At 36.0% G+C, this 53,583-nt stretch carries 56 protein-coding genes; 40 read left to right on the top strand and 16 right to left on the bottom strand.

Features of this window, described 5'->3' with window-relative positions:
* The 3 genes from HU235_RS07065 to HU235_RS07055 all read left to right on the top strand — a co-directional run.
* The coding region (locus tag HU235_RS07065; RefSeq protein WP_217451419.1) for a methyl-accepting chemotaxis protein at window positions 1–1,797 on the top strand (1,797 nt) is incomplete at its 5' end.
* Between the two features lie 392 nt (window positions 1,798–2,189).
* A complete protein-coding gene (locus tag HU235_RS07060) occupies window positions 2,190–2,480 on the top strand; it encodes a DUF3817 domain-containing protein (RefSeq protein ID WP_095297336.1) in 291 nt (96 codons plus the stop codon).
* Between the two features lie 222 nt (window positions 2,481–2,702).
* Complete coding sequence (locus HU235_RS07055; protein WP_174879748.1) at window positions 2,703–3,236, top strand: hypothetical protein; 534 nt, start codon at window positions 2,703–2,705, stop codon at window positions 3,234–3,236.
* 32 nt (window positions 3,237–3,268) lie between these two features.
* Here the strand turns inward: HU235_RS07055 and HU235_RS07050 are convergent, their stop codons facing one another.
* A complete protein-coding gene (locus HU235_RS07050) occupies window positions 3,269–3,586 on the bottom strand; it encodes a putative periplasmic lipoprotein (RefSeq protein WP_095297340.1) in 318 nt (105 codons plus the stop codon).
* 243 nt (window positions 3,587–3,829) lie between these two features.
* On the opposite strand from HU235_RS07050, the gene HU235_RS07045 reads away from it, so the two are divergent.
* The gene (locus HU235_RS07045; protein ID WP_174879747.1) at window positions 3,830–4,153 is read left to right on the top strand and encodes a metal-sensitive transcriptional regulator; all 324 of its coding nucleotides are present in this window, start codon (window positions 3,830–3,832) and stop codon (window positions 4,151–4,153) included.
* A 16-nt stretch (window positions 4,154–4,169) separates the two neighbouring features.
* Window positions 4,170–4,376, top strand: a complete 207-nt coding sequence (copZ, locus tag HU235_RS07040) for a copper chaperone CopZ (RefSeq protein WP_174879746.1) — start codon at window positions 4,170–4,172, stop codon at window positions 4,374–4,376.
* A 130-nt stretch (window positions 4,377–4,506) separates the two neighbouring features.
* Here the strand turns inward: copZ and HU235_RS07035 are convergent, their stop codons facing one another.
* The 4 genes from HU235_RS07035 to HU235_RS07020 all read right to left on the bottom strand — a co-directional run bounded on the left by HU235_RS07035 (window position 4,507) and on the right by HU235_RS07020 (window position 7,852).
* Window positions 4,507–5,163: a PspA/IM30 family protein gene (locus tag HU235_RS07035; RefSeq protein WP_174879745.1), complete on the bottom strand. Its 657-nt coding sequence runs from the start codon at window positions 5,161–5,163 to the stop codon at window positions 4,507–4,509.
* 15 nt (window positions 5,164–5,178) lie between these two features.
* Entirely contained in the window at window positions 5,179–5,679 is a 501-nt protein-coding gene (locus HU235_RS07030) for a hypothetical protein (RefSeq protein WP_174879744.1), read from the bottom strand.
* Between the two features lie 144 nt (window positions 5,680–5,823).
* On the bottom strand, window positions 5,824–7,188 hold the full coding sequence (locus tag HU235_RS07025; protein WP_174879743.1) for a sensor histidine kinase: 1,365 nt from the start codon (window positions 7,186–7,188) through the stop codon (window positions 5,824–5,826).
* On the bottom strand, window positions 7,178–7,852 hold the full coding sequence (locus tag HU235_RS07020; protein ID WP_174879742.1) for a response regulator transcription factor: 675 nt from the start codon (window positions 7,850–7,852) through the stop codon (window positions 7,178–7,180). Before HU235_RS07020 ends, HU235_RS07025 begins: the two co-directional genes overlap by 11 nt.
* Before the next feature lie 186 nt (window positions 7,853–8,038).
* On the opposite strand from HU235_RS07020, the gene HU235_RS07015 reads away from it, so the two are divergent.
* The 8 genes from HU235_RS07015 to HU235_RS06980 all read left to right on the top strand — a co-directional run bounded on the left by HU235_RS07015 (window position 8,039) and on the right by HU235_RS06980 (window position 14,886).
* The gene (locus HU235_RS07015) at window positions 8,039–8,371 is read left to right on the top strand and encodes a PadR family transcriptional regulator (protein WP_095297354.1); all 333 of its coding nucleotides are present in this window, start codon (window positions 8,039–8,041) and stop codon (window positions 8,369–8,371) included.
* Complete coding sequence (locus tag HU235_RS07010) at window positions 8,368–8,991, top strand: HAAS signaling domain-containing protein (protein WP_145581375.1); 624 nt, start codon at window positions 8,368–8,370, stop codon at window positions 8,989–8,991. Before HU235_RS07015 ends, HU235_RS07010 begins: the two co-directional genes overlap by 4 nt.
* Window positions 8,992–9,159: 168 nt before the next feature.
* Window positions 9,160–9,321 (top strand): DUF4153 domain-containing protein, encoded by a 162-nt coding sequence (locus HU235_RS07005; protein WP_174879741.1) that lies wholly within the window; start codon window positions 9,160–9,162, stop codon window positions 9,319–9,321.
* 147 nt (window positions 9,322–9,468) lie between these two features.
* The gene (locus tag HU235_RS07000; protein WP_095297360.1) at window positions 9,469–9,984 is read left to right on the top strand and encodes a hypothetical protein; all 516 of its coding nucleotides are present in this window, start codon (window positions 9,469–9,471) and stop codon (window positions 9,982–9,984) included.
* A gap of 45 nt (window positions 9,985–10,029) precedes the next feature.
* Window positions 10,030–10,812: a GNAT family N-acetyltransferase gene (locus tag HU235_RS06995; protein WP_095297362.1), complete on the top strand. Its 783-nt coding sequence runs from the start codon at window positions 10,030–10,032 to the stop codon at window positions 10,810–10,812.
* 496 nt (window positions 10,813–11,308) lie between these two features.
* On the top strand, window positions 11,309–13,222 hold the full coding sequence (locus tag HU235_RS06990; protein ID WP_174879740.1) for an endonuclease MutS2: 1,914 nt from the start codon (window positions 11,309–11,311) through the stop codon (window positions 13,220–13,222).
* 53 nt (window positions 13,223–13,275) lie between these two features.
* On the top strand, window positions 13,276–14,061 hold the full coding sequence (locus HU235_RS06985) for an arylamine N-acetyltransferase family protein (protein ID WP_174879739.1): 786 nt from the start codon (window positions 13,276–13,278) through the stop codon (window positions 14,059–14,061).
* Between the two features lie 303 nt (window positions 14,062–14,364).
* Window positions 14,365–14,886 (top strand): GNAT family N-acetyltransferase, encoded by a 522-nt coding sequence (locus HU235_RS06980; RefSeq protein ID WP_095297367.1) that lies wholly within the window; start codon window positions 14,365–14,367, stop codon window positions 14,884–14,886.
* Window positions 14,887–14,957: 71 nt separating this feature from the next.
* On the opposite strand, the gene xylA is transcribed toward HU235_RS06980, so the two are convergent.
* A complete protein-coding gene (xylA, locus tag HU235_RS06975) occupies window positions 14,958–16,277 on the bottom strand; it encodes a xylose isomerase (RefSeq protein ID WP_174879738.1) in 1,320 nt (439 codons plus the stop codon).
* A gap of 803 nt (window positions 16,278–17,080) precedes the next feature.
* On the opposite strand from xylA, the gene HU235_RS06970 reads away from it, so the two are divergent.
* Window positions 17,081–18,469, top strand: a complete 1,389-nt coding sequence (locus HU235_RS06970) for a glycoside-pentoside-hexuronide (GPH):cation symporter (RefSeq protein WP_174879752.1) — start codon at window positions 17,081–17,083, stop codon at window positions 18,467–18,469.
* 57 nt (window positions 18,470–18,526) lie between these two features.
* On the opposite strand, the gene HU235_RS06965 is transcribed toward HU235_RS06970, so the two are convergent.
* Window positions 18,527–19,885, bottom strand: coding sequence for a HAMP domain-containing sensor histidine kinase (locus HU235_RS06965; RefSeq protein WP_095297372.1), 1,359 nt, complete (start codon window positions 19,883–19,885; stop codon window positions 18,527–18,529).
* The gene (locus HU235_RS06960) at window positions 19,882–20,547 is read right to left on the bottom strand and encodes a response regulator transcription factor (RefSeq protein WP_095297374.1); all 666 of its coding nucleotides are present in this window, start codon (window positions 20,545–20,547) and stop codon (window positions 19,882–19,884) included. Before HU235_RS06960 ends, HU235_RS06965 begins: the two co-directional genes overlap by 4 nt.
* A 429-nt stretch (window positions 20,548–20,976) precedes the next feature.
* Between HU235_RS06960 and HU235_RS06955 the strand changes: the two genes are divergently transcribed.
* The 4 genes from HU235_RS06955 to HU235_RS06940 all read left to right on the top strand — a co-directional run bounded on the left by HU235_RS06955 (window position 20,977) and on the right by HU235_RS06940 (window position 23,243).
* Window positions 20,977–22,236, top strand: a complete 1,260-nt coding sequence (locus HU235_RS06955) for a S1C family serine protease (RefSeq protein WP_095297376.1) — start codon at window positions 20,977–20,979, stop codon at window positions 22,234–22,236.
* 226 nt (window positions 22,237–22,462) lie between these two features.
* The gene (locus tag HU235_RS06950; protein ID WP_170944190.1) at window positions 22,463–22,615 is read left to right on the top strand and encodes a hypothetical protein; all 153 of its coding nucleotides are present in this window, start codon (window positions 22,463–22,465) and stop codon (window positions 22,613–22,615) included.
* A 67-nt stretch (window positions 22,616–22,682) separates the two neighbouring features.
* Window positions 22,683–22,883: a YozQ family protein gene (locus tag HU235_RS06945; RefSeq protein WP_095297379.1), complete on the top strand. Its 201-nt coding sequence runs from the start codon at window positions 22,683–22,685 to the stop codon at window positions 22,881–22,883.
* Between the two features lie 258 nt (window positions 22,884–23,141).
* Window positions 23,142–23,243 carry a YjcZ family sporulation protein gene (locus tag HU235_RS06940; RefSeq protein ID WP_095297381.1) on the top strand — a complete coding sequence of 34 codons (102 nt, stop codon included), beginning with the start codon at window positions 23,142–23,144 and terminating at the stop codon, window positions 23,241–23,243.
* Between the two features lie 144 nt (window positions 23,244–23,387).
* Here the strand turns inward: HU235_RS06940 and HU235_RS06935 are convergent, their stop codons facing one another.
* From HU235_RS06935 to HU235_RS06925, 3 genes are read right to left on the bottom strand one after another with little or no spacing between them, the layout of a single operon-like run.
* Window positions 23,388–23,705 (bottom strand): DMT family transporter, encoded by a 318-nt coding sequence (locus tag HU235_RS06935; protein WP_095297385.1) that lies wholly within the window; start codon window positions 23,703–23,705, stop codon window positions 23,388–23,390.
* Window positions 23,706–23,709: 4 nt separating this feature from the next.
* The gene (locus HU235_RS06930) at window positions 23,710–24,051 is read right to left on the bottom strand and encodes a DMT family transporter (protein WP_095297387.1); all 342 of its coding nucleotides are present in this window, start codon (window positions 24,049–24,051) and stop codon (window positions 23,710–23,712) included.
* Window positions 24,044–24,634: a TetR/AcrR family transcriptional regulator gene (locus HU235_RS06925; RefSeq protein WP_095297389.1), complete on the bottom strand. Its 591-nt coding sequence runs from the start codon at window positions 24,632–24,634 to the stop codon at window positions 24,044–24,046. The genes HU235_RS06930 and HU235_RS06925 overlap by 8 nt, the downstream gene beginning before the upstream one ends.
* A 181-nt stretch (window positions 24,635–24,815) precedes the next feature.
* On the opposite strand from HU235_RS06925, the gene HU235_RS06920 reads away from it, so the two are divergent.
* The 3 genes from HU235_RS06920 (at window position 24,816) to HU235_RS06910 (ending at window position 27,045) form a co-directional block, all read left to right on the top strand.
* Window positions 24,816–25,985 carry a D-alanyl-D-alanine carboxypeptidase family protein gene (locus tag HU235_RS06920; protein ID WP_174879737.1) on the top strand — a complete coding sequence of 390 codons (1,170 nt, stop codon included), beginning with the start codon at window positions 24,816–24,818 and terminating at the stop codon, window positions 25,983–25,985.
* 87 nt (window positions 25,986–26,072) lie between these two features.
* Window positions 26,073–26,252: a twin-arginine translocase TatA/TatE family subunit gene (locus HU235_RS06915; protein ID WP_095297393.1), complete on the top strand. Its 180-nt coding sequence runs from the start codon at window positions 26,073–26,075 to the stop codon at window positions 26,250–26,252.
* Window positions 26,253–26,388: 136 nt separating this feature from the next.
* Complete coding sequence (locus tag HU235_RS06910) at window positions 26,389–27,045, top strand: potassium channel family protein (protein WP_174879736.1); 657 nt, start codon at window positions 26,389–26,391, stop codon at window positions 27,043–27,045.
* A gap of 40 nt (window positions 27,046–27,085) precedes the next feature.
* On the opposite strand, the gene HU235_RS06905 is transcribed toward HU235_RS06910, so the two are convergent.
* Complete coding sequence (locus HU235_RS06905) at window positions 27,086–27,811, bottom strand: ZIP family metal transporter (protein ID WP_095297397.1); 726 nt, start codon at window positions 27,809–27,811, stop codon at window positions 27,086–27,088.
* 191 nt (window positions 27,812–28,002) lie between these two features.
* Between HU235_RS06905 and HU235_RS06900 the strand changes: the two genes are divergently transcribed.
* From HU235_RS06900 to HU235_RS06890, 3 genes are read left to right on the top strand one after another with little or no spacing between them, the layout of a single operon-like run.
* Window positions 28,003–28,821, top strand: a complete 819-nt coding sequence (locus HU235_RS06900) for an ABC transporter ATP-binding protein (protein WP_095297399.1) — start codon at window positions 28,003–28,005, stop codon at window positions 28,819–28,821.
* On the top strand, window positions 28,814–29,560 hold the full coding sequence (locus HU235_RS06895) for an IucA/IucC family C-terminal-domain containing protein (RefSeq protein WP_174879735.1): 747 nt from the start codon (window positions 28,814–28,816) through the stop codon (window positions 29,558–29,560). The genes HU235_RS06900 and HU235_RS06895 overlap by 8 nt, the downstream gene beginning before the upstream one ends.
* Window positions 29,561–29,578: 18 nt before the next feature.
* On the top strand, window positions 29,579–29,833 hold the full coding sequence (locus HU235_RS06890; protein ID WP_095297403.1) for a YusU family protein: 255 nt from the start codon (window positions 29,579–29,581) through the stop codon (window positions 29,831–29,833).
* 100 nt (window positions 29,834–29,933) lie between these two features.
* Here the strand turns inward: HU235_RS06890 and HU235_RS06885 are convergent, their stop codons facing one another.
* Both HU235_RS06885 and HU235_RS06880 read right to left on the bottom strand, forming a co-directional pair.
* On the bottom strand, window positions 29,934–30,275 hold the full coding sequence (locus tag HU235_RS06885) for a spore coat protein (RefSeq protein WP_170944193.1): 342 nt from the start codon (window positions 30,273–30,275) through the stop codon (window positions 29,934–29,936).
* 10 nt (window positions 30,276–30,285) lie between these two features.
* Window positions 30,286–30,552 (bottom strand): hypothetical protein, encoded by a 267-nt coding sequence (locus tag HU235_RS06880; protein ID WP_174879734.1) that lies wholly within the window; start codon window positions 30,550–30,552, stop codon window positions 30,286–30,288.
* 310 nt (window positions 30,553–30,862) lie between these two features.
* Between HU235_RS06880 and HU235_RS06875 the strand changes: the two genes are divergently transcribed.
* On the top strand, window positions 30,863–31,753 hold the full coding sequence (locus tag HU235_RS06875; protein ID WP_212591198.1) for a proline dehydrogenase family protein: 891 nt from the start codon (window positions 30,863–30,865) through the stop codon (window positions 31,751–31,753).
* A 171-nt stretch (window positions 31,754–31,924) separates the two neighbouring features.
* On the opposite strand, the gene HU235_RS06870 is transcribed toward HU235_RS06875, so the two are convergent.
* Window positions 31,925–32,074 carry a YuzL family protein gene (locus HU235_RS06870; protein WP_095297409.1) on the bottom strand — a complete coding sequence of 50 codons (150 nt, stop codon included), beginning with the start codon at window positions 32,072–32,074 and terminating at the stop codon, window positions 31,925–31,927.
* Window positions 32,075–32,259: 185 nt separating this feature from the next.
* Here HU235_RS06870 and HU235_RS06865 point away from each other — a divergent pair, with 185 nt between their 5' ends.
* From HU235_RS06865 to HU235_RS06795, 15 genes are all read left to right on the top strand, one after another.
* Window positions 32,260–34,641, top strand: coding sequence for a 3-hydroxyacyl-CoA dehydrogenase/enoyl-CoA hydratase family protein (locus HU235_RS06865; RefSeq protein WP_174879751.1), 2,382 nt, complete (start codon window positions 32,260–32,262; stop codon window positions 34,639–34,641).
* 64 nt (window positions 34,642–34,705) lie between these two features.
* Complete coding sequence (locus HU235_RS06860) at window positions 34,706–35,881, top strand: acetyl-CoA C-acetyltransferase (RefSeq protein ID WP_174879733.1); 1,176 nt, start codon at window positions 34,706–34,708, stop codon at window positions 35,879–35,881.
* Window positions 35,882–35,940: 59 nt separating this feature from the next.
* Window positions 35,941–37,725 carry an acyl-CoA dehydrogenase family protein gene (locus HU235_RS06855; protein ID WP_174879732.1) on the top strand — a complete coding sequence of 595 codons (1,785 nt, stop codon included), beginning with the start codon at window positions 35,941–35,943 and terminating at the stop codon, window positions 37,723–37,725.
* Window positions 37,726–37,910: 185 nt separating this feature from the next.
* A complete protein-coding gene (locus HU235_RS06850; protein ID WP_095297422.1) occupies window positions 37,911–38,300 on the top strand; it encodes a tautomerase family protein in 390 nt (129 codons plus the stop codon).
* Window positions 38,301–39,190: 890 nt separating this feature from the next.
* Window positions 39,191–40,666 (top strand): CoA-acylating methylmalonate-semialdehyde dehydrogenase, encoded by a 1,476-nt coding sequence (locus HU235_RS06845; protein WP_370877248.1) that lies wholly within the window; start codon window positions 39,191–39,193, stop codon window positions 40,664–40,666.
* A gap of 89 nt (window positions 40,667–40,755) precedes the next feature.
* Window positions 40,756–41,574, top strand: a complete 819-nt coding sequence (gene iolB / locus HU235_RS06840; protein ID WP_095297424.1) for a 5-deoxy-glucuronate isomerase — start codon at window positions 40,756–40,758, stop codon at window positions 41,572–41,574.
* Between the two features lie 22 nt (window positions 41,575–41,596).
* Entirely contained in the window at window positions 41,597–42,592 is a 996-nt protein-coding gene (iolC, locus tag HU235_RS06835) for a 5-dehydro-2-deoxygluconokinase (RefSeq protein ID WP_095297426.1), read from the top strand.
* A gap of 13 nt (window positions 42,593–42,605) precedes the next feature.
* Entirely contained in the window at window positions 42,606–44,516 is a 1,911-nt protein-coding gene (iolD, locus tag HU235_RS06830; protein WP_095297428.1) for a 3D-(3,5/4)-trihydroxycyclohexane-1,2-dione acylhydrolase (decyclizing), read from the top strand.
* 27 nt (window positions 44,517–44,543) lie between these two features.
* Window positions 44,544–45,413 (top strand): class II fructose-1,6-bisphosphate aldolase, encoded by an 870-nt coding sequence (fba, locus tag HU235_RS06825; RefSeq protein ID WP_174879731.1) that lies wholly within the window; start codon window positions 44,544–44,546, stop codon window positions 45,411–45,413.
* 75 nt (window positions 45,414–45,488) lie between these two features.
* Window positions 45,489–46,694, top strand: a complete 1,206-nt coding sequence (locus HU235_RS06820) for an MFS transporter (protein ID WP_174879730.1) — start codon at window positions 45,489–45,491, stop codon at window positions 46,692–46,694.
* A 380-nt stretch (window positions 46,695–47,074) separates the two neighbouring features.
* On the top strand, window positions 47,075–47,989 hold the full coding sequence (gene iolE, locus HU235_RS06815; protein WP_174879729.1) for a myo-inosose-2 dehydratase: 915 nt from the start codon (window positions 47,075–47,077) through the stop codon (window positions 47,987–47,989).
* A gap of 27 nt (window positions 47,990–48,016) precedes the next feature.
* Complete coding sequence (locus tag HU235_RS06810; protein ID WP_095297436.1) at window positions 48,017–49,465, top strand: sugar porter family MFS transporter; 1,449 nt, start codon at window positions 48,017–48,019, stop codon at window positions 49,463–49,465.
* 75 nt (window positions 49,466–49,540) lie between these two features.
* Entirely contained in the window at window positions 49,541–50,575 is a 1,035-nt protein-coding gene (locus tag HU235_RS06805) for a Gfo/Idh/MocA family protein (protein ID WP_095297438.1), read from the top strand.
* A gap of 61 nt (window positions 50,576–50,636) precedes the next feature.
* Complete coding sequence (iolI, locus tag HU235_RS06800) at window positions 50,637–51,494, top strand: 2-keto-myo-inositol isomerase (protein ID WP_174879728.1); 858 nt, start codon at window positions 50,637–50,639, stop codon at window positions 51,492–51,494.
* Window positions 51,495–51,747: 253 nt separating this feature from the next.
* Window positions 51,748–52,611 carry a sugar phosphate isomerase/epimerase family protein gene (locus HU235_RS06795; protein WP_174879727.1) on the top strand — a complete coding sequence of 288 codons (864 nt, stop codon included), beginning with the start codon at window positions 51,748–51,750 and terminating at the stop codon, window positions 52,609–52,611.
* Between the two features lie 144 nt (window positions 52,612–52,755).
* Here the strand turns inward: HU235_RS06795 and HU235_RS06790 are convergent, their stop codons facing one another.
* Complete coding sequence (locus HU235_RS06790) at window positions 52,756–53,520, bottom strand: DeoR/GlpR family DNA-binding transcription regulator (RefSeq protein ID WP_145581398.1); 765 nt, start codon at window positions 53,518–53,520, stop codon at window positions 52,756–52,758.
* Window positions 53,521–53,583 lie beyond the last annotated feature (63 nt).

Genomic DNA, 53,583 nt, shown 5'->3' with positions numbered 1-53,583 from the left:
ATAGGAACTCAAGTGACAAAAAATGTGAACAATTCGCTTAAAGAGTTTGAGAACTTAACAATAGTCCCATTTTCAAATATGGATTTTATGGAAACGCTTAAAGACAATGAAGGGTTAACGGAGTTTCAAATCCTCATGAAGGAAAGAGAGGCGACGGAGTACTTTTCTAGTATTACTTTTACAAATAAATTTGCACGAGGCATGCTCTTTGTCAATGAAGAAGGTATGCTATATGGTGAATCAGATTCGACAAGCAATTTTAAATTAGAAAACTACTTAAATTCAGACATCCCTGAAAAGGTAAAGGAGTTATCTGGAGCTGTCTATTGGGGCTCAGGGGTTGAAAAAGACTTTGAAAATATTTATCTATATAGAGAATATGACCGGCTCGGAACTTTGATTCTTATGGCTGATAGCAAACTTTTTAACGATGTATTAGGAGTCGAAGAAAAGAATACAGGAAGAGAGATTTCAGTAATAAATAATGAAGGTATTATTATTGCAAGTAATAATCAGAAGCTCGTTGGAACAGAGTATAAATCTGATAAGAAAGATAGCCACCTAGTATCTGTAAGTGATAGCAGTAATGGGTGGAAGGTTTCCGTTTCTACATCCAAAGCATATTTAATGAAAGAAATTAATCAAGTGATTTATCTCGTTTATGGAATAATTGCTTTGTTCGTTCTTTTATCTGTCTTTGCTAGCATTCTATTAGCAAAAGGGATGATTAAACCGATTAATCGAATTGTTGCGATTATGAAGGAAGCGGAAAAAGGAGACTTAACTGATCGCGCTGACTATTTATATAAAAATGAAGTTGGACAACTTGGCAAAAGCTACAATACAATGATTGATAATATTACGAATATGATTGAAGAAAATAAACGAGTCTCTACACATGCGGTTAAGAGTGCTGTAGATTTAAAAAGGATTGCAGAAGAATCTGCAGCAGCAACTGAGCAAATTGCTTCAGCGATAGAGGAAGTTGCAAAGGGTGCTGTTAGCCAGGTAGATTACTCTGAAAGAACGAATCGCGAAATGAAGGAATTATCTAGTGAAATTAATGAAGTTGCACATAATATGGAAAAGGTGCAAACGATTACAGAAACAACGAAAAAACTTAGTAGCCAATCGATTGAAACGATTAAGGAATTAACTGATAAAAATGAAGAAATGGGAACAAACATCGGACAGGTTGATACAACAATGGATGCACTTAACCGTGAAATCGCCCAGATTAAAGACATCGTTGAAATGATTAAGAGCGTTAGTGAAGAAACAAATCTCTTATCATTAAATGCGAGTATCGAAGCGGCAAGGGCTGGGGCAGCAGGACGAGGATTCGCAGTAGTTGCTTCAGAAATACGGAAGCTAGCAGATCAAACAAAGAGCTCTTCATTAAAAATTGAAACTGTTATCGCTAGTATATTAACCCAAACGCGAAAATCTGTAGAGCTAGTGAAAACAACGATCTCCTTATTTAAGGAACAAACAAATTCCATTCATCATACGATGGATGCGTTCGAAAATATTCTTGAAGGAACCAATTCAATTATTAGTGAAATCGATTATGTTGAAGCCTCGATCGCAAAAATCAATCAAAATAAAGAAAAGGTAGAAATCGCAATCAATGAAATGGTTGAGGTTGCAGAAATTTCTTCAGCAACAACAGAGGAAGTAACAGCAACAACAGAAGAGCAAGCAGCATCAGCCGAAGAACTAGGCGATTTAGCAGCATCATTATCAAATACGATCCTTGAATTAGAAGAAACGATTAATAAATTTAAAATAAAATAAAGGTTAAAATGAATCAGCGGGACAAATTCTCGCTGATTTTTTACTATACCAATCCATCTAGTTGTTAATTGTATAGCTCTTTTCTAAATTTATAAATACTTCGTTTATTGGAGTGAGGGCGTGAGACTCCAGAATAGAGAATCGGGAGACCAACAGACGGTTGAGTTAAAGCAGAGAACGAACCGCCTGCAGTTTGAAATCAACAGCAAGTTTAACAGAGACAATACTTAATAATCAAAGCAACTTCTAATAAAAACAACAAAGTATACGAAAACAGCCGTTGAAAAAGTTGCAAACTATTTGTTATTAGCAAAATTGTCAAACATTTTCGTTATTCGCTAGCTAGGAGCTTGTATAATAAACATATAAAATGTGAAAATGGGGTTGATTTGGTGTTTAACAGTTCGGTAGGAGTTTTGCGTTTTTCAGGGATTTTGGAAGGGATTTCGTATTTAGTTTTATTGCTTATTGCGATGCCATTAAAATATTTCTTTGATTTTCCGATCGCTGTAACAATCGTTGGTGGCTTACATGGATTTCTATTTGTTGCATTTGTCATCCTTGTAGCTTTTGTCAAATTTCAAAAACGCTGGTCTATTTTATGGGGAATTTGGGCTGTATTTTTATCATTTATTCCATTTGGGACATTTTATTTAGACAAACAGTTAAGAACGAAAAGCTAGTGAATGATATGAGGTTGGTTAAGAAAAGCTACATGCTTTGAACCAACCTCTTTTTTTAGTCCTTTTCTAAGAGATTGTTGTTAAACATGCCGGTTATAGATGGAGCCTATCGAAAATAGTTCTTTTTGCAATACAGTTATTTACTAATTATTAAGTCTGACATCCTCCTGACATATTTCCCCTGTATATTCATTTATAAGCAAGGAATAAAGGAGGAGCTAAATGAGTCGTTCATTAAATATAGTAATTGGCAGCACGATGCTAGCAATTTTCTTACTAGCAGGCTGTGGAAATGAAAGTGAAGCATCTAAGGAAGCAAGTGAGGCAAATGGGAATCCAGAAATGCAGCAAAATGGTGGACAGGGATTTGCTGAAGAAGAGCTAACTGATGAACAGATAATTGAGATGGCTGAAAATGCCGGAATTGATACAGCTGGAAAAACGATAGAGGAAATTGAAGAGGAAATGAAGGAAATACGCCCAAATCCTAACGAGAAATTGACAGATGAACAAATTATCGAAAGAGCTGAACAAGCCGGAATTGACACGGAAGGAAAATCAATTGAAGAGATTCAAGAGGAATTAAGAGAAGCAATGCCTGAAATGGGTAAGGACGGTGGCAAATTGAATGTGGACGATGTTAAAAAGCAAGCGGAAGAGGCCGGTATAGAAACTGAAGGCAAAACGATAGAAGAAATTCAAACCGAATTGCAGGAAAGCCAATCAACATCGTCAACTACTGAAAATGAAATTTAATCTTTGATAGGGACTAACTCTAATAATTAGGGTCAGTCCCCTTTTTGTTGAATGCTTAATAATTGGTATTGTGTTGTTTTTTTATCATAATAATACTTGATGGAAATCCTTTTTTTCGTAGGGAGTTTTTCAGCAATTTCCTGTTGAGCTTCATTGATTTGGAGTGCATAAGGCTCTTTGTTGATGAAGACTTCGATTGAGTGTGAATCAATCAAGCCGATGTATATCGCTTCCGTTTCGATTACCTTTTCTTTGTTTTGACTAGCTAAAGTAATCGTATTAGAATGATAATCTGTACCACAGCCTGATAGGAGAAAAAGGATGAGAACCGTTACAAAAAGCTTTTGCATTGATGACTACCCCATTTCCTTTCGATTAACAATTATGATATATATATTATGTTTATGTTTGTTTATTCTCCTGAATGAGAGCGATTATTCAAAAGGATAGATAAAATTAGCAGAATATCATATACTATAGAGGGGTATAGTACATTTAACAGTGAATCACAATAGTCTCTTTTGACTATTTAGGAAAAATAAACGATAGATATAAGAACATTAAATTTAGTATTCATTAAGGGGGATGTTTCTATGAGTAATGAGCCAAATAGTCATGAGCATAAGCATGAACATCACAGGACGAGTCATCATTCTGATAAAGTAAAGAAAAACTTGATTACTCGATTGAATCGAATTGAAGGTCAAATTCGCGGAATAAAATCATTGATTGAAAAGGATACGTATTGTGATGATGTCATTACGCAAATTTCAGCAACTCAATCGGCTTTAAATAGTGTCGGCAAGTTATTGCTTGAAGGACATTTACGGACATGTGTAGTTGAACGAATCCAAGAGGGTGACGAAGAAATTATCGACGAGTTGTTAATAACCGTCCAAAGATTAATGAAAAAATAGGAGGCACCAAATCAAAATGGAAACAAAAACATTTAAAGTAGAAGGTATGTCATGCCAACATTGTGTCAATGCAGTCGAAGGCAGTGTTGGGAATTTACAAGGTGTTCAACATGTAAAAGTTTTGTTAGATAAAGGTGAAGTTGAAGTAAGCTTTGAGAAGGATAAAGTTTCAAATGAGGAAATTGTTGAGACAATTGAAGAACAAGGATATGATGTCGTTTAAGTTGTAAGAAAAACATGGAGTCTGTCTTTAAGCGTAGAGGAGTTGACAGACTCCAATAATATTATCGAAGGGTATACTTACACATTTTGAGAAAAACGTTTGTTTAAGACGAAAGCTTCTGTTTAAAAGCTTATTGATTTGCTGCTGTTGCTTCTTTTGCTTTCATAAACTCTTCTTCAACCTCTGGTGAAAAGGTTTTAGCGCTTTGAAGCTCTGTTTCGTTAACATAGTCATAAGCATAGGCATGAGCCTCCATGCGCAGCACTTTATCTTCCATTCTCGCAAAACCATTGATAATGTTTTTAGATTGTGAGGAAGCAAGTGTTTGATTAATGCGATTAGTAGTTTTTGCAGTATTTGCTCTAGAATATAATATTGCTTTTCGGTTTTGTAAGTCAGTATAAGCATCACGTAATTTGATAACCTGTGCTTTTAATTGTTCTGTTTGATTTTTTATCCGAATAAGCTGTTGTTTAAGAACCTCTAGTTTTTTCTCGTTTTCTAGTCGGTCTTGAATGGCTAGTTTTGCCATCTCATCGTTGTTTTTATCTATTGCTAATTGCTGCTGTCTTTTGCGATCAGCAATCATCTTTTGTACCTGTTCAATGTGCTCTTCATGCTTTTGTTCAAAATAAAGCTGTTTCGCTAAGGCTGATTGTGCTTTTTCAATCTCACCCTCAAGCTCTCGAATATATTGCTTAACCATGCTGATAGGCTCTTCAAGCTTGTCCAACGTTGAATTCATATCTGCTACTGCAATTCTTTTTACTCGTTTAAAAATCCCCATTATTTTATTTCCTCCTTAGTTGTTTTTACGTTCCCACTCATCAAGAATATTGTGAGAAGCTGTGTTATATATCGGATAAGTAGCATTCACTTGTTCCTCGAATATTGTTTCCTTCGATTTACATCCTCTAAATGTGATGTATAAAGCGATCAATACTAGTGGAATCGCAATAATCTTCGGAAGGATTGCCCATAATCCACCGAGGAGAAGAATTATTCCTACCCATTTTTTTACGGTTTCTCCATTTGCTTTTTTCAAAATCCACCAGCCTAAGGTGATGATGCCTATATTAACTAGCAATGATAGGAAAGAAAAGCTGAACCCGAAATCGTGGCCAATAAAGCCTGCCCCTCTTGGTTGAAAAACATCTCGACCATGTCCGAGTTGTGAGTCCATGTGATAGTAGAAAATAGTCTGTGTTAAGAAATGCCAAAGGGCTGAAAAGCAAATTGAAAGGACAATAAGTCCAATCACCGCAATTCCTATCAAAAGTAGAGGGCTTTTTCTCTGTTTCATTTTTTCACCTCCTCGTGCTTTTCTTGTGATTAATATAATAAAGTTTAGTGAAAAGACGGTGAAAAAAGCGAGAGTTTCAAAAAAGATAAAAAAGGGGACTGTCCCCAACGAGTTGGAGGGACAGTCCCCAAAGGTAAAATTATCTTATTTTTGTGGAAGGTTTACGATAAATGTGCTTCCTTCATGTAATTTACTTTGAACGTTAATCGTTCCATTATGGGTATCGACGATCCATTTTGCGATAGAAAGTCCTAAGCCGTAACCGCCCTCCTGCCTGGTTCTTGCTTTATCAACACGGTAAAATCGCTTGAATAGATGAGGAATATGCTTTTCCTCAATGCCGACACCGTTGTCGGTAACGGTAAGTAAGAGCTGATTGCCTTCTTTAGAGATTGCTAACGTAACAGTACCTTTATACTCTGAATATTTGATCGCATTATCTATGAGAATATAAAGCAGCTGTGTTAGCAGCTCTATATTTCCAATTATTTGTAATGGGTTAGGGCTCTTTAATTGTAGTGTTATATTTTTTGTATGGGCATGGGCTTCGAATGTGTGAATCGTTTGCTTAGCGACCTGATATAAATCAAAAGCTTCCATCGTTACATTTTGTTGCGCTGAATCGGATCTTGCAAGTGTAAGTAAGTTACTTACAAGTCCTGTCATTCGTTTCACTTCTTCTTTTAAGTTGTGTATGGTTTTAACGGCCATTTCTTTATCTTGTTCTGTCTGCTCTTCCATTTCAAGCAGCTCAATAGATGAAAGCATGACGCTAAGTGGCGTTCTTAATTCATGCGAAGCATCAGCAACAAACTCCTGCTGTCTTGCAAATGCCTGTTTAATTGGCACCATTGCGCGCTTTGACATAATGCGACTAAGAGAAAAAGCAATTCCTGAAAAGATAAATGCGATAACAGCTAATATTTGAAGAAGTGATGAAAGCAATTGAAATAGATTTGTAGCATTATGGCCAATATACAAATACCCAACAAGCTGATTACGTTCATAAATCGGCTTTGCAATCATAAAAATTTGCAGCTTTGCTTCAGTGGGCACATAGGTTGCAAACTCTGCATCATCCTTCAAAAGGAGCTTTTCATCAATCATCAAGGCTTCCCTTCGTAATTCCTCACGCGTTGGCTGCCACTCTGAAATAAAGTGAATAAAGCTTGTATGCAAGAGGGGAAGCTGTGCGTCTTGAATAATCACATCTCCATTTGTATTCGTGACATAGTAAAATAATTGTTCGCTATCCGTTTCTGCAACTTTTGGATCGCCTCTTCGATCATCAGGACCATCATTTCTTCCAGTTAAATATTTTTCAACTGGCTGTAATTCATGCTGTGCTTTATCCCGTAATTCTTTCTTTATATCAGCAGTAAGCCAGAAATAAACAATACTATATAAAAGAATAATAAAAACGAAAAGGAATAATAGAATAAGAAAGCTGTACCTTAAGGTCAAAGTCCGTTCTGTTTGGTGAAAGACATTTGTTTTTTTACGTTTCAAGCTTATACCCAACTCCTCTAATACTTTGTAACCACGTACCCTTGCTAAATTTCGCAAGCTTTTTTCGAAGCAATTTTACGGTCGCATCAATTGTTTTATATGATACATCTGTATCATAGCCCCAAATCCGTTCAAAGATAAGCTCCCTCGTTAAAACCTGTCCTTTATTATCTACTAATAAATCAAGCAGTTGAAATTCTCGCGGTGTAAGTTGAATGATTTTTGCATCCTTGCTTATTGTTTGGCTTGTGCGATTAATGATAATACCATCAATTGTTACTTGTTCTTCGCGTATTGGTGAAAAGTTTCGTCGCGTTAATGCTCTGAGACGAGCAAGGAGTTCCTCAATTTCAAAAGGCTTAACAAGATAATCATCAGCACCAGCATCAAGACCTAATACACGATCTTGGATGCTATCTTTGGCTGTTAGCATGAGGATAGCACCACCATAGCCCTCTTTTCTAAGTTTACGGCATACCTCGACACCATCACCATTTGGCATCATCCAATCCAAAATTAAAACATCATAGTGGGTAGCAATCGCATAATCGTAGGCATCCTCACCATTTTGTACCCAATCTACTTCATATTTAGCTTTTTTTGAGAGCATATATGTTGTAAGCTCTCCAAGCTTCAGATCATCTTCAGCTAATAATACATGCATGATTTCCTACTTCCTTTCCCTCCACATATTATCATGTTTCACTAGGTGTAAACACTTATCGAAATATATGTACATATCCTACTAAAATAAAATGAAAATATAGAGAAAAGGGATACTTGTTTTTTCTTCAATACAATGTAAAATAAGGAAATAGAATATACCTAAATATTCGAGGTAGGTGAAATTATGTTTGATAGAGAGTTAATTAAGGGCAGTACGTCATTAATTTTATTGCAGCTGTTAAATGAGAAGGATATGTACGGCTATGAATTAGTGAAGGAAATGGAAAAAAGGAGCGGAAATGCCTTAGAAGTGAAAGAGGGTACGCTATATCCTGCATTACACAAGCTAGAAAAAAAGGGCTATGTTGAAACCTATTGGCAGGAGCAAAAAAAGGGACCTGCACGTAAATATTATAAAATTAAAGAAGAAGGTAAAGTTATTTTATCTGAGAAAACGAAGGAATGGGGCAAATTTGTCTCGATGATGAATGGAATCATTGGGAGAGATTCTATATGACTAAAATAATGGAACAGTTTCTTGAGACGCTGAAACAAGCATTACCGAATTCGGTTGATAAAGAGGAAGTAATCCGCGAATATGAAATACATATTGAAGAAAAGCGAATTGACATGCCTCATTTAACGATAGACGAGATCATTACACAATTAGGTGATCCGCTTGATATAGCTAAACAATACGAAGAGGTACAACCGATTGCTGTCCGATTTGTTAGTCGCAACTTTGTCTTTTGTAACTTTATGTTTTTTATTATCGGGTCGTTATTAACTGTCTGCTACCATCTTTATGAGGATTCGCTTCTTTCTGAAGCATGGGGGCTGTTAGCACAAATTCCATTAACGATTGTCATTATATATACCGTCTTTTGGATGATGCTAGGTTTCGAAATTGGTAGGGAATATGGACTTTTAGGGAAGCAGGTTTTCTCAAAGACTGTATTTATTAGTTTGATACCAAATGTGCTGCTTATGATGATGACGCTGTTTCACTTTATACCAACTGAGTGGTTTCAGCCAATTTTAACACCATCATTTATTACAATTTGTGTCATTATGACTGTTCTTATTTATCCGATTAGTAAATTATTTTATCATATTGGTGTTCATCGTTCTGTGTAAACAAATAGAAGTAGTTCTTTAGGAGAGTCTGCTTCTAATTTTTTTCATTACTACATAGTAATTCTATGTATGAAGGGATGGTTTGTGTGGATAAAACTTGGAAAAACTTTTTTATTTGTATTAGTGAGGGGGTGTTTTTAATTACTTGTTAAACAAAAATTGAGAGCAATGTTTGTTGTAAGCTTAGCTGGTTATGTAATCGTGAATTATCTAAATATTAACAAATTAATTGTCGTTAAAAATCTTGAGCGTTATGAGGAAACAGGTAGGCTTGATAAAAATTATTTATCTACCTTATTAAGTGACGCGATTCCGACGCTTATACTATGATAATGAAAATATTCATCAGTTGTTAAAGGAGAAAGCATCAGAAATGCGTTCGATTTCTGATGAGTGGCAGTTTTACAATTATTCGCAAGTAAAAGCAAAGCGGTTGCTTGAGAAATGGAATCGGAGCGAGAATGAATGAGGAGCAATATGCCAATAGGAATTTATAAATATCTCATGTTTTCTAGTATTTTTCTTTTGTTATCCTTTGTTATTGGGTGTGATCCCTTTGCAAAAACAGCAGATGACTTTTACGAAAAGATTACTAGTACAGACTTAACAACTGAATCGATAAACAAAATAGCGATTGGCCAAACAGAGGAGCGAATTATCAATGTATTTGGCAAGCCTGAGAAATTGGAAAAAATCGTTCAACCAAATGTGTCTCATCTATCCTATCAAAATGAAGAATTAAGGTTTGTATTGAATGAACAAAGGAAGATAATTGAGTATTTTGTGGCAGATCCTACTTTTCAAACTGTTAAAGGTGTAAAAATTGGAGATAAAAAGACAAGAATAATAGAAAGCTATGGGGAACATTATTATGAGCGTGAGGAGGGGGGAGTAACAGCTCTTGGTTATTTCGATAAACAGAATGGAATTATGATTGAGTTTGCGCTGAAGGAAGAGAAATTACAATTTTTTCTTGTAAGAGTGCATGAATAAAGGTACGATTTTACTAGAATAGTAACGAATAGGGGTCAGGCAGTTATGGATTATAGAGATTTAGAAGCGCTAGATAATGCGTATGTATCAACCTTTTCAACAATGCAACAGACAAGCTGGGGATATCTTTTTTATAATGAACGTCAGCCAGATTATTATGATGCAAACCATGCATATATTTCAACTTTTACCGGTCAATATGAAGAGATTATTGCTGAGGTCATTACCTTTTATCAAGAGAAAAATCTAGTTCCGAGATTCTATCTTACGTTGAATGAAGGATACCAGGATTTTTTAGAAGTTTTGAAGGAAAGAGGCTTTCGGTTCGAGTCATTTGACAGTCCTGTTCAACTTTGGAAAAGGAATGTAGAGCTCAAAGGAAATCCACTAGTAAAAATTGAGCAAGTGACAGCTGAAACAAAGCATGAGGCGATTCAAATTGAATGTCAAATTCAAGAATTGGGAGGGGCGATTCGTGAAAAAGCTTTTGAAGAGGAATTTGCCCACCCAGCATTTACTCACTATGTTTTAAAGTATGATGGTGTTCCTTGCTCAACAGCATGTATTTTTCAAAATGGCCGTGATGCAAGGCTAGAAAGTGTTGCGACTTTAAAGGAATATCGTGGGAAAGGACTTATTGGTCAATTAATTGCTTATTTACAAAAGGAAGTCAAAGCAAGAGGAATTGCTAACTTTTGGGTTATGCCAATTAATGAAAGGGTTGAAAAGGTGTATCAAAAGTCAGGATTTGAAACCGTAGCAGTCATAAAGACAGGCCACGCTTTTTACGGTGGCAAAGGTATAAAGGAAATTAAAAACGGTGATTAATTTGTAATCCATACATAAACAAAACTTACATTGACAAACCGGGTCGTCCTTTGTTATGTTATTTGTAACAAAATTTAGGAGATGTTTTTTGTGAGGGTAACTGTTCTTAACTAATCGAAGTAAATACTTCATCTACATGAATAAACTGAAAAAACTTTTAAGAGGTTAAAGGTTTATTTGAGTATGTTCTGTAGAAGGTTAAGAACAAAACGGTTATCATACACATTTGTGATCTCTTTGCATATGCTCGTATTTAATCCGTGCTTTGTTTAAAGCACGTTTTTTTATGGGTGTAATATGCCTTTTTAGGTGTAGTATGCTATTTGAGAGAAGGTGATGAACAACGAATTGTTCATCACCTTTTTTTGATCTTCTAGCTTTGTTAAATATGCCTTTATGCATTTTTGCTGTCGGTTATTTTATTGAACTGAGTCTAGAAAATCAATGATAAATTTAAACATTTCCTTAATTTTAAAATTATTTGGAGGTTTTCAAAATGAATAAAACGGCAATTGAAAATTTAGAATTTCATAAGGTTTTAGAGATATTAAGCAGCTTTGCAATGAGCGAAGAGGCCAAGCAAAGAGCACGAGAGCTCCGTCCTATTTATGAGGAAGGCACGATTAAACGGTGGCTTAATGAAACAACAGAGGCGAGCAAAATCATTGAAAAATCTTCGAGCATTCCAGTTCATTCCTTACATGGTGTTGAGCAAATTGTTGCCCTTGTTGATAAAGGATATTTGCTAACAGCTGAGCAATTTGGCTTTTTAGGCTCCTTTCTTGATGCTGTAAAGAAAATAAAACGGTTTATGCTTAAGCAGGAATATCATGCACCAACGATAAGCTCGTATGCGTATTCTCTTTTTGAATTATCCGAGCTAGCAGATGAAATTGCCCGATGCATTCGCAATAACAAGGTGGATGATTATGCATCAAGAGCGTTAATGAAAACAAGAAATAAAATCGTTACTATTGAAGAGAAGCTTAAAACAAAGCTAGCTCAAATAATGAAATCTGCCTCACCTTACATGCAGGATCAAGTGATAAGTGTACGAAATGGAAGATATGTCGTTCCAATTAAAAATGAATACAAACGAAAATTCGCTGGGGTCATCATTGACCAATCATCAAGCGGGCAAACAGTATATATGGAGCCGAATGATATACAAAAATTGCAAGATGAGCTAACCTTTTTAAAGGTTGAAGAAGAGTTAGAAATTCAAAAAATTCTTGGTCAGTTAGCAGAAATGACAGAGCAGCATAAGCAGGAATTATTAATTAATATTGAAGGCATGATTGCATATGATTTTATTTTTGCTAAAGCAAAATTTAGTAAATCTATCGGAGGAAATGAAGTTCAAGTTCACCAAGATGGTGGCTATGATATTAGACAGGCAAGACATCCATTGCTCGGAGTTGAAGCAGTGCCGTTAACGATGACACTTGGAAAGGAGTATCAAGCACTCGTCATAACAGGTCCAAATACTGGTGGAAAAACCGTTATGATGAAAACGGTCGGATTGCTCGCCATGATGGTTCAGTCAGGGCTTCATATACCTGCTAATCCAAGCAGTCATTTTTGTATCGTAAAAAATATTTTGGTGGACATTGGTGACCATCAGAGCATTGAGCAATCATTAAGTACCTTTTCCTCGCATATTCAACAAGTGAAGGAAATTCTAAAAATGGCTAGAAAGGATACGCTTGTTATTCTCGACGAAGTTGGTTCGGGGACTGACCCCAGAGAAGGAATGGGTCTAGCGATTTCGATATTAGAAGCCATTTACCAATCAGGTGCTTTGTTAATTGCGACAACTCATTATAGTGAGATGAAGGATTTTGCAGAAAAAGCAGAAGGGTTTGAAAACGGGTCAATGGATTTTGATATTGAAACATTACAGCCACTTTATAAGCTAACCATTGGGAAGGGAGGAGAGAGTCAAGCATTTTCAATTGCTCAAAGACTAGGCTTACCAATGGAGATTATTGAAAGGGCTAAGGAAATTTCCTTTTCACAGCATCGGGAGGAAAAAACATCGATCATTCCTAAGACGAGAGCTAATGTAAAAGTGGGAAATGAAAAGAAGCAAGTAAAGAAATCGGAAAACAATCGCCTTTCTCAGTACAAAATTGGTGATGCAGTTTGGATTCCACATCTTCAAACAAAGGGAATCATTAAAACTGAAGTGAATTCTAGGGGAGAGATGGAATTACTCGTAAAAAATAAACAAATAACGATCAATCAAAAGCGTGTGAAGCCATTTATTGATGCTAAAGAATTATATCCTGAAAACTATGATTTAGATCAGGTTTTTGAGAAAAAGGAAATAAGAAAAAAGAAAAAGCTCATGAGCAGAAAATATGTAGAAGATATTTCAATTCAATATGAGGATGGAGAAGGGGAATGATTTGTAATTCCAGCAACAACTTCGCTATCATTAAATTGGAGGAGGAATGATCAATGAGTAATTTGAATGTACAATTTCGTCAACGGATCGGCCTTGCGGAAAATGTAGCTATAACCTTCGATACATTAAATACGGTTCTTGAGAAAACTGCCAGAGCTCTTGCCTTTGAAAATTTGCCGATTATTGCCAAAGAAACAACTCGTTTGACTAAAGAATACCTGATAAATAAAATCATCAATAAGCAAGGTGGTGGGCTTTGCTATGACCTTAATTCCATCCTTTATTTATTTTTAAAAGAAAATGGTTTTAATTGTTCTTTAATCCGTGGCATTACATTTAATCATGAGAAGCAGGCATGGAATACGATAGGTAGGACCCATGTTGCAATATTGCTAACACATCATAGGCAGCTTTACATTGTTGATACTGGTTTTGGCGGAAATTTACCATTAGCTCCAGTCCCATTTAACGGTGAAGTTGTCACTTCTGATAATGGGGAGTTTAGAATTGAAAAGGTTGAAAATGAATTAGGTGATTATATTTTCCATATGAAATTAAAGCATAAGGATAGAGACTGGAAAATTGGCTATGTATTTGATTCAACTGTTAAATATGAAAATATAGAGGATTTAAATGAAGTGCAAACGATCATTGTCGAGCATCAAAATTCTCCTTTTAATAAGAGACCATTAGTCACACGTCTTACAGATAACGGTAGTGTCACCTTAACTGATACCTCTTTAACAGAATGGGTTAATGGGAAGGAAAGTAAACGGGAAATTTCAGCAGAAGACTTTGAAAAAATCGTGAATGAACGGTTTGGAATAAAATATCATTAATAATAATATAAGTGCATTGCGAGTATCAATAAAGACATAGGTTTAGAAGGATTGTATAGAAAACGTACGTTTTTTGACCATATCTCTAATATGATATGGTCTCTATTTTGTTGGCATATAAAAATGTTGGAGAGAAGAAGTAGAGAAAATTATTAAAGGTGAATGGTTTTTATCATAGTATTCCTTAACCGCAGCATACTATAAGGGGAGTTTGTGATGTGAAAAGCGAGCATTGCAAGAGGAAATAAGCAACAAAGGATAACAGCGCCAATATAAAAATGTAGAAACATAAGGAGTATTTGAATGCAAACAAAACAATTAGAGCTAATCGTAGCAACAGAGTCAATGTTAGAAACGATAAATTCCATTTACATAAGGTGTCGGAAACAATTAGAGGCAGAAGGCATCTTACAATGGGATGACAGGTATCCTAATAAAGAGTATTTTCAGCAATGTATCGATAAAAACGAGTTGTATGTTCTTATAAGGGACGAGGAAATTCTCGGTCATGTTGTTCTTAATGAGTTCCAGGATGAAGAGTGGAATGCTGTCCCATGGGTAGGGAATAAACCACTTATTATCCATTCTCTAATGATTGATCCAGAAGCTCAAGGTGGAGGGCTTGGGGGAGAATTTGTAAAAAGATGTGAACAGATTGCTTCTGATCAAGGGTATGATAGTATCCGATTGGATGCATATTTAGGAAACGAAAAAGCAGTACGTTTATATAAAAAGCTCGGTTATCAATTACGAGGTAATATCTTTTTCACTACAAAGCCTGAGGGACATCAAGAATATCTTTGTTTTGAAAAGCAGCTTTCCTAAAAAGTTAAATTTAAAAAGCATGAGGAGGAAAGATCATCCATTCCTCTTCATGCATATAATAGGAAAATCGCTTATACTAACGCCTCAAGAATATATTGATTAACAAGCATTTTTAAACGTTCCTGTCTACCAGACTGGTTTTTAATCTCGTTTAATTGTAATGCATACTCTTCTAATTTTTTGAAATCAGTTTTGCCTTCGACAATTTCAAGACCGATACCTTCAGTATAACTGCTATAGCGCTGTTCAATAAAGTTTTCTAATACTTTATCTTCTAATAACTTATTCGCTACTTTTAATCCAATGGCGAAACTATCCATTCCCGCGATATGTGCATGGAAAAGATCTTCTACTTCAAATGAGCCGCGACGTACCTTTGCATCAAAATTAAGTCCGCCACTGCCTAATCCATCATTTTTCAAGATTTCATACATTGCTAGTGTTGTAGAATATAAGTCTGTTGGAAATTCATCTGTATCCCAGCCAAGTAATACATCTCCTTGGTTTGCATCAACAGAACCTAGCATATTGTTGATACGTGCTACATGTAGTTCATGCTCAAACGTATGACCAGCAAGTGTCGCATGATTTGCTTCAATATTAAATTTAAAATGGTCTGTTAAATCATATTTTTGTAAGAAAGCTAGACCAGTTGCCACATCAAAATCATATTGATGCTTTGTTGGTTCTTTTGGCTTCGGTTCAATAAGGAAAGGTACATCAAAACCAATTTCCTTTGCATAATCAACAGCCATATGGAAGAAGCGAGCTAAGTTGTCCTGCTCTAATTTCATGTTTGTATTTAAAAGTGTTTCATATCCTTCACGTCCACCCCAAAATACATAGTTTTTAGCACCAAGCTCTTTCCCAACCTCTAAGCCCTTTTTCACTTTAGCAGCAGAATAAGCAAAAACATCTGCATGATTGGAAGTAGCTGCACCATGTACATAACGAGGATTAGTGAACATATTTGCAGTGTTCCATAATAGTTTTGTTTTACTAGTACTCATATACTCTTTTATCATTGCAACAATTATATCTAAGTTTTGATACGTTTCCTTTAAAGTTGATCCTTCTGGTGCAATATCGACATCGTGAAAACAGAAGAATGGAACATTAAGCTTTTCAAAAAATTCAAATGCAGCTTCTACACGTGCTTTTGCTAAATCGATGCCAGTCAAATGATTCCAAGGTCGAATAGCGGTTCCAACTCCAAATTGATCTGTACCATCTGCATTAAAAGTATGCCAATATGCAACTGAGAAACGAAGGATCTCTTCCATTGTCTTACCGTTAATGACTTCTTCAGGATTATAATACTTATAAGATAAAGGATTTTTAGATCCAGCACCTTCATATTGAATTTTATTAATCTCTTTAAAATAACTCATATTATTGACCTCCGAGAAAATTTGATAGTAAAAACTAACCTAAATGTGTGATCTCTTCCGTTTCTAGCGGTTACAAAACTTGAAAAATCTCTGTAACAATTGCTAGTATAACAAGTTGAACTTAGTTTGTCTATTGAATAAACTAAGTTTTTTTCAATGAAGGCTAATGGTTGTTTTGCTTTTTTATTAATAAATGTTAAGCATCTTGCGGACATAGACAGCAAGATAAAAAGAAAATAAGGAAAATTTTTTAATAAAAACTTATTTATTAAAAATAATAATAGATAGATAATGATGTTGAATTGTGCCGACTAAAAAAAGTTATGAACCTAATAAAACTGTTTCGTTTTAAAGGTATAGATGATAGTTAAGGATGTATAGTGGTTGGGATTTGCTGAATAGAATATTTTATTTATATAACAAAATATAATCTTTTTTCTAATTATTGATTGTAATAGTTTAAAATTTATGTTAATTTTGATTTAAGTTAGTTTACTCACTATACTAAGTTTGAGCTGTAGGATCTTTTTTCTATGTAAATAAACTATTCTCTACTGAATCGTTGAGAATTCGTAGAAGTTACTTGACCCTTATTTCGCTAGATTGTTAGAAGTGAAATGAATGCGCTTTAATTTGTTTTATCTACTCTTTTCATCTTAGTGATCTTTCTTTTTTATCCGATCGTATTTTTTGAAGATGTCGGAGAAAATACAGAGTTAATTTTGAAAGCCCTTTATTTAGAGGGTAATATTAAAATTTCTTTTTATATTCTAATGTTTATCACACATAAGGAGTGACATATGATGCAAAGCGTTCAAAAGCAAGCCTCATTACAACAAAACGCAAAAATCGGAATGATTGAAAAAGTTGGTTACGCTTCAGGGGATTTGGCGAGTAATTTGATTTATCAAACAATCTCAATCTACTTATTATTTTTTTACACGAATATTTATGGGATTTCTGCAGGTGCGGCTGCAACAATGTTCTTTGTTGTTCGAATAATCGATGCAATTAGTGATCCGTTGGTTGGTACATTAGTAGATCGGACAAATACTAGATTTGGGCGATTTAGACCTTATTTATTATTTTGGGCTATTCCATTTGCAGGCTTAGCTTTTCTCTGCTTTACAACACCGGATTTTTCTGAAGGTGGAAAATTAATCTATGCTTATGTTACTTATGTTGGATTATCAATCGTTTATACGTTTGTAAATGTTCCATATGCAGCGTTAACACCTGCAATAACGGCTAATAATACAGAGATTGTTAGTTTAACATCGGTAAGAATGATATTTGCAAATTTAGGTGGAGTTATCGTTTCTTATTTCGTCCCTTACTTATCAAATTTTTTTGCGGAATTTACAAGTCCGTCAAGAAGCTGGCAGCTGACAATGGGGATTATTGGAGCAGTAGGTGCATTATTACTTTTATTCTGCTTTTTTAGTACAAAGGAGCGGGTTAAACCAATTAACGAAGAAAAGATTAAGTTCTCAGATATTTTCGAGCAGTTTAGAAAAAACCGTCCGCTTGTTGTATTAAGTATTTTCTTTGTCCTTATCTTTGGGGTGAACTCGATAAGCAGTTCAATAGGCGTTTACTATGTTACGTACAATATGGGGAGAGAGGACTTAGTTGGTTTATATACAGTTTTAGGTTCATTACCTGCATTTATTTGTATTCCACTAATCCCAATTCTCAATAAAAAATTAGGGAAAAAGATGCTATTAAATCTATCACTAATTTTAAGTATTATCGGGACACTTTCCCTATTAGTTATTCCAGCTAGTATGGTAAGCTTGATTTTAATATCTCGTGTTGTAACCGCTTTAGGGACATTGACTGCAGGGGCATTTATGTGGGCGTTAGTTCCGGAAACGATAGAATATGGTGAATATGTAACTGGAAAACGTTTAAGTGGATTAATATATGCCATTATTGGTTTCTTCTTTAAATGTGGGATGGCCTTAGGTGGAGCAATTCCTGGTGTTGTCCTTTCACAATTTGGATATGTTGCTAACGAAGCACAAACGCCATATGCTTTAACAGGTATTCTTATTGCAACAGCTGTTATACCAGCTATCACGTTAATCTTAGCCTTGGTTGATATTAATTTTTATAATTTAGATGAAAAAAAGCATTCAAAAATTTTGAATGCGTTAAAAGAACGGGCAGTAAATGTAGGAAAGGCTTAGTCTTCTCCTTGTCCATAATAGTCAGACCCCAACGATATCGAGAGGGGTCCGACTTTTTTATGATCGTTTAACAGGACTCTCGATATTAGGGATTTCCACATAAAACGCAGCACCATCATCTTCGTTTTCTGCCCATACATTAGCTCCGTGTATGTTTGCGATCCGTTTCACAATGCTTAACCCGATTCCGAATTCTCCATTCTGTCCCTTTTCAAATGGTTCGAATAGCTTGTCCTTTAATGCTTCATCGAGCATTGGCCCATCATTCCAAAAGCGGAGGACAAATTTATCCTGAGATTTTGTAATTGAAATCGAGATAATTGTTTTTGCATAGCGTAAAGAGTTTTCTAAGAGGTTTTCGATAAGCTTTTCCCATTGCTCAGCATCACCTAGAATTGTTGCCTCCTCTAAGTTTAAATCCCAATTAAGCTCAGGCTTTGCCCATTTAATCCGATCAACTTCTTCATATATTAACTGATCAAGGGAAAAATCGGCTTTAAGCGGTTTTCGTGTTGATAAGAAATCAAGCTTTGTTAAATAAAGTAAGTCTTTAATTTTTTTCTCAAGCTTTTCGGATTCCTCTTCAATCACATCCATCGTACTTGTTAAATCACCTTTAGGAAAGATGCCATCGTTTACTGATTGTGCGTAGCCTCTTATGACCATTACCGGTGTTTTTAAATCATGTGAAATATTTTGCAATAAAGTTTGCTGTGCTTCATCTTTGCGAATGAGATGCTGTCGCATTTTTTCAATTGTATGCCCGAGACGACCAATTTCGTCATTTCGGTCAACTTCAACTGGTTCATACCACTCTTGTTCGGAAAATTTCTTTACATGCTTTTCAAGCTTTACGAGAGGCTTAGATAAATATCTCGCAAGCCAAATCGATGGAATCCAGCTTAGTATAAAAACAAAAAACATAACGATCATTAATTGGCGGAACAATGTGTAAACTAAATCATTTCGATACGTATCCCATGAATAAGAAAGAATATAGTAATCCACTCCTTTATATGAGATGTCCTTTCTAATGACGAAAAAAAGTGTTTGATTATCAAGATTTTTTTCATATCGGGCAACACTACGGGATTGTAATTGCGCAAGCTCCTGGGTTTGTCTTATAAATTCACGTGATAATTCAGGATTATCTTCATCAATAAACTGATCATAAAGTGGAATACCTAAATGACTAACGGACTGACCCTGCTTTTTCCCATTTTCAAAAAAAGGATAACTTCCTGTATTCATATAATCTAATAAAAGTAGCTGCTGATTTTCGATCGTTTTATAAATTTCCTTCGTAAAGAAATCTCTTAACGTTGTTGGAAACAGAATGAGTAATAATAAGGAAATGACAATGAGGATCCCCGAAAAAACAGCCCAAATTTGAAATGCGAGTGATTTGTTTTTCATCCTTTTAGCATCCTATACCCAAAGCCATAAATCGTTTCTAATTTAAGGTCAGGCATTTTTTTTCGTAACCGTCTAACTAAATCATCAACAACCCGATCCGTACCAAAGTAATCAGAGCCCCATAAGTTCTCTAAAATTTGCTCTCTTGAAAATGCCTGTCCTTGGTTATGGAGAAATAAGTGTAACAGGTCAAACTCTTTTGACGTTAAATTAATTTCCTTTCCATCCAAGTAGGCAGTACGGATCTGTTCATCAATTTGATAGGGAGGGATGCTAATCATTCCGATTGCTTCCTCAGAATATGTTCTTGATAATAGCTTTTGGACTCTAATTACTAATTCTCTAGGTAAAAATGGTTTTGAAATATAATCATCACTACCTAATTCAAGCCCTAATACACGATCAATGTCAGCATCTCGTGCAGAAATAAAAATAACGGGGACATCTGGTGTCTCAGCTTTAATCTCTCTTATTAATTGATAACCGTCTATATCTGGAAGCATGATATCTAGTATCCATAAATGAGGTGGTTGATTAATAAGACCTCTTGCATCCATTCCTGTTGAACAAGAAGTAACCGCCCAGCTTTCATTTTTTAAGTACATCGTTAATAATTCGTTTAAATTCGTTTCGTCTTCAACTAAATAAATGGTGTAAGTCATGCTTTCACATCCTTTCAAAGGCTATTATACAACGTTCTATTCTTTTATGTGAGCAAGAAAATTTGATTTAGTATGTAGAACAAACTCCTTGTCACACGAGGTCATAAACTAAAACATAATGCTGAAGGCAAGAACACTATCTTTTTTGATTTAGCTTAATTTTTCTTTTTCACAATTTCCCATAATTCTTTCATTTTTATCCCAAACTTATTTTGTATAGTAAGACATGTAGAGGAGATAAATTAAAAATAAGTTAATTTAAAATGAATGATAAAAAATGTTTCTTACTTATTAATTTTAAGAAAGTAGGGATATGATGAATGTTAATATGAGAGCTGTTTTGTTTACAGGATTGTCTTTATTAATTGCTTTAATTGTTATTGGAGGGTATGTGAGCACACAAGCATAACTTCATAGGAGGTAGTAATTATGGGATATTATGATGAAACAGATTTGACTCGGGAACATGTAAAACCAACGAAACAAAAGAAAAGTATCAAGCCATTTTTCACTTCATTATTAAGCGGTGTCGTTGGTGGAGCTTTAGTTCTTGGTGTTACAACATATACGAATCAGCAAGAGGAGCCGAAGGTATCAACTGATAATGCATCTGTTGAAACATTTGAACAAACTGACGATCCAGATTCAGCTGTTGTTTCTACTGAGAAATTGTCAGCTAGTTCAAATTCGATCGCCGATATTGTTGATAGTGTATCACCAGCGATTGTGGGAATAACAAATCTGCAATCCCAAAATAGTGGAGACATTTTTGGGAACTTCTCACAAAGGTCTGATAGTGAAAGTGTGGAGAGTGGGACAGGCTCAGGGGTAATCTTCAAAAAAGAAGGTAATGCAGGGTATGTTCTTACAAACAACCATGTCATTGAGGGTGCAGAATCAATTCAAGTAACATTGTTTAATGGCGATAAAGTAGAGGCTGAGCTAGTAGGTGCCGATGCTTTAACTGATATTGCTGTATTAAAAATTGATGCTAAGCATGTCACAGTAGTAGCTGATGTAGGAGATTCCGCAGCCCTCCGCACAGGTGAGGATGTCATAGCGATCGGAAATCCATTAGGTGAAGAATTTACTAGAACAGTAACACAAGGAATCATTAGTGGTGTTGATCGAACAATTGATGTCACAACATCAGACGGAAATTGGGCATTAAATGTTATTCAAACAGATGCTGCGATTAACCCAGGAAATAGCGGTGGCCCTCTCATCAATATGAGCGGAGAAGTAATTGGTATTAACAGCTTGAAAATTTCTGAAAGTGGAGTTGAAGGTTTAGGCTTTGCAATCCCGAGTAACGATGTCATTCCAATTGCTGAAGAGCTGATGAAAAATGGTAAAATTCAGCGACCGTTCATTGGCGTAGGTCTTGTTGAGATGAGTGAAGTACCAGAATATTATTTGCGTGAAAATATGAACCTTCCTGAAAATGTCAAAGAAGGAGTCATTGTTGGAAATGTTTCACCTAGCTCCCCAGCGGATGAAGCAGGATTAAAACAACAAGACGTAATTGTTGCGATGAATGGAGAAGCCCTCTCCAGCGCAAGTGAATTAAGAAAATATCTCTACACTGAAACGAAAATTGGTGAACAAGTAAAATTAACAGTTTATCGTAATGGCAAAAAAATGGATGTCACATTAAAGCTGACAAACCGCGATGCAACAAATGCATAATAATTGTTAGGTTAGCTACTTACAATACTTGGAATTACCGTTACTCTTTTATATAGATTTTTAAAACGTCGTCTCAAATCCCCCTTTGAGACGACGTTTTTTTACGTTTCAAGCTTTGCATGTCCAACTGCTCATAATAAGGAAAGTTCAACATGACTGTTTAACATTTCCTTTATTAAATAATCAACATATATCTAGGAAATACTAAAGAAAAGGGGTGATAATAGTGAAAAAATTTCAAGATGACAAGAATGATAAAATCGCACCTGGAATGGATGATCAAGAGGAATTAAATCAATCTGCCTCACAATCAGAAATTGAACGGGGCGAATCCACAAAGGTTGTAAGATTATCGTTAGATGAGGTCGATCCTTCATAAATTATATTTCTTGATGAGTAGTATGTCTTTTATTAGCAAATAGTAATGAGAGAAAGGAGTGATTCAAATGGAGAAAAAATCTAATGAAAACAACACAAAAATTGCTGGTCGTTTTTATGAGGTTGAGGACTATAACAGAGAAGATTCCATATCATCTGGGTTAGCTACAACACATGAGCAAGTATCAGATGATTATATGGAAGGAACTGTTGATGGAATGATGCAAGAAAATGTTCATACATCAGAAAGAATGCCTAAAAAAGAATAAGCAAAGAAGGGTACATATGTTGTTAAAGCGGCTGATAGTATTGATTCTATCGGCCTTTTTGTATAGGGATATTTGGACTAAACCCTTACTAAAAGGCACAACAAAATAAGAATATTAGACACGGTAAACCTAGTATTTTCTTGATTTAAGCTATCAAAGGTAAAACTTGAATGAATAGGCATATAGCTCAAACATTCCGAAGTACTATTTCATATAGTGTTTATGTATTGTGAAAAAATACAGAAAGAGGTGAACAGAATGGGTTATGAAGGTGGATATGCAGGAGGCTTTGCACTAATTGTTGTCTTGTTCATCTTGTTAATCATCGTAGGTGCTGCTTACGTTGGTGGCGGATACTAAGAATTAAAGTAGAGAGTAAAGGGACAGTCCCCATTAAGGTGGCTGTCCCCTTTATTTTATCCGCTGTTATTTTATAATAAGGTTGTGATTAATTATTTAATCACAACGCCACCACTTTGAAATGGGGAAATGAAACCCTCCATTTTAATACGGAATAAATTTTAATCCAATTGTGGCACAAATAATCATCGCAATAAATAATAATCGCTTCCATCCTGCCGATTCCCCGAAAAATAGAATCCCAATAATTGCACTGCCTACCGTGCCAATCCCAGTCCATACGGCATAGGCCGTTCCCATAGAGATTGTTTTCATTGCTAATGAAAGAAGGGAGAAGCTAAGAATAAAGCCTGCTACTAGATAGAGAAAATGCAAAAATGTCTTTTTTTCATTAAATTTAGAAATTGCTGCAACACCTGCAATCTCACAAAAACCAGCTAAAATAAGAAAAATCCAGCCCATTATCTTACACCTCTTCTTTCGGAACTTCATGTTCACCAGTTACTACCTTAAGGCCAATTACACCTGTAATGAGCACTGCACATAAACATATTTTTATCCAGCTAAATGGAGCATGGAAAAAGATTATTTCTGCAAGAACGGTTCCTGCTGCTCCCAGACCAGTAAATACAGCATAAACTGTGCTGACAGGTAATACATTTGTTGCTTTTAATAATAAATAGAAGCTTGCTACAATAGAAAAAATTGTTCCTGTCCAAGCAAGCGGATCAGCAGCATGCTTTAATCCTGACACCCAGCTAACCTCAAATACTGCGGCGATATATATAAGTACCCAATTTTTATTCATTTCTATTTTCCTCCACACGTTCACTAATTCCACGCCAATAAATTTTCCAACAAGCGGCTAGTCTTCTTTCAAACCTTTCTCTTCCGCTATAGAGTAGTTCGACTAATACTGAATCGATTAATCCGATATAAGCGATAACTGCTTCTTTAATTGGAACAGATAGCCCTTTCGCCTTATTAAGAAAAAACTTTGTCATAATTTCCTCAATCTCATCGAAGTATTTATAAATAGAAGACATAACTTTTTCGTATAAATGAGAAGGAGGAAGATAGCACATTCTTAACAGAAACTTAGTATCAGGATTTACCTCATATTGAATATTATACCGATTAATAAATTGGTAAAGAGCCTCGTCAAATTTAAGGTCTTCAGTTTGTTGAAAGAAAGTTGCTAATGACTTTTTTTCTCTATCTAGCACTTCTTGCAAGACAGTAAGGAATAATTGGTCTTTATTAGCAAAATGAGTATATATCGATTGCTTTTTTATCCCAACTGCACTTGCGATGCTTGCTAAAGCTGTTCCATCATATCCATCGTTAGCAAATTGGATAAGTGCAGCTTGCTTAATTTTTGTCGCAGACATTTTCTCACCTTCCTGACGTTCGTCAGTTTTTAGTGTATAGGGACGTTTTTCTTTCGTCAATCAATTTAATTTTTGAAAATAGAACAATAGTCCTATTATTGCTAATTACTGACATTGCTTTTTAACCATGTCCCTTGTTATTCTATAAGTTGATTGATAAAGATAAGGAGTAAGCCAAAATATGTTAAAAAAACAAGTATCGAGTGCGATAATTATAGTGTTGTGCTTATTCTTATTTCCAACAATAATAAGTGCGAATACGAATGAACAACTTGAATTATATAGCGAAGCAGCTATTTTAATAGATGCCCAATCAGGGCAAGTATTATATGAAAAGAACAGTCAAGAAAAATTACCACCAGCAAGTATTACGAAAATCGCAACTGCCATTTACGCAATTGAAAATGGCAATTTAGATGATATTGTAACGGTTAGTGAAAATGCGAGGAATGCAGAGGGAACAAAAGTATATTTAGAAGCAGGTGAACAGGTTCCCTTGCTTAAGCTCGTTCAAGGACTATTAATAAATTCAGGAAATGATGCAGGAGTTGCGATTGCTGAACATTTATCAGGTTCAGTTGATGAGTTTGTCGTTGATTTTAATCGTTATTTAGAAGAAGTGATTGGTGTGGAAAACACACATTTTACTAATCCACACGGCCTATATGACCCAGACCATGTAACGACAGCGGAAGATATGGCGAAAATTACTCAATATGCAATGAAAAATGAAACCTTCCGTGAAATTTTTAGTACAAAAGAGCTGCCATGGGATGGGGAAACGTGGGATACAACGCTTATCAATCATCACGTAATGGTTAGAGACGGTTCCTATGAGGGGGTTACTGGGGGGAAGAACGGCTTCGTCACTGAAGCAGGTTTTACCCTAGTAACCACGGCAAATCAAGAAAATATAAGCTTAATAGCGGTTACGATGAAAACAATGTACGATAATCAAGTGTATGAGGATACAACAAAATTGTTTAATTATGGTTTTCAGCATTATGAAACAGATACTATAGATATGAATAGCCAATTTGTAGACAGTGAGGATAATCAGTATAAAACCGTTGAGAATATTTATTACACGAAAAAAATAGGCGAAATTGTTGAAGAAGATGTAACAACTTCAGGGAAACTTGTCATAAAAGGTGAAGACGGGAGAAAGCTTGTTGAGAAAAAGCTTGAATTAGTAACAAATAAGGAAAAAGAGAAGCAGCAAATTAAGAATGAAACTATCTACCAAACAGATGATAATAGGGAGCAGCATCTTCGGATTATCATTCCGATTTCCCTCATTATTTCTTTTCTCATTGCAGCATTTTTCTTCAAACAAACAAGAAAGATTTAATTGTCATAAATTCTTCTTTGCATATATAACAACGTTCAAGTATAATTTAGGAAGATTTCGATTATTAGACGAAAGAAGTGTATACACATGAACTTGGGTTTCGGAGAAATCATGCTAATTGTGTTTGTCGCTTTATTGCTCTTTGGTCCGAAAAAGCTTCCAGAACTAGGGAAAGCTGCAGGAAAAACGTTACGAGAGTTTAAAAGAGCTACAAAAGGGCTAATGGACGATGAAGAAGATACGGCTACTACGAAAAAGGAACAATAACGTTTACTGACTTTGGCAATAGTCCAGAGTCATTTTTTTTTGCTAAAAATGACGATGATAAGTGTAACGGATGATTTATGTCCATTTATCAAACAATAATGTAAGAGATTAAAACAGAAGAAGGTAGGAGTTTTTTGTGAAAAAGCAATTTGCTGTATTTGGCTTAGGACGCTTTGGTGGTAGCTTAGTTAAGGAATTTTATAAGCAAGGCATTGAGGTGCTTGCTATTGATAAAAGTGAGGAGAAAATCCAACAATATGCCCAATATGCGACACATGCGGTTAGAGCAAATGGAGTTGATGAGCGTTCATTAAAAAAATTAGGTGTTAAAAACGTTGATCATGCCTTTGTATCGTATGGTGATGATATTGAAGCGAGTATTTTAACATCCCTTCTGTTAAAGGAGCTTGGGATTCCAAAGGTCTGGGCAAAGGCTCAAAATGATTATCACCAAAAGGTATTAGATAAAATCGGTGTTGATCGTGTTATACATCCGGAACGTGATATGGCAAAGCGGATTGCTCATCATATTATTTCAGAAAAAATGATCGATTATATTGAGCTTTCGAAGGAATATAGTCTAGTAGAAATTGTTGCGACGAAAAAACTTTATAATAAAACAATTTCTGACTTGGATATTGCAACAAGATATGGCTGTAATGTCGTAGGAATTCAGCGAGGTGAGGAAATTTGTGTTTCGCCTAGCATGAATGAAAAAATCGTTATGGGGGATGTATTACTGATTATCGGAAAAAACAAAGATATCGTTCATTTTGAAGAAGTAGGTATGTAGCATTAGGGTCTGACACCTTTAGGGGACTGACCCTCTTTTGTTATATATGAGATAAAATGAGTGAGCATACTAAACCAAGAGAGGAAATAAACCCTACAATTGGTCCGCCATCTTCAAATGCCTCAGGAACCATCGTTGTAATAATCATTGCGATAATACCTCCAGCTGCAAATGAAGAGATGAATGCGGTGACGTTAGGAGACGCATTGTTTAAAAATAAATAGCCTAATAATGAACTAATCGAAGCGAGTAAAACAATGATACTCCACATCATAAGAAGGGTTTTATTTTGATACCCATCCCGCTTTAAGCCAATTGTACTTGATAGTCCTTCAGGAAAATTACTAATAAATACGGCAATCACCATTAAATAGCTAACTGTTCCGTGTTCAAGCAGACTAACCCCAATAATGACTGATTCAGGTATAGCATCAATAATCGTACCAATAAGGATAGCTAGTCCAGAGCTTTTCCCCTTTCGTTTATTTGATCGCTTTCTTTCATGACCACCACGGTGGGAGATGATTAGTTCTGAAACAGTAAAAATAATTGACCCTGAAAGGAATCCAATTGTTGTTGGTAATAACCCACCTTTACTCACTGATTCGATTAATAGCTCAAATGAAGCTGCCCCAATTAAAACTCCCGTACCGAAGGACATGATGAGACCAGTCGTTAACTTTGATAATTGCTTGAACATTCCCAAGATAGCACCTAGTAAAATAGAGGAACCTGCAAAAGCTCCCCAAAATGCTGCCTGAAGCATTATATCACCACCTTCCAACCTGTATTTTCCCCAATTAAGTCAGAATAAACAGGAATTTCACGAGTGAGGAATAAAATGGAAATTCGATAGGTGTAAAAGTGTAATTGAAAATGATTTTCAAAGTCACTGTATTTTGATAAAATAAAGGCACAACTAATATCGGTAAATTTCGTGGTAGGAGCGATAAATATATGTATGCATTTGAAACAAATCATCTCACCTTGTCTTATGGCGATACGACAATAATTGACGAATTAAATATCGAAATTCCTAAAGGGGAAATTACAGTATTCATTGGAAGCAATGGCTGTGGAAAATCAACGTTGCTGCGTTCCTTAGCAAGGCTGTTAAAACCAAAGCAAGGGGCGATTATTCTTGATGGACATGAAATTGCGGCATTTCCGACAAAGGAAGTAGCAAAAAGATTAGCAATATTGCCCCAAGGCCCAGTAGCTCCTGAAGGGTTAACAGTACACCAATTAGTCAAGCAGGGAAGATATCCACACCAAAGCTGGTTAAAGCAATGGTCAGTAGAAGATGAGGCTGCTGTTGCAAATGCTCTTGAAGCAACAGGGATGTCCGAGCTTGCTGCTCGACCAGTCGATGCCCTTTCAGGAGGACAAAGGCAACGTGCCTGGATTGCGATGACGCTTGCACAAAAAACAGAAATCATTTTACTCGATGAACCGACAACTTATTTAGATATGACACATCAAATTGAAATATTGGATTTATTATTTGAATTAAATGAACGGGAAAAACGGACAATTGTAATGGTCTTACATGATTTAAATCTTGCCTGTCGTTACGCACATAACCTTGTTGCCCTTAAGGAGCAAAAGGTATATGCTCAAGGAAGACCTGAAGAAATTATGAGTACGAAGCTTGTCCAAGATGTTTTTAATATGGACTGTACAATTACAGATGATCCGTTGTTTGGAACACCACTTTGTATTCCGCATGGAAAAGGTAGACGAATATTGAATAAAGTAGGAGTTTTAAATGGCTAAATTGACACATAATGAAATTGAAGCATTAATGAAATTTCGTTTTAGTGCAAAGAAAAGCGAAAATCATTTAACATTAACAGGTCTTGAGCTTATAAATTCAGCTCGTCTACAAATACTGATAGATAATTATTTGCAGGCAAAGCTAAATACAGATAAGCAGTCGGTTATAGGATCGATGATTGTAAAAAGCTATGCCTTCTTAGCTGCCCTTGTCCTTCATTCTATGAGTGTTTTTGATAAAGGATTGGATAGTTCGCTTGAGAATATATCTATTCAAACAGAAGATTCAGGACCGTTCTGGTTACCAAGCTTTTATTTTTACAACCTTAATGTCACGACACCTGATGCTGGTTATCGTGATAAGTGGCGGAGCGATGTTGTGAAATTGCTATTTACTGAAAACTTTTCAAGAGTGATTACCTCCATTTCGAAGCAGTTGAAGGTCTCAAAGGCGATTTTATGGGAGAATACAGCTACTTATATTTTTTGGATGTATGAAACATTATTAGAGGATGCCTCCTTATCGGATGAGATGAAAGCGAAAATTGAAGATGATTTTCAATTCATCATTCATGAGGCAGTACCAGAACTTTTTGCAACGAAATCAAGAAACCCAATAACACAATTTTATCTTCCGAAGCAAGACAATATTCGAATGCGGAAAACGTGTTGTTTATTTTATTTAACATCTAGCAGTCGTGATCGTTGCTCAACATGCCCAATTGAATGCAAAAAATAAGTACTAGGGGGCTGTAAAATGGAAAGTGAATTTCGCAAGCAATTTGATGGATTATGCGAAAAATATACGGAGCTCCTTTTAGGAGATGCATCTGAGGAGTTAATCGAAAAAGTAAAGGTCTGGGCGTTATATACACATATTGCAAAATCAATGCCCCCATTAGCAAAGCACTGGAATGCAACATACCCGGATGCAAAAGATGAAATGAAGGCTTTAATTAGTGAAATTAAACAACTAAATGAACAGCATCGGGCAAATAAAAATAAAGATTAAAAAAATCAGCTTCCCTTATGAAAGCTGATTTTTTTGATTTAGAATGCTTTAGTATTTATCACACCATGTCAGAGCTGAATTGGTTTTTACTATACGGACATCATTGAGTCATATTTCCATATGGAGACTGCTCATTGATATAATTTGTAAATTGCTGATGTGATTGTTGTAACTTTTGTCCGTCTGCAGCTTCAAGTGAGTACCAGCCATTTTTAAACATGAGGTTATACATATCACGTTGAGACTGTTGGGTTTCATTGAAAATTGCTAATATATCTTGATAAAGGTCCTCATGGCTTGCTTCATTTAATGCTGTTGAATAGGATGCTGTTAAATATTTTTCTGTTGCTAATAAATCATTAATAAAATCACGGTCATTCATTTGTGGACCTTTTTGTACTTGTGTTTCAGGGTTCGTAATTTTTTGGTTATTATTCATCATTTTTTCACTCCTATTGAAGCTGTGTTCCAGCGGATGATTGCTGATGCATTTGTAAATGATTTAAAATTTTTTGATAGTGTCTGTTGTGCATTTGCCCGACCTGTTCCAATTGATTTTTAATCTCTTGATTTTGGCATTGGCCAGCAAAAAAATGTGCCTTTTTCATTGCTAACAGGTTCCAAGAAAGCATATCTGTTAAATACATTTGATCCTTTGTTGACACAATGCTTGGTGGCTGTTGCATCGTACCTTGCTGCTCAATATTTTGTTCTTGCATAAACTTAACCCTCCTCATAATAAGTAACCTTATTTTCCCACTTAATAGTTATTTCATTCATTCCGTTTCTATTTTTTGTTAAATGCTTCGTTGAAAAAACGAACAGGTAAGTAATATAGCTTAAGGACATATCAGCCATCCTATTCGAATAAACTTGAGTAAGTTGAAATGGAATGTATCTCATATGAAAAGGTAGGCTTGTCCTTAGCTTCACAAGCACTTGTGTCAAAAGGAAGGGAATACCTTTATGTCATTACTATCTTATGCATGAGGAGGGTTTTTATTGGAAAAAATACTTCGAAACTCTTTCATGTTTTTATCTAGAAATAAAATGATGACCAAATTAGCAAAGAGATACGGATTAAGATTTGGGGCATCGCGATTTGTAGCAGGTGATACGATTGACCATGCAATTAACGTTATCAAGGAGTTAAATAGTAAAGGTTTAGATGTTACGCTCGATTACTTAGGGGAGTTTATTGAAGATGTTCAAGAGGCAAATGAAATGGCCGATAACTGTATTAAAGCGATTGAAGCGATCGGAAACCATCGATTACAATCACAGGTTTCTTTAAAATTAACTTCGATGGGGTTGGATATTTCGGAAGAAGTTGTCCTGCAAAATATGAGGAGAATTTTAACCGCAGCAAAACGTCATCAAATTTTTGTAACAATAGATATGGAAGATTACTCACGCTGTGAAAAGACATTAGAGATTTTCAAAACATTAAGAAGAGAATATACAAATATTGGGACGGTTCTTCAAGCTTATTTATACAGAACAGTGAAAGATATCGAGGAGCTGAATGAGTATAATGCGAGTCTACGCTTAGTGAAGGGTGCATATAAGGAATCCCATAAGGTCGCTTTTCCAGAAAAAAAGACTGTTGATAAAAATTACATGCAGATCATCAAAATGCATTTACTAAATGGAAACTTTACAGCTGTTGCGACACATGATGACGCGATTATTCAATATACGAAAACATTAGTGAAGACTCATCGCATTCCACTTGAGCAATTCGAATTTCAAATGCTATATGGTATACGACCTGAAAAACAGCTTGAAATTGTCAAAGAAGGGTACAAAATGCGTGTCTATGTTCCGTACGGGACAGATTGGTATGGATATTTTATGAGAAGATTAGCGGAACGACCAGCAAATGTTGCCTTTGTCCTAAAGGGGATGTTTAGAAAATAATGCTTAGCTTTTATAATGGAGATAGGAAAGGGTAAAATTTATGCTGAAGGAGCTAGTTTTTATCTGGCTCCTCGAGGTCACAAGACAAATCAGAATTAAAGGTAAAAAACACCTTCAATTCTGATTCGCCTTTTTTGACCTCCGCTGAAAAAGGCGCTTACTCTTCTCTTATTATTCGTCACCCATATTATGTTGTTTGTATTGTTGATTTTGGCTTGTTCGCTTGCCACCGCCAGCACGTTCTACTGTAGGACCTGCATTACCTTTTACACTTGCTGCACTTACTCCAGCCTTAGAAGGATTCTTTTTAAGTCGAGCCATGAGTTCATCACCTCCTAAATACATATCGTTACCAACGTAAGCTGTAATTATTTGAAAATTAGGAGGAAATGTATTGAAGAAATAATGGAAATCTTTTATATTAATAGTAAGATACTCAAATAAAGGTGTCATTTTTTTATATCAGGAAAATGAATGAGTATTCATTCAAAGGGGGAATAAGCATGATCAAACGCATTAAAAAAGCTGCTGTTATTGGTTCTGGAATAATGGGATCGGGAATTGCAGCACATTTAGCAAATATCGGCATCCCTGTTTTACTTCTAGATATTGTACCTCATGAATTGAATGATGATGAAAAGAAGAATGGTCTATCATTATCTGACAAAGTCGTTCGAAATCGAATTGCTACCTCTGCCATTCAATCATTAACAAAGCAAAAACCAGCCCCACTGACAATACAAGAAAATAGCAAATTAATTGAGGCTGGTAACCTCGAAGATGATTTACCAAATATTTCAGAAGTTGATTGGGTTATTGAAGTTGTTGTTGAAAACCTTGATGTAAAGAAAAAAGTGTTTACTGAAATAGATAAATACCGAAAACAAGGAAGCATCATTAGTTCAAATACGTCAGGTATTTCAGTCGAAGCAATGGCTGAAGGAAGATCAGAAGACTTCAGGCAGCATTTTTTAGGAACTCATTTCTTCAATCCTCCTCGATATTTAAAGCTATTGGAAGTCATTCCAACAAAGGATACAGCTGAAGAAGTTTTATCCTTTATGAAGAAATTTGGTGAGGATATTCTCGGAAAAGGAGTCGTTGAGGCAAAGGATACACCGAATTTTATTGCCAATCGCATCGGCACATATGGCTTGCTTATTACGGTAAAAGAAATGCTTAAAAGCGGCTACAGCGTTGGGGAAATTGACTCAGTAACAGGACCTTTAATTGGAAGGCCGAAAAGTGCAACATTTCGTACTCTAGATGTAGTGGGCTTAGATACCTTTGCACATGTGGCAAACAATGTGTATGAGCAAGTTGAGGGAAAGGAGAAGGAAGTTTTTGAAATTCCTGCATTTATGTCAAAGATGCTTGATAACAATTGGCTTGGAAGCAAAAGTGGGCAAGGCTTTTACAAAAAAGAGGGAAAAGAAATTCTCGAATTAAACCCTGCAACACTTGAATATGAGCAAAGAAAAACATTACAGGCACAATCAATTGAACTTGCGAAACAAGCTAAGGGAGCCTCTAATAAGTTGAAAGCGCTTTTCTCCTCAGAGGATCGGGCTGGATCTTTATTAAAAAGCATCATCATTCCAACGCTTGTATACTCTGCGGAAATGCTCGGTGAAATTGCTGACGACATTGTTGCGATTGATCGTGCAATGAAATGGGGATTCGGTTGGGAACAAGGGCCATTTGAGCTTTGGGATGCAGTCGGAGTTTCAAAGGTGCTAAAGGAAATAGAAAACCAAGGTTTCATAGCACCAGATTGGGTGTTAGAAATGGTCGCAAAAGGAAATGAGAGCTTTTATCGAAATGAGAATGGAGTGCTATTTTACTATAAAAATGGTGAATATCGTCAAATTATCGAAAATCCAAAGACTATTAACTTAAAAACATATAAAGAAGTAAATGGTGTCATTAAGAAAAACAGTGGTGCAAGCTTAATTGACCTAGGGGATAATGTGGCACTATTAGAGTTTCATTCGAAAAGCAATGCGATTGGCTTTGATATTATTCAAATGATTAATTATGCGATTGATGAAGTTGAAAAAAATTATAAAGGTCTTGTAATTGGGAATCAAGGGAAAAACTTTTGTGTTGGTGCAAACCTTGGAATGATTTTAATGGAAGCACAGGATGATAATTATTTTGAAATTGATCTAGTTATTAGACAATTTCAACAGGCCATGATGAAACTGAAATATAGTCAAAAGCCTGTTGTTGCTGCCCCATTTGGGATGACTTTAGGTGGTGGAGCTGAAATATGCTTACCATCAAGCAGCATCCAAGCATCTAGTGAGACTTATATGGGCTTAGTCGAGGTTGGAGTCGGGGTAATTCCAGGTGGAGGCGGAAATAAAGAACTCTACATTAAACATCTAAGCAGTATGCCACAAAATGTAGACTTTGATTTACAGTCGGTCGCAAATAAAGTATTTGAGATAATTGCGATGGCAAAGGTATCCACCTCTGCTGCAGAAGCAAGGAAAAACTCTTTTCTAAATCAACACGACAACATTAGCATAAATGGTGATCATCTATTATATGATGCAAAGCAACGAGTCATTGAGCTCCATGATAATGGCTATCTACCGCCAATTCGTAAAAAAATACCTGTTGTAGGTGAAACGGGGTATGCGACAATGCTCCTTGGTGCACAGTCGATGCATTTATCTGGATTTATTTCAGACCATGACTTAAAGATTGCCAAAAAACTAGCCTTTGTTATAGCTGGAGGAAGAGTCCCGTTTGGAACAGAGGTTGATGAACAATATTTATTAGATTTAGAGAGAGAAGCGTTTTTAAGTTTAGTAGCTGAGGCGAAATCCCAGCAGCGTATGCAGCATATGCTTTTAAAAGGGAAACCGCTCAGAAATTAATGAACGATAAATTAATTTCAGCAAATGTTTTGTAACGATCGGAAACAAAGGGGAGGTTGGAGTTATGAAGGAAGCAGTCATTGTCGCTGGAGCAAGAACACCAGTTGGGAAAGCGAAGAAGGGAACATTAGCAAATATGCGTCCTGATGATTTAGGGGCAATTGTTGTAAAAGAAACGTTAAAGCGAGCAGGTGATTACGAGGGAAATATTGATGATTTAATTATTGGCTGCGCAACACCGGAGGCAGAGCAAGGCTTAAATATGGCTAGAAATATCGGTGCACTTGCAGGCCTTCCTTATACAGTGCCTGCGATTACAATTAATCGTTACTGCTCCTCTGGCTTACAAAGCATTGCATTTGCGGCAGAAAAAATCATACTAGGTCATGCAAATACATCGATTGCTGGTGGTGTTGAATCCATGAGCTTAGTCCCGATGATGGGGCATATTGTTAGACCAAATGCAAAGCTAGCAGAAGAAGCACCTGAATATTATATGGGGATGGGACATACAGCAGAACAGGTAGCGAAAAAGTATGGAATTACGAGAGAAGAGCAGGATGCATTTTCAGTAAGAAGCCACCAAAGGGCGTCAAATGCAATAAAAGAGGGGAAATTTGCCGAAGAAATTGTACCAGTTGAAGTTGTAATAAAAACAGTTGGACCTGATCATAAGCTTCAGGAGAATCGGAAAATTTTCCAGCAGGATGAGGGGGTCAGGGTAAATACAAATTTGGATGTCCTAGCTTCACTTCGTCCTGCTTTTTCTACAACGGGGACGGTTACTGCTGGAAATTCATCACAAACAAGTGATGGGGCTGCAGCCGTTCTATTAATGGAACGTGAAAAGGCAGAAGCAGAAGGATACACACCGATTGCAAAGTTTCGCTCATTTGCTGTCGCTGGAGTTCCACCTGAAATAATGGGGATTGGTCCAGTTGCAGCTGTGCCATTAGCGTTAAAATATGCCGGGCTTGAGCTTTCTGATATCGGTTTATTTGAGGTAAATGAAGCATTTGCTTCCCAAGCGATTCAAGTCATTCGGGAGCTCGGCTTAGATGAAGAAAAGGTGAATGTGAATGGTGGGGCAATTGCACTAGGTCATCCATTAGGATGCTCTGGTACGAAATTGACTTTAACTCTTATTCATGAAATGAAACGACGTCAAGAACAATTTGGAATAGTAACAATGTGTATTGGTGGTGGTATGGGAGCAGCGGGAGTATTTGAATTAATATAGGAATGTAATTGTAAGGGGTACTTAGTGTTTACATTAAACATGAAAATGGGGGAATATTCATGTCAAAAGCGGCTGAGGCAATTATTAAAGGTGGAAGCTTTTTAATCGAGGATTTAACGTATGAACAAATTTTCACACCAGAGGATTTTACCGATGAGCATAAAATGATTGCAAAAACGACAGAGGATTTTGTTGTAAATGAGGTATTGCCACATCTTGATGATATTGAAAATCATCAATTTGATAAGTCTGTGAAACTATTAAAAAAAGCAGGGGAGCTTGGCTTACTTGGAGCCGATGTACCGGAGGAATACGGCGGGATCGGTCTTGATAAAATAAGCTCAGCGTTAATTACCGAAAAAATCTCCCGTGCAGGAAGCTTTTCTTTATCTTTTGGGGCACATGTTGGGATTGGCTCGCTACCGATTGTTTTATTCGGAAATGAGGAGCAAAAGCAAAAATATTTACCAGACCTTGCAACTGGAGAAAAATTAGCAGCCTATGCATTAACTGAGCCAAACTCCGGATCTGATGCGCTAGGGGCGAGAGCTGTAGCAAAGCTAAATCAAGAAGGGACTCATTACCTTTTAAATGGAGAAAAGCAATGGATTACAAACTCCGGCTTTGCTGACATATTTATCGTATATGCAAAGGTAGATGGTGAACATTTTTCTGCATTTATTGTTGAGAAGGAATTTAAAGGTGTGTCGACAGGACCTGAAGAAAAGAAAATGGGAATTAAGGGCTCCTCTACAAGAACATTAATACTTGAAGATGTCGCGGTTCCAAAGGAAAATTTATTAGGTGAACTAGGTAAAGGTCACGTCATAGCCTTTAATATTCTTAATATTGGTCGTTATAAATTAGCGGTCGGTACAATTGGCGGCGCAAAAAGAGTAATTGATCTATCTGTCCAATATGCAAATCAGCGCCAGCAATTCAAAACACCGATTTCTCGCTTTTCGTTAATTGGAGAAAAATTAGCGAATATGGCAGTGAAAACATACGTTATGGAAAGCTCTGTTTATCGAACTGTAGGATTATTCGAAGATCGAATGAGTCGTTTAACAGCTGAACAATTACAGGATGGAAAAGAAGTAGCAAGCGCTATTGCAGAGTATGCAATAGAGTGTTCTTTGAACAAGGTGTTTGGTTCTGAAACACTTGATTATGTCGTAGACGAAGGAGTGCAAATCCACGGCGGCTACGGATTTATGGCTGAATATGAAGTAGAAAGAATTTATCGTGATTCACGAATTAATCGGATTTTTGAAGGAACAAATGAAATAAATCGCCTCCTAGTCCCTGGAACTTATTTACGGAAAGCATTAAAAGGAGAGCTACCATTATTCCAAAAAGCACAAAGCTTACAGGAGGAATTAATGATGCTTATGCCTGAGGAGGTAGGCGATGGGACATTAGAGCAAGAAAAGCATCTTTTGAAAAATGCGAAGAAAATTGCTATTTTAATCACGGGGCTTGCTGCACAAAAATATGGGAAAGACCTTCAGAAGGAGCAAGAGGTTCTTGTCAATATTGCAGATATTGTAAGCAATATTTATGCAATGGAATCAGCTATCCTCCGAACAGAAAAAGCAATTGCTCGCACTGGAGAGGAAAAGAACAAGCAAAAGCTTCTCTACACCGAAGTATATTGTCAGGAGGCCTTCAATGAAATTGAAGCACACGCAAAAGAGACACTAATTGCCGTAGAAACAGGTGATTCGTTACGGATGATGCTTTCGGCATTACGAAAATTTACACGTCATACACCGATAAATGTTATTAGTAAAAAACGTGAGATTGCCAAAGTGTTGATTGAGAAAAATGCTTATTTAGCATAAATAACAAGAGACTTAAGCAAAGACGCTTGGATAATTGAACTGCAGCCAATTGTTGGAGAATATCTAACAATTGGAGGTGCGGTTCAAATAACCAAGCGTTTTGTTTATGGAATAAAAACAAAAATATTGCCAAAAGTTAACCAAGATATTATAATTACTTTATCATTTTGTTAGGGGGTTTTAAAATGCCGTTGATAAGAGTTGATGTAGTAGAGGGCCGTGATGAAAGGTCTCTAAAAGAATTATTGGATGCGATTCACCGAGCTGTTGTAAAAGCATTTGACGTACCTGAAAGAGATCGTTACCAAATTGTTAGCCAGCATCCAGCAAATGAACTAATCATCCAAGACACAGGCTTAGGTTTTGAAAGAAGCAAGGATGTTGTTGTGATTAGCGTAACAAGTACTGAAAGAAGCACGAAACAAAAGAAGGAGTTCTATCAATTAGTTGCTGAAGAGCTAGAGAAAAGCTGTGGGATAACATCTAATAATATTATGATATCGATCGTAACAAATGGAGCAGCAGACTGGAGCTTTGGATTTGGTGAAGCACAATTTTTATTAGGACAGCTATAGTAACCCTATATTGATTGTTATGGTGAGATATTTCCATGTTTTATAGAAAGAACAATTTTTCATTTTATATAAGACACATCTAAAAATAATCTAATATGACTTTTGCCACCTCAAACAGATATATTGATAGCTAAACTTTATGAAAAGGATTTAAAACCATTTTTTAATACTTCTATAAGGTCTGTACTGGAATAATCAGAGCAGACCTTTCCTTTTTCTGAAATATCCCAATTCATTGTACCTTTAAACCATTTATATAGTAGCCTACTAATCTTACATTTTAATAAATTACCTTCCTCTTTTTCTATAAGGATATCACTGTTTAAATTTGAACAGATGCATGAGGCTCCTGCTTAGATAATTATGGCAAAGGGAAACCTTCCAGACGTTAATAAACTAAGCTTAAGAACCACCAAGGGCGTGCCTCTTGCTGAAATCAACAACAAAGTATTACAGAAACGTCTATAAGTATGTATACATGCATATTAATTGAGCTAGTAATAATGAACATAAGATAATTCTCAAGAATTACCCATGAAAATATAAAAAACATAGAAAAATAATTGACTGAAAGCGTTTTTAGTATTAAGATAGAGTCAGACATAACCAAAAGATAACCAAAATATAATAATCTATAAATAATGACATAAGGTTATCGCTAGATTTACAGGCGGCAATAGGACCTTCACTCATGCTCTTCTCTAGTACAAATTTAATAAAGGAAAACTATTTCAAATTAATCGAAGCAGTAGGAGTGAACTGCATGCTCCACAGAAAACGAGCAGCACCAATGTGAAGGTTGACTTTACTGCTTGCCACAACTACTTAAATAGCAACAATGTTATAAAAATGGCCCTACTTTAGGGGAAATCGCTAAGGAGGAAGTTGAAATGTCTGAAGTAATCACGAGGGTTAAAAAGCTAAAAAACTTTATAAATGGTGATTGGGTAGAAAGTAAAACGACTCAATATGAAGATGTTTACAATCCTGCTACAAATGAAATAATTGCTCAAGTGCCTATTTCAACAAAAGAAGAAGTTGATTATGCGGTAGAAGTTGCTGCAAAGGCATTTAAGGAATGGCGAAATGTTCCAGTTCAAAAACGGGCTAGAGTTTTATTTAACTTCCAACAGCTTTTGCAAAATAATAAAAAGGAGCTAGCTCGAATTATTACACTTGAAAATGGTAAAAACCTTACGGAAGCATTAGGTGAGGTTGGACGCGGAATTGAGAATGTAGAATTTGCTACAGGAGCACCTACTCTCATGATGGGGGATTCCTTAACTACAATTGCAACAGATGTTGAGATTACGAATTACCGTTATCCAATTGGAGTTGTTGGAGGTATTACACCTTTTAACTTTCCGATGATGGTACCTTGCTGGATGTTCCCAATGGCGATTGCGGTAGGAAATACATTTGTTCTTAAACCATCTGAAAGAACTCCTATGCTAGCTGAAAAATTAGCAGAGCTATTAGAAGAAGCTGGTCTTCCAAAAGGTGTATTCAATATGGTACATGGTGCACATGATGTTGTAAATGGTCTATTGGATCATCCAGAGGTAAAGGCGATTTCATTTGTAGGCTCACAGCCAGTTGGTGAGTATGTATATAAACGAGGAAGTGCAAATTTAAAACGTGTTCAAGCGTTAACTGGGGCAAAGAACCACTCAATCGTTTTACAGGATGCTGATTTAGAGCATGCAACGACAAATGTGATTGCTTCAGCATTTGGTTCAGCAGGTGAGCGCTGTATGGCTTGCTCTGTTGTAGCTGTTGAAGATGATATTGCAGATGCGTTTTTACAAAGATTAATAGAGAAAACAAAAGAAGTACAAATTGGGAATGGACTTGATGAAGGTGTATTTTTAGGTCCAGTTATTCGCGAGCAAAATAAACAACGAACTTTAGAATATATTCAAAAAGGAATTAATGAAGGTGCTAAATTAGTATGTGATGGTCGTCAGTCTGTACCTGAGGAAGGGTATTTTGTTGGACCAACAATTTTTGATGAGGTAACAACAGATATGAGCATTTGGAAGGACGAAATTTTTGCACCAGTTTTATCAATTATACGTGTGAAAAATTTAAAAGAGGCAGTTGAAATAACAAATAAATCAGAATTTGCAAATGGTGCTTGCATTTATACATCAAATGCTTCTTCCATCCGTTACTTCCGTGAAAATATTGATGCAGGTATGTTGGGAGTAAACTTAGGTGTACCGGCACCAATGGCATTCTTCCCATTCTCTGGCTGGAAATCGTCCTTCTATGGTACTTTACATGCAAATGGTAAGGATAGTGTTGATTTCTATACGCGTAAAAAGGTAGTAACAGCTAACTATAAAGCACCAACTTTTGAATGAAATGAAAACCCTCCGCTATTATCTCTATAGGAGTTTTATAGGATAATAGCAATTCTCATTTTAACTTAAACAAAAGGAGCGCACATACAATGAGTAAATTACTCCGAAAACCAAAAGCAGTTGAAATATCGCCAGGTGTAACACTCATACATGATGTCATGACAGATAGTTCATTATTGGAGTTCGTTGGAATGAAGGTCATTGATTTGAATCCTGGTGCTACATATACAGAAGATTTAGACAAGGTAGAATGTTGTATTGTTGCTTTAACTGGTAAAATTACTGTTTCTGATCAACAAGTAACGTTTGAAAATATCGGGACAAGAGAGTGTGTATTTGAGAAGAAGCCAACTGATAGTGTGTATGTTTCAAATAATCAGCAATTTCAAATTGAAGCGAATAGTCAGGCAAGAGTAGTTCTCTGTTATTCTCCATCACAACAGCAATTGCCGACAAAGCTAATTAAAGCAGAAGATAATCAAATTGAATATCGCGGAAAATATAGCAATAAACGATTAGTTCATAATATTTTACCTGATTCAAATCCTGCTGCTAATAGCTTGCTCGTTGTTGAAGTATTCACTGATAGTGGCAATTGGTCTAGCTATCCACCACATAAACATGATCAGAATAACCTGCCATATGAATCTTTCTTAGAAGAGACGTATTATCATGAGATGAATCCAAAGCAAGGCTTTGTCTTTCAGCGCGTTTATACAGATGATCGCACATTAGATGAAACAATGGCAGTGGAAAACGGAGATGTTGTCATAGTGCCGAAAGGATATCATCCAGTTGCTGTTCCTGACGGCTATGATTCTTATTACTTAAATATTATGGCCGGTCCTAAACGTATTTGGAAATTCCATAACGAACGTGCGCATGAATGGATCTTAGAGAGAAAATAAAAAGGTAAGGGAGATGTTCATTTTGAAATTGGAGTTTAATCCTAAAGCTGAGTTCGATATGATTGCAATCGGTAGAGCATGTATCGATTTAAATGCAGTGGAGTATAACAGACCGATGGAAGAAACGATGACGTTCAAAAAATATGTTGGCGGTTCTCCGGCAAATATCGCAATTGGTGCATCAAAATTAGGCTTGAAGACAGGATTTATTGGGAAGCTAGCAGATGATCAGCACGGCCGATTTATAAAAAATTACATGGCGGAAGTCGGTGTTGATACATCACAAATGCCTATAGATAATGATGGACATAAAACAGGCTTAGCTTTCACGGAAATTAAAAGCCCTGAGGAATGCAGCATTTTAATGTATCGAGATGAAGTGGCAGATCTTTATTTAAATCCCTCTGAAGTAAGTGAGGAGTATATAAGAAAGGCAAAGGTGCTTCTTGTATCAGGCACAGCCTTAGCGAAAAGTCCTTCTCGTGAGGCTGTACTGAAGGCTGTTCATCTTGCAAAGAAAAATGATGTTCAAGTATTTTTTGAATTGGACTATCGCGGTTATACGTGGGAATCTCAATTAGAAACTTCTATCTATTATACACTTGTTGCTCAGCAATCAGATGTTGTAATTGGTACTCGAGACGAATTTGATGTGCTGGAAAATCGTGAAAATGGAAGTAATGAAGCAACAATTCATGAGTTATTTAAGCATTCTCCAAAGCTAATTGTGATCAAACATGGTGTTGAGGGGTCTTATGCATATGCGAAAACAGGAGAAATATTCAAAGGTAAAGCATATTTAACTAAGGTATTAAAAACATTTGGTGCGGGTGACTCATATGCCTCTGCTTTTCTATATGCACTGATAAATGGAATGGATATTGATACTGCATTGAAATATGGCAGTGCTTCTGCTGCAATTGTCGTTAGTAAGCATAGCTCATCTGAGGCGATGCCTACAGTGAAAGAAATTGAACAGCTAATAGCAGAGAGGGAAGCAGTTTACCAAAATAAGTAAGAGGTGAAAGGGTATGGGGAAAATTAGATTAACCACATCACAAGCTTTAATCAAATTTTTAAATCAGCAGTATATTAATGTAGATGGAGAGGAATTCCCTTTTGTTGAAGGTGTTTTTAATGTGTTTGGCCATGGAAATGTATTAGGGATTGGGCAAGCGCTTGAACAAGATGCAGGTCATTTAAAAGTCATTCAAGGTAAAAATGAACAAGGAATGGCACATGCAGCAATTGCTTATAGTAAACAAATGCTTCGACAAAAAATCTATGCTGTTACAACCTCTGTTGGACCAGGCTCAGCAAATCTAGCTGCAGCCGCAGGAACAGCATTAGCTAATAATATACCAGTTTTGCTTTTACCTGGAGATACGTTTGCCACAAGACAGCCAGATCCAGTATTACAGCAAGTAGAGCATGAATATAGTTTAGCTGTCACAACAAATGATGCATTAAAGCCGGTTTCTCGCTACTGGGATCGTATTACTCGCCCCGAGCAGTTAATGTCAAGCTTAATTCGCGCCTTTGAAGTAATGACAGATCCGGGGAAGGCAGGTCCAGCGACCATCTGTATTGCTCAGGATGTTGAAGGAGAGGCATTTGATTATGATGAAAGGTTCTTTGAAAAAAGGGTGCATTATTTAGACCGTAAAGAACCTGTTAAACGTGAGTTAGAAGGGGCAGCAAAATTAATTAAGGACAGTAAAAGACCTGTTATTCTTGTTGGGGGAGGAGCTAAATATTCACAGGCTCGTGATATATTAGTCTCTTTATCTGAAAAACATCACATCCCATTAGTTGAAACACAAGCTGGTAAAGCAACGGTCGAAAGTACGTTTAAAAATAATCTAGGTGGTTTGGGAATTACTGGTACGTTAGCAGCAAATAAGGCTGCCCGTCAAGCTGATTTAATTATTGGAATTGGAACAAGATATACAGATTTTGCAACCTCTTCTAAAACGGCCTTTAATTTTGACAATGCGAAATTTTTAAATATAAACGTTAGCCGTCTTCATGCCTATAAGCTGGATGCGTTCCAAGTAGTTGCAGATGCCAAGGTGACCTTGGAACAATTGGCACCATTATTAGAGGGGTATGTAAGTGAATTCGGGTCAACCATTTTTGAATTGAAAGAAGAGTGGACAGCTGAAAGAGAGCGTCTAAGCAACATTCAATTTAAACGTGAAGGGTTTGAGCCTGAGGTAAAAAATCACTTTTCACAAGAAATATTGAATGAATATGCAGATCAGTTAAATACTGAATTGGCGCAAACGACTGCATTAATCACAGTTAATGATGTCATTGCACCAGACAGTACAATCATTACCGCAGCAGGATCGCTACCTGGTGATGTTCAACGTATTTGGAATCCGACTGTTCCTAATACGTATAATGTTGAGTATGGATATTCCTGTATGGGATATGAGGTATCGGGTGCACTAGGAATTAAATTGGCGGAGCCTGATAAAGAGGTATATTCACTTGTTGGTGATGGAAGCTTTCTCATGCTGCACTCTGAGCTAATAACTGCTATTCAATATAACTACAAAATTAATGTAGTCCTTTTTGATAATTCAGGGTTTGGATGTATTAATAATCTCCAAATGGATCACGGTGGTGGAAGCTACTTCTGTGAATTTAGAACACATGACAATAAAATAATGAATATTGATTATGCAAAGGTTGCAGAAGGGTATGGTGCAAAAACTTATAAGGTTCATACAGTTCAAGAATTGAAGGCAGCCCTTGAGGATGCTAAAAAGCAAAGTGTATCAACATTAATTGATATTAAAGTGCTACCAAAAACAATGACTGACGGCTATGAAAGCTGGTGGAATGTTGGGGTTGCAGAAGTTTCTCAAAAGGAAAGCATTCAAAAGGCGAATGATAGTAGAAAGAAAATGCTACAAACTGCAAAGCAATATTAAATGAGAAAAGCGAGGTGATGAATTTACATGTTAACAACATCTACGAAGCTAGTATCAATGAAAAAGATGCTCACTAAAGCAAGAGAAGGAAAGTATGCGATCGGTCAATTTAATATGAATAGCTTCCAATGGGTGGAGGCTATATTAGAAGCGGCACAGGAAGAGCAGGCACCTGTTATTGTTGCATCATCTGATAGACTTGTAGACTATTTAGGTGGATTTCATCTTATTTCTACCGTTGTTCGTCAACTTGTAGAGAATAAAGGGATTACAGTTCCAGTTGCCTTGCATCTGGATCATGGTACAAGTGTAGAAAGATGTAAGGAAGCAATTGATGCTGGTTATACATCTGTTATGATTGATGGCTCGCACTTTTCAATAGAAGAAAATATTGCTATGACAAAGGAAGTCGTTGAATATGCAAGACCTCGTGGAGTATCTGTTGAAGCAGAGGTTGGTACAGTTGGCGGAAATGAGGATGGAATGATCGGTGGAATTCAATATGCTGATCCGGTTCATTGTAGCCGGATTGTTGAAGAAACAGGAATAGACGCGTTAGCAGCGGCGCTTGGATCCGTCCATGGACCATACCAAGGTGAACCAAAATTAGGCTTTGCAGAAATGAAGGAAATAGCTGATTTAATCAATATACCTTTAGTACTGCACGGTGGATCGGGAATTCCTCTTTACCAAATCCAAAAAACAATCGAGCTTGGTCATGCCAAAATAAATGTAAATACAGAATGCTTACAGGCGTGGACTGCGGCTATACGAAATGTTTTAGAAAATGATCAAGACATATATGATGCTCGTTCAATTATGATACATGGAAAAGAAGCAGTAAAGGAAACGGTTAAAGCTAAGATTAGGGAATTTGGATCAAATCATAAAGCATAAACTAGATGAGGGTGTTAGCGATTAAGGCATTCACTCTCTTTTTTTGTATGCATCTTGATTGGAAGTGATGACAGGTTGGAAAGAAAACAATCGACTAAATACTTATTTATCATCATCTCTTTTTTATTATGGTTTCCTCATTTTATTTATGTTCCTATTTTATCACCTTATATGGAATCAATTGGAGGGCAATATTCCTTTATTGGAATCGTACTAAGCAGCTATGGATTATTACAACTTTTGTGCAGACTGCCGATTGGAATCATATCAGACCTTGTGAAATATAGAAAGCCTTTTATTATTTTTGGAATGTTTTCGAGCTTTCTTAGTTGTCTAATTTATCTTCTTACTGAAAATCTTTGGATGATCTTTTTAGCGCGTTCTTTAGCAGGATTATCAGCTTCCTCTTGGGTAGTGTTTACCGTCTTATTTCCAACCTTTTATGACGATAAACACGTTCATAAAGCGATGGGGACGATTTCATTTATAGTTGTGCTCGCTCAATTATTAGGAATGAGCTTTAGTGGATATCTTGTAGATGAATGGGGCTGGAGGGCGCCTTTTATAATTGGTAGCATATTTAGTTTAGTCGGTATGATACTTTCCTTTTTCATTACAGAATATAAAAATGCCATAACTATGGAAGCATTCAGTTTAAAGGATGCTATTGCTATTATTAAAGAGCCTTCTTTGTTGAAAGTTTCAGTGCTTTCAATATTGGCACATAGTATGATTTTTTCTACAGTGTTTGGATTTACTTCTAATTATGCGTTGTCAATTGGATTTAGTACAAGTGAAATAACCTGGAATGTCATCGTATTTATGATTCCACATGCTATTGCCACGCTTTTTATGGGGAGAATTCTTATTCCTCGGATAGGAGAATGGCGGGCATTACAGCTGGCATTTCTTTATGCAGCACCTACAACGTTCATCATCCCGTTTATCGAATCGAAGGGGATATTTCTAGTTGTTCAGGGGGTAAAAGGATTTTTCCTTGGAATTATTTTTCCGCTATTACTAGGGCTAGCAATTGAAAAAATTGCGAAAGAAAAGAGAGCTACCGCAATGGGTGCTTATCAGGCAATATATGCAATTGGTATTTGTTTAGGGCCGTTATGTACTGGAATTGTCAATTCGCTATTTAGTATGAAAGTAGGGTTTTACTTTGTCGGATGTTTAGGCTTGATCGCCACGTATTTAGTTTGGCAATGGAGTCCAAGCAAGCGGATGGTCTATTCAAAAGAGTTCATATCCTCACGAACAGAATCAAAAAGCTGATGGAATATAACTATTCTCTGAACGTGGAGAATAGTTTTTTGTTTTACATGCAAGAAATAATCTAGTTTGATGAAGAATTGAGAATTGCAATGGTGCTTGTTGAGTAAAAGTTGAGTAATTTTTTTGAACGAATTTCAAAAAAATAATTGACTGAAAGCGTTTTTAATATTATTATTTACACATAGATAACCAATAGTTAACCAACAACTAATAAAATGTTAACTATATTAAACTAAAATAGGAATGGAGGTATTGAAAAAAATAACGAAAGGAAAAATAGATTAAAAGCTTATTACATAAGATGCTACTTATCTCAAACTTTGAAAAAAATAATTCCGCAATTTGAAAGCACTTATACTAAATCGAAGGGGGAGGTTGCATTGAGTAAACAGAGGATTACATGGGGAATTGCTCCAATTGGCTGGAGAAATGATGATATCCCAGAAATCGGTGCAGGAAATACACTTTCACATTTATTGAGTGACATTGTAGTTGCTGGTTTTGAAGGAACAGAAGTTGGTGGTTTTTTTCCTGAACCTAAAGTTCTTAACAAGGAATTAAAGCTTCGAAACTTAAAAATTGCCGGGAAATGGTTTAGTAGTTTTATTATTCGAGACGGTTTAGTAAGTGTGTCTCAATTGTTCCATGAGCATTGTCAGTATTTAAAAGAGGTTCATGCAAATGTTGCGGTTGTATCAGAGCAAACATACAGTGTTCAAGGGACAGTGCAGAATGTGTTTGCCAACAAGCCTTGTTTTACTGATGAAGAATGGGAACGTCTATGTGAGGGCTTAAATGAATTAGGGAAAATTGCAAATCAGTATGATTTAAAATTAGTTTATCACCATCATATGGGAACAGGAATCCAGACAAAAGAAGAGGTTGATAGACTAATGGAAAATACCGATTCACAGTATGTGCATTTATTGTATGATACTGGTCATATTTTTGTATCTGATGGTGATTATTTAGCAATACTTGATAAGCATATTACACGGATCAAGCACGTCCATTTCAAAGATGTTCGTCAAAATGTAAAAGAACAATGTGAAAAAATTGGGAAATCATTTCAACAATCCTTTTTGGCTGGAATGTTTACTGTACCTGGAGATGGATGTATTGATTTTACAAAGGTATATAAAAAGCTAATAAATTCAAATTATCATGGCTGGATTGTCGTTGAAGCTGAACAAGACCCACAGATCGCACATCCTTTAGAGTATGCTTTAATGGCCCGGGGATATATTGATGAAAAGTTAATGAGCATCAAGAACAATGCATTAATGAGTAATTAATAAAGTGCTCCTTGGGGGGATAAAGGAATGAATAATCAAATCGGAGTTAATAAAGGAGAACAAAAAAGGGCATTACGTAAAATAACGATTATATCAACATTCGGAGGATTACTTTTTGGATATGATACAGGTGTAATTAATGGTGCATTACCTTTTATGGCACGGCCAGATGAACTGAATCTTACACCTGTAATAGAAGGACTTGTTACAAGTTCATTGCTTTTTGGAGCAGCATTTGGAGCAGTTTTTGGTGGAAGATTATCAGATAGATTTGGTCGCCGTAAAATGATTCTTAATCTTGCGTTACTATTTTTCTTCGCTACGATAGGTTGTGCAATTTCACCTACAGCAACAGTAATGATTATATGTCGCTTTTTACTAGGGTTAGCTGTTGGAGCGGCGTCAGTTATGGTCCCAGCCTTTTTAGCGGAAATGTCACCAGCTGAGAATCGGGGGAGAATGGTTACCCAAAATGAGCTAATGATTGTTACCGGTCAATTGTTAGCATTTACGTTTAATGCAATTCTTGGTAATACAATTGGTCAAGAATCTGCTAATGTTTGGCGTTGGATGCTTGTAATTGCTTCATTACCTGCTGTTTTATTATGGTTTGGAATGAGAATTGTTCCAGAAAGTCCCCGTTGGCTCGCATCAAAGGGGAAAATTGGTGAGGCACTTCGCGTTCTTCAACAAATTCGTCAGGCGGATAAGGCGGAATCTGAGCTTAAAGAAATTCAAGATAATCTTGCACAGGAATCAAATATTTCTCAAGCAACCTTTAAAGATTTAAATATATCGTGGGTCCGAAGAATTTTGTTGATTGGTATCGGAATTGCGATTGTTCAGCAAATAACTGGTGTTAACTCGATAATGTATTACGGTACGCAAATTTTACAAGAGTCAGGTTTTTCAACAGATGCTGCCTTAATAGCGAATATTGCAAATGGGGTCATTTCAGTTTTAGCTACTTTTGTTGGTATTTGGTTACTAGGCAAGGTTGGAAGGCGTCCAATGCTTATTGTAGGCTTGATTGGGACTACTATAGCATTAACACTTATAGGAGTATTCTCATTTGTATTAAATGGTTCGGCAATACTTCCTATTGTCGTATTAAGTTTGACCGTTACATTCCTTACATTTCAACAAGGAGCAATCTCACCTGTTACATGGCTAATGTTATCTGAAATTTTCCCATTAAGGTTAAGAGGGATAGGAATGGGAGTTACGGTTTTCTGTCTTTGGATTACAAACTTTCTCGTGGGGTTTTCATTTCCTATCCTACTTAATGCAGTTGGTCTTTCCACAACATTCTTTATTTTTGCAGTATTTGGTATTGGTGCTATTACATTTGTATTTAAATGTTTACCAGAGACAAAAGGAAAATCGCTTGAACAGCTCGAACAATACTTTAGAACTTACAAATCGAATAAGCTTAAACCAGCTGTTAATGAACAGGTGGAAAATCCTAACTTATAATAGTAAGCGCTTTATATATTAGGTGATTACAAACATTTGAAATTTAACTTATTAATAGAATTGGAGGAACTTAAGATGACATTACGTTTTGGAGTTGTCGGGACAGGAGCAATTGGGAAAGAGCATATTAATAGAATTACAAATAAATTATCAGGCGGTAAAGTTATTGCAGTAACAGATGTTAATCAGGAATCTGCAAAGCAAGCAGTTGAAGCTTATCAATTAGATGCAGTTATTTATCCTGATGATAAAGCGCTTATCGCAGACCCAAATGTCGATGTTGTGCTTGTCTCAAGTTGGGGACCAGCACATGAAGAAACGGTTGTCGCAGCAGTAGAAGCCGGAAAATATGTTTTTTGTGAAAAACCATTAGCAACTACGGCGGCAGGGTGCCTCAGAATTGTAGAAGCTGAAATGAAGCAAGGGAAGAAGCTTGTTCAGGTTGGTTTCATGCGTCGTTATGATAGCGGCTATATACAATTAAAGCAAGCAATTGAAGGCAATGAAATTGGTGAGCCATTAATGATTCGTGCTGCACACCGTAATCCACAAGTTGGTGAGAGCTATACGACAGATATGGCAGTAACAGATACATTAATTCATGAAATTGATGTACTACATTGGTTAATTGATGATGACTATAAATCAGTTCAGGTTCATTTTCCAAGGAAAACAAAATATTCACATGCAAATCTTCAGGACCCTCAATTGTTTACAATAACAACAAACCGTGGAATTGTTATAAGTGTAGAAGTATTTGTTAATTGTCAGTACGGTTATGATATTCAATGTGAAGTAATTGGGGATGAAGGGATTGTGAAGCTACCTGAATTTCAAAGTGTCGTTCTACGGAAAAATCAAAAATTAAGCTCAACGATTTTAAACGATTGGAAATATCGGTTTATGGATGCGTATAATGTGGAAATTCAAGACTTTATTGATTCCATTACAAAGGATGGGAAACCAAATGGACCAACCTCTTGGGATGGTTACATTGCAGCGGTAACGTCAGATGCATGTGTAAAAGCTCAGCAAACAGGTGAAGAAGAGCTCATTCACCTACAGGAAAGACCGGCATTTTATAGTGAAAAAGGACTTCAAATCATCTGATAAATGAGGATTAAAAAACGGAAAGCAGTTATGAGAAAAAATGGAATTGGGGATGATTGAGATGAAATTATGCTTTAATCAAGCGACTACTTTAGAAAATTCCAACCTTATAAAAGACCTAGAATATTGCGAAAAACATGGATACGATTTTATTGAAATTCGCTCAATGGATAAATTACCTGAATATTTAGAGGAGCATTCTATTGAAGAGTTAGTAACTTACTTTCAAACCCATCACATAAAGCCATTAGCGCTTAATGCCCTTGTATTTTTTAATAATCGCGATGAAGAGGGATATAAGGAAATTATTTCACAATTTACTGAGATGTTGGAATTAGGTAAGAAAATAGGTATTAAATATATAGTTGCGGTTCCACTAGTTACCGAAGAGAAAATTCTTAAAGAGGATATAAAAACCAGCTGTCTAGAGGTTCTTACTGAATTATCAAGCTTAGCAGAGCCGTATGGAATAAAAATTGCTTTAGAATTTGTCGGACACCCAAAATGTACAGTTAATACATTTGCTCAAGCATATGAGATTGTAGAAGCGGTAAATCGCGATAACGTAGGTCTTGTTCTTGATTGTTTCCATTTCCATGCAATGGGTTCAAATATAGAGGATTTAAAAAAGGCAGATTCCTCGAAAATCTTTATTTTGCATATTGATGATACTGAGGATTTCCCTATTGGCTTTTTAACAGATGAGGATCGTTTATGGCCAGGGCAAGGTGCTATCGATTTAGATGGCATATTATCAACATTGAAAGAAATAGGCTTTTCAGATGTTGTATCAATCGAATTATTCCGTCCTGAATATTATCAATTAGAAGCTGAAGAAACGATTAAAAAAGCAAAAGAAACAACCCTTAATGTCGTTTCAAAATATTTTGAGATTGGATCAGTTGGAATAAGCCGATAAATACTAAAAGTATGGGTAACTCAAAAAGAGTTTTCCTTTATATTCTTCTTGGTCATTCTATTGTTTAGCTCGTATTAATAATATTTAAAATCTATTAAACTGCTTTTCTAATTGGATTTTTCAGAAAATATTGACTGTAAGCGTTTTTGATATTATGATCGAGGCATACATATCACCAAAAGTTAATCAATACATTACATTTTGTTTATAAGATTATATGAAACTATATTTATAAGAAGGAAGTGAAAATCTAATGCGATTAGCGTACGATCCATCACATTATCGTGATAATACGAATTTAAAAGATACGATTGATGCAGTTGCTCGATTAGGATATGAATGGGTAGAATTATCACCACGAAAAGATTTTATTTGGTTTTATGAATATCCTAAAGTTGATAAACAGCTTATCAAAGATTTAAAAAGATATTGTGCAGATGCTGGTGTTAAGATTTCTTCAGTGCTCCCTGTTCAGCAATGGTCCTCGCCAGATGAAACCGAACGCCAAGCAGCCGTGAAAAATTGGAAACGCTGTATTGAAATTACTTCTGAGTTAGAAGTAGACTTAATGAATACTGAGTTCAGTGGAGACAAAAGCCGTCCAGTCGAAAGTGAAGCTGCCTTCTTAAAATCAATGGATGAGCTTTTTCCGGTTTTTGAAAAGGAAGGGATTAAGCTAAATATTCAATCACATCCAAATGATTTTATTGAATTGAATATCGAAGCAATTAGGATGATTCGTGCGCTTGACAAAGATTGGATTAAGCTCGTCTATTCCGTACCACATGCCTTTTTCTATGATGATGGGATTGGTGATGTAGCAAAGCATATAGATGAAGCAGGTGATTTGCTAGCACATGTTTTAATTGCTGATACGATGAATCATAAAGCTGCATTTGGATTGCGTTATATCGTTAATCCACCAGGAGCTAATGTAACGATCCACCAACATTTAAATCCTGGTGAAGGTGAAATCAATTTTGATGCTTTGTATAGCAAGCTAAGAGAAATCAAGTTTGATGGAATTGTCACTAATGCTGTTTTCGCTTATCCAGATAAACCTGAGTGGTCAAATGAAATAACTTTGAAATCGATAAAAGAAGGACTTCGACTATAACAAACAAAGTTAACTAATTGGGAAGAGCAGTTTATGCTGCATTCCCTTTTTGTGTTAGAGCATGAGGAATTAAGAAGGAATTTTTGTTATAAAGCTTTAGGCGAATGTCTAAAATAACATTCGCCCTTTAATATGGATAAAAAATTAATCTGGGATAATAAGCTTAATGTTATGATTTCTAAGATAATCTAAGTAAATTTGCTCCGGCTTTGCATCTGTAATAAGAAAATTAATTTTATCCAAAGTACAGTAAGTCATGAGCCCATATTTATCAAATTTGTCATGATCAATTAACAAATATGTTTCCAAGCTTCTATTCACAACAGCTGTTTTGAGCTCGCTTTCAAATGGGGATGCATTTGTTACTCCATTTGTTAATGAGATTCCTGTAGAAGCCATAAATGCCTTCTTTATATTATACGCATTTAGCAAATCAATATATTTAATGCTCCCAAAGGAATTTGTTTTTCTTTCAAGAATCCCACCTGTTGAAATAACATTTAAATTTTCATATGGTATGGCATGTACGATAAAATTCAAGCTATTCGTTAAGATCGTTACGCTTTTATTTTTAATAAATTCAATAAGCTCAATTGTTGTCGTTCCCGAGTCAACAAAAATAATATCCCCATCATCTATAAATTGAGCCGCTACTTTTGCTATCAGTTCCTTCTCTTTTTTGTTGCGGACTTGTCTATCTTGGAAGGATTCTAATTTTGCTGATCTATCATCATTTACCGCAACACCCCCATAGACCTTTTTAAAATCACCTCTTTCAACCAGCTCCTGAACATCTCGGCGGATTGTGTTTTTCGAAACGCTAAATACCTCCATTAATTCATCCAAGGATACTGATTTATTTTCTTTTATATACTCTTCAATCTTATTAATTCGAGTTTCCTTAATCATTAAGTCACCAGCCCTGTTACAATATTTACTCATTCATATTTGTACTTATATATTACCAACAAT

It is taken from the genome of Metabacillus niabensis (genome assembly GCF_902829255.1).
GTDB lineage: Bacteria > Bacillota > Bacilli > Bacillales > Bacillaceae > Metabacillus > Metabacillus niabensis.
The sequence above is the reverse complement of the archived record's forward strand: the minus strand, read 5'-3'. Positions and strand labels throughout refer to the sequence as shown.

What these genes read in the sequence shown, in the direction of transcription:
- HU235_RS07055 (WP_174879748.1), top strand. Translation starts at nt 2,703, where the DNA reads ATGAGTCGTTCATTAAATATAGTAATTGGCAGCACGATGCTAGCAATT.
- HU235_RS07050 (WP_095297340.1), bottom strand. Translation starts at nt 3,586, where the DNA reads ATGCAAAAGCTTTTTGTAACGGTTCTCATCCTTTTTCTCCTATCAGGC.
- HU235_RS07045 (WP_174879747.1), top strand. Translation starts at nt 3,830, where the DNA reads ATGAGTAATGAGCCAAATAGTCATGAGCATAAGCATGAACATCACAGG.
- copZ (WP_174879746.1), top strand. Translation starts at nt 4,170, where the DNA reads ATGGAAACAAAAACATTTAAAGTAGAAGGTATGTCATGCCAACATTGT.
- HU235_RS07035 (WP_174879745.1), bottom strand. Translation starts at nt 5,163, where the DNA reads ATGGGGATTTTTAAACGAGTAAAAAGAATTGCAGTAGCAGATATGAAT.
- HU235_RS07030 (WP_174879744.1), bottom strand. Translation starts at nt 5,679, where the DNA reads ATGAAACAGAGAAAAAGCCCTCTACTTTTGATAGGAATTGCGGTGATT.
- HU235_RS07020 (WP_174879742.1), bottom strand. Translation starts at nt 7,852, where the DNA reads ATGCATGTATTATTAGCTGAAGATGATCTGAAGCTTGGAGAGCTTACA.
- HU235_RS07015 (WP_095297354.1), top strand. Translation starts at nt 8,039, where the DNA reads ATGTTTGATAGAGAGTTAATTAAGGGCAGTACGTCATTAATTTTATTG.
- HU235_RS07010 (WP_145581375.1), top strand. Translation starts at nt 8,368, where the DNA reads ATGACTAAAATAATGGAACAGTTTCTTGAGACGCTGAAACAAGCATTA.
- HU235_RS07005 (WP_174879741.1), top strand. Translation starts at nt 9,160, where the DNA reads ATGTTTGTTGTAAGCTTAGCTGGTTATGTAATCGTGAATTATCTAAAT.
- HU235_RS07000 (WP_095297360.1), top strand. Translation starts at nt 9,469, where the DNA reads ATGCCAATAGGAATTTATAAATATCTCATGTTTTCTAGTATTTTTCTT.
- HU235_RS06995 (WP_095297362.1), top strand. Translation starts at nt 10,030, where the DNA reads ATGGATTATAGAGATTTAGAAGCGCTAGATAATGCGTATGTATCAACC.
- HU235_RS06990 (WP_174879740.1), top strand. Translation starts at nt 11,309, where the DNA reads ATGAATAAAACGGCAATTGAAAATTTAGAATTTCATAAGGTTTTAGAG.
- HU235_RS06985 (WP_174879739.1), top strand. Translation starts at nt 13,276, where the DNA reads ATGAGTAATTTGAATGTACAATTTCGTCAACGGATCGGCCTTGCGGAA.
- HU235_RS06980 (WP_095297367.1), top strand. Translation starts at nt 14,365, where the DNA reads ATGCAAACAAAACAATTAGAGCTAATCGTAGCAACAGAGTCAATGTTA.
- xylA (WP_174879738.1), bottom strand. Translation starts at nt 16,277, where the DNA reads ATGAGTTATTTTAAAGAGATTAATAAAATTCAATATGAAGGTGCTGGA.
- HU235_RS06970 (WP_174879752.1), top strand. Translation starts at nt 17,081, where the DNA reads ATGCAAAGCGTTCAAAAGCAAGCCTCATTACAACAAAACGCAAAAATC.
- HU235_RS06965 (WP_095297372.1), bottom strand. Translation starts at nt 19,885, where the DNA reads ATGAAAAACAAATCACTCGCATTTCAAATTTGGGCTGTTTTTTCGGGG.
- HU235_RS06960 (WP_095297374.1), bottom strand. Translation starts at nt 20,547, where the DNA reads ATGACTTACACCATTTATTTAGTTGAAGACGAAACGAATTTAAACGAA.
- HU235_RS06955 (WP_095297376.1), top strand. Translation starts at nt 20,977, where the DNA reads ATGGGATATTATGATGAAACAGATTTGACTCGGGAACATGTAAAACCA.
- HU235_RS06945 (WP_095297379.1), top strand. Translation starts at nt 22,683, where the DNA reads ATGGAGAAAAAATCTAATGAAAACAACACAAAAATTGCTGGTCGTTTT.
- HU235_RS06940 (WP_095297381.1), top strand. Translation starts at nt 23,142, where the DNA reads ATGGGTTATGAAGGTGGATATGCAGGAGGCTTTGCACTAATTGTTGTC.
- HU235_RS06935 (WP_095297385.1), bottom strand. Translation starts at nt 23,705, where the DNA reads ATGGGCTGGATTTTTCTTATTTTAGCTGGTTTTTGTGAGATTGCAGGT.
- HU235_RS06930 (WP_095297387.1), bottom strand. Translation starts at nt 24,051, where the DNA reads ATGAATAAAAATTGGGTACTTATATATATCGCCGCAGTATTTGAGGTT.
- HU235_RS06925 (WP_095297389.1), bottom strand. Translation starts at nt 24,634, where the DNA reads ATGTCTGCGACAAAAATTAAGCAAGCTGCACTTATCCAATTTGCTAAC.
- HU235_RS06920 (WP_174879737.1), top strand. Translation starts at nt 24,816, where the DNA reads ATGTTAAAAAAACAAGTATCGAGTGCGATAATTATAGTGTTGTGCTTA.
- HU235_RS06915 (WP_095297393.1), top strand. Translation starts at nt 26,073, where the DNA reads ATGAACTTGGGTTTCGGAGAAATCATGCTAATTGTGTTTGTCGCTTTA.
- HU235_RS06905 (WP_095297397.1), bottom strand. Translation starts at nt 27,811, where the DNA reads ATGCTTCAGGCAGCATTTTGGGGAGCTTTTGCAGGTTCCTCTATTTTA.
- HU235_RS06900 (WP_095297399.1), top strand. Translation starts at nt 28,003, where the DNA reads ATGTATGCATTTGAAACAAATCATCTCACCTTGTCTTATGGCGATACG.
- HU235_RS06895 (WP_174879735.1), top strand. Translation starts at nt 28,814, where the DNA reads ATGGCTAAATTGACACATAATGAAATTGAAGCATTAATGAAATTTCGT.
- HU235_RS06890 (WP_095297403.1), top strand. Translation starts at nt 29,579, where the DNA reads ATGGAAAGTGAATTTCGCAAGCAATTTGATGGATTATGCGAAAAATAT.
- HU235_RS06885 (WP_170944193.1), bottom strand. Translation starts at nt 30,275, where the DNA reads ATGATGAATAATAACCAAAAAATTACGAACCCTGAAACACAAGTACAA.
- HU235_RS06880 (WP_174879734.1), bottom strand. Translation starts at nt 30,552, where the DNA reads ATGCAAGAACAAAATATTGAGCAGCAAGGTACGATGCAACAGCCACCA.
- HU235_RS06875 (WP_212591198.1), top strand. Translation starts at nt 30,863, where the DNA reads ATGTTTTTATCTAGAAATAAAATGATGACCAAATTAGCAAAGAGATAC.
- HU235_RS06870 (WP_095297409.1), bottom strand. Translation starts at nt 32,074, where the DNA reads ATGGCTCGACTTAAAAAGAATCCTTCTAAGGCTGGAGTAAGTGCAGCA.
- HU235_RS06860 (WP_174879733.1), top strand. Translation starts at nt 34,706, where the DNA reads ATGAAGGAAGCAGTCATTGTCGCTGGAGCAAGAACACCAGTTGGGAAA.
- HU235_RS06855 (WP_174879732.1), top strand. Translation starts at nt 35,941, where the DNA reads ATGTCAAAAGCGGCTGAGGCAATTATTAAAGGTGGAAGCTTTTTAATC.
- HU235_RS06850 (WP_095297422.1), top strand. Translation starts at nt 37,911, where the DNA reads ATGCCGTTGATAAGAGTTGATGTAGTAGAGGGCCGTGATGAAAGGTCT.
- HU235_RS06845 (WP_370877248.1), top strand. Translation starts at nt 39,191, where the DNA reads ATGTCTGAAGTAATCACGAGGGTTAAAAAGCTAAAAAACTTTATAAAT.
- iolB (WP_095297424.1), top strand. Translation starts at nt 40,756, where the DNA reads ATGAGTAAATTACTCCGAAAACCAAAAGCAGTTGAAATATCGCCAGGT.
- iolD (WP_095297428.1), top strand. Translation starts at nt 42,606, where the DNA reads ATGGGGAAAATTAGATTAACCACATCACAAGCTTTAATCAAATTTTTA.
- fba (WP_174879731.1), top strand. Translation starts at nt 44,544, where the DNA reads ATGTTAACAACATCTACGAAGCTAGTATCAATGAAAAAGATGCTCACT.
- HU235_RS06810 (WP_095297436.1), top strand. Translation starts at nt 48,017, where the DNA reads ATGAATAATCAAATCGGAGTTAATAAAGGAGAACAAAAAAGGGCATTA.
- HU235_RS06805 (WP_095297438.1), top strand. Translation starts at nt 49,541, where the DNA reads ATGACATTACGTTTTGGAGTTGTCGGGACAGGAGCAATTGGGAAAGAG.
- iolI (WP_174879728.1), top strand. Translation starts at nt 50,637, where the DNA reads ATGAAATTATGCTTTAATCAAGCGACTACTTTAGAAAATTCCAACCTT.
- HU235_RS06795 (WP_174879727.1), top strand. Translation starts at nt 51,748, where the DNA reads ATGCGATTAGCGTACGATCCATCACATTATCGTGATAATACGAATTTA.
- HU235_RS06790 (WP_145581398.1), bottom strand. Translation starts at nt 53,520, where the DNA reads ATGATTAAGGAAACTCGAATTAATAAGATTGAAGAGTATATAAAAGAA.